This is a genomic window from Spirulina sp. LEGE 11439, assembly GCF_059821285.1.
The window spans coordinates 1-57,671 of record NZ_JCAMRX010000017.1 but is presented as its reverse complement, the minus strand read 5'-3'; the positions used below and the strand labels follow the sequence as shown (position 1 = coordinate 57,671).

Here is a 57,671-nt window from a genome sequence, read left to right as displayed (position 1 = left end):
AGTGTCAAAGCAGTATTTAGAGATTCGATGGCTTCTGAATACTCTTTTTTGAACAGTAAAGAGAATCCTCGATAATGAAAGGTATCTGCATCTCGATCGAGACTCTGGAGTAGTAAAACACTAGACTCATAAATCGTTTCAGCATCCCGATCGCTCAAGCCAAAACCCGTAGAAATATATAGACCAATATCCCGAGATCCTAACTCTTGAGACATTTTAAACCACCCGATAGTGTTGCCTTTACTCAAATTAATCGACTGAGTAGAATTTCCTGCGATCCAAATCTCAATCAAGCTATTAAGCGTTGCTTTTAAATTCTCTACGGCATCTTTTGGCTCTATTCGTAAGGAAGCATTATACGATTCAATTGCTGCAATGAATTTCCCAGAATTAGCAAGCGCATAGCCTCGATTTATCAAAGCTAAATGGTAGTTAGAATTGAGTTCAATAGCTCTGTTATAAGCAGCAATTGCAGAATCCCATTTAGGAGAATCAAAAGCAGCTAAGGCATTGCCTCGTCCAAAATGAGCAATGAAATTATCGGATTCTAATTCAATAGCGCGGTTAAAATCTTTTAGAGCAAGCTCGATATTTCCAGCTTGAATTTGAAATTCTCCACGAACAATCAATGCCGCAGTATTTTCAGGATTCTTCTCCAAAATTTGAGAAAGCTGAGAAATTGCTTCATCGCGTTTCCCTTGAGCAAAGAGAGACACAGCAGAAGTTATGGGAAATGTATCATCAAGATTGCGGCGTTGTTTATCTGCTTCAGTTGTAATTATTGCTACTTTTTGTTTCGTTTTCGCTAGTTCTTGCCACACATTCATAAAGGCGACCGTTGTGACAACCATTACCAATACCGCGATCGCTGTACTTGCCCCCAATAACCAAGTAGCCTTCTTCCGAGCAGCCACCAAAACTACCTTTTCTTCTTTTTCAAGTCGTCGCTCAAATTCCAAGCTCGCATCAAGAAAACGTCGATCGCTATCCCCCAAACTTTTCCCCTTTGCCCACTTCTCTGCATCTCGCAATGCTTGTCCGCGCAGCAAAAACGAGTCATTTTGCTCATTTTCTGCCAACCAAGCCCCGATCGCTTCCCCATAAAAAGCCGGGCGCAAATCTGCCAAAGCGCGATCGCACCACGAGAGATCGAACACCTCTGCATAGATAGGATTGTACGCTTGCAATCGACCCTCGCGCCTCACCACCAAACCCGTTAGCCGCAGTTGCAATTGTTCGTGACTCTCATCTGCCTCAACTTCACCAGCCTCTAAAATCCTTCGGTATAAGCTCAATAAACGCCCTTGTAGTTTTTTATCGCTTCTTAACAGGCGATCGCGGATCGTTTGTAAATGAGGAGGCAGATCCCGCGTCTCCCAATTGGTAATAATTTGCGTCCTCACCACCTCCTCAACCGATCGCAACTCAGCCAACCCTTGCACCACCAAACTCAAAACGCGCTGAGTTAAAAACGGCTGTCCGTTTGTCCAGTGCAACACCTCCTCTAATATCTCCTGTGGCTGCTCCACGCGCCCCGCTAACCCCTGTAGTAAAGGCATCGCCTCCTCTGGCTGAAATCCATCCATCTCCACCGGATAGCCAATATTAAACGCCGAACTTTCCTTGTTAACAATCAAATCACTGGGAGTTGCGACCCCTAAAAAAGCAAACGTCAAGCGCTTGTATTTCGGTTCTTCTGCCCGTTGTTCGTGAAAATTGCGAATCAGTCCAAAAAAACCATCTGTATCAAATTTGAGACTGAGAAGATTATCGATTTCTTCGACAAAAATTACAATCGGCTGCGAAAGTTCCACCAAAAGAATGCGATCGATGAAATAATAAAAACGCTCTACCGCCGAAATAGACTGAGAATCGAGGTCTTTCCACCAATCGGAAAAAGCGATCGCGCCAGATAACCCCAAATCCTCAATTAACCGCTTGATCGTCCCCGCATACCACTGATCCTCCCGCAACGTCGTCCCGCGAGTCTGAGGATCGATGACTGCACAAGCAACCTCCGCATCTGACAACTTTTGCATTGTCCGCACTCGCAAACTCGACTTCCCCATCTGTCGCGAATTAAAGACAAAACAATATTCCCCTGCCAAAAGACGAGCAAATAATTCGCGATCGCACTGTCGTTCCACATAAGCGGGATAATTGGCGGCTAAACTCCCCCCAACTTGGTAATTAAATTGCGGATCGAACTGTACGTTCATTTAGCCTCCAAGCGATCGCGAAAATACTGACGATAAAGCAAACAACGAGGATAGACATTATTATCTACTCGCAAGATCAACCCCATACTATCCAGTTTAAATGCTTCCTCCGAACCCAATCGTACCGGAGTTTCTGAAGTAACAATCCTTCGCACTGCGTCCCCAAGTGCGGTGATATTTTCTAAAACATTAAGATGTCTCAATAAATGATCGCGATAAATCCCCGCTTCTGTCGCTGCTGTTTGCAAAAATTCAATTAAAGACAAATCCCCGGCGGCAATATGGTACAGTGCCAGCCGCACGAGGTAAGGATGACCGCCAATTAATGCCCTCATTTGCTCGATCTGAGAACTCGTCCACGTCAACCCATGCCGTTTGACCAGTTCTTCCATTTGGGTTGCGGTAAACTCTCCTAAAACAATCGGCAATCCAACATTAAAAGGGGATTGGTTGATATCTTTCTGCAAATACGGTTCTTGAGAATGAACGATGATGAGGCGCAAATTTTCCCAAGGTGAATTGCTGCGAGATCGCTCGTGCCAACCTCGTAACAAGCCACAGAAATCCGTCTCGATATCCCTATATTTAAAGATGCGATCGAAATTATCGATCGCTAACACCAACGGGCGATTGTCCCCTGATAATAAGTATTTTTCAAAATAATCAGTTGCGTTATCATTACCCCCAAAAATATCATCCCAATAGTCTTCAACTTTGACGCGAACCCCCAAAGGTTTCCCCACTGACGCGCAAAACCACTGCATAAACTTGTCCAGATCGTGAAAAATACTTTTATTGGTTTGGCCGAGATCGATCGCCACCGTGCGATAGTCCAGTTGTAAACCACGTGCCAACACTCTCGATGCTAAAGAAGATTTGCCCATATTGCGGGGGGACTTAATCCGAATTAACGATCCCGGCTTTTGGATTTCTGCATGACACCGCTCTTCGTAGGATGAGGCAATATAAAACTCAGAATCAATTCTGACTTGTCCTTCCGGGAATTCTAAACTACTGGGCAGGATTTTCTTGCCCTTCAAGGCTTTTTGCTCGAGCAAATGCGATCGCCGCTTCAAAATCGGAATATGATGCTCGTTCAACCCAGCTAAATTAATGCGATTCGCACCAAATTTACAAGCAAATTCAAAACTTTCCCCTGCCCCGATCGCATCATAAAACCCCGCCGCAAACTCCCGTGCAGAGCGATCGCCGATCTCGTCATTCATTCCCACCACATAGTCAATATGGGCAGCGATCGCCTTCGCTTGTACCTCAGAATAACAAGCATTCAACACCACGCATTCCACCGTATCGGCAAACAACTCGAATAAACCCGCGATCGCTTCCGTACTCACTAATTGAACTTCCCCATTTTCATCCTCTAGGGCTAATCCTCTCTCTCCTACACCATGCCCGGAAAAATGTACGATATCGGGTTTCAATGCCAAAATTTCTCGTTGTACGTCACTATAACCCACGGCCAACTTTGGGACTAGCTCAAAGCGATCGCGCAATTGCGATAGTTTTAAAGCCTTATCAATCCCCCGCACTTCCCGATCTAAATGCAGATCGTTTTTGGGATTGGCCGCTAGAATGAGAATCTTTTTCACGAGCAAGACGATACATTTGCGAGTCTGGAGCGATCGTATTTTAAACCAACAACCAATAACCAACAACACAAACTAAAAGAGAGGTCTGCGATCGCGACCTCCCTCCATCTATTAAGGTATATCTACCAAATTTAGAGTAAACCAGTATTTGTACCTTGCTTACCCGTGGCTAATTCAACCTTGACAATTTTACCGCCCATTTTCATAATCCGTTGTTGCTCGCGAAACCAGTTCTCAAAGGGAACGAGCTTGGTGAAATAGGTGTTTTGTAGTTCGCGTTGAGTGCGAGTGCGCGTCAAAGAAGGCACGCAAGCAGTAACTTTGAACAGTCTCATGGATTTATCGCTCCTGAACTTAGTATTGATGCTCTCGAAAAACTCAAAGTTCTTAAAAAGCTAAAAAAAGGTTAATTTGCTATAAGTTTTTGCTTTAGCCGTATTCCACAGCATAGCTTTATCTACATGACAAAGCTCGGGAGTCAACATACCAATATTAGAAAGTTAAAACCTACCTCGAGCCAGTAAGATAAGCCTTTGACCCACTAACACTCGATCGCTGACTACCCGAACCTATTTTCAAAGAATTCGAGTTGATTCGGTGTCAATTCGATTCTTGCCTTTAGCTCAAGCCAGAGCAGATGTAATCGAAGTAAACGCCCATTTCTTTGCCGGCATCAACACCAACTAAACTAGCCGTAACTTCTTTCATGGCTTGGATGGCTTGAACCGTCGCGCCAACAGGAACGCCTAAAGAATTATAGGTTTCTTTTAAACCATTGAGAACCCGCTCGTCTAAGATAGAGGGATCGCCAGCCAGCATTGCGTAGGTTGCATAGCGCAAGTAGTAGTCCAAGTCGCGGATGCAAGCAGCATAACGACGAGTGGTGTACATATTGCCACCGGGACGGGTGATATCAGAATACAACAGAGCTTTTGCAACGGCATCTCTGACGATCGCAGCAGCATTGGCGCTGATGGCGCTAGCGGCGCGAACCCGCAGGGCTCCGCTTTGGAAATAGCCCTTGAGCTTGTCCATTGCAGAAGAATCAAGGTATTTCCCTTGAACGTCGGCAGAATTAATAACAGCAGTAATTGCGTCTTGCATTTTTGATTTCCTTATTTGAGCTAATCTTTAGCTGATCTTTATCGATTGCGAGCCGCCAAAGCGGAATCTCGAACAAAGGGAGGCGCTACTCGCCTAGCCCATCGCGCTAGCAACGTAATCGAAGTAGGTCGAGGCTTCGGAAGCATCTTCGCCAGAGAGTAAGGTGCTGGCAACGTCTTTCATTAAGCCAACGCTTTTGGCAACTGCACCAATGTCAGTTCCCAAGGACTTGTACATTTCAGCAACGCCAACCAAACCGATTTCTTCGATGGGGGTAACATCGCCGGCGACAACACCGTAAACGATCAGGCGTAAGTAATAGTCCATATCCCGCAAGCAAGTTGCAGTCATTTCGTCTCCGTAAGCATTTCCACCGGGGGAAACTACATCGGGACGCATTTGGAATAAGCGATCGCCTGCTTCTTTGACGATGCGTTCGCGCGATTCGGTCAAAACTTGAGCGATCCGCAAACGACTTTCGCCACTGGTGACAAAGGCTTTAATACGATCTAGTTCGCCGGGGCTGAGGTAACGTGCCTCAGCGTCAGCATTCACGATGGATTTCGTGACGATACTCATCTATGGATTCCTCCAACAAAAAAAATCTGACTGAATGCGATCGCGCTCTGGCATTTTCATCCCATAATTGGCAGTTCTGATGCGATCGAGCATCGCCCCAGTCAGCAACCTTCCGCAATTATTGTGAGGCATTGCGATCGCCTTATGCCTCGATTCTTAATATTTTGTAATGTTTTTCCTCATTTTGCAGGCTGAAAGGTGCGATCGCGAGAAAAAATCGCCCCTATTTCCTTCCAGAGGGAAAACTCTTCCGAAAAATTTCGCAATTTCCCCCCATAAAAAGCGATCGTCTTTCCACAGACCTAGCTAAAATAGCAGTTAAGTTAAGCGAAAGGTGCAACAAGTCTGGATGAACTTCGAACAGGATAAACAACAATGCCTCGAGAAGCTCGAGTGGGCGATGAGTCAACTACAAGTCAATGTTGGCCAACAAGAACTCGAGCGGATTAGTGCGTTAATCGTCCAAACGATGACCGGAACGTGGCGCTACTTCCACACGCCAGACCACATTTTTGAGGTCGGGGGTTCTGCCAATGCCATTGAAGTCCTTGCGGCTTTATTTCACGATTTGGTTTATGTCCAAGTCGATCAGAGTGTTAATTTCAATTTAACCTTCTACATTTCACCGTTTATTCAAGAAATTAAAGAACATCTGTACATTCGCGAAGAAGAAGATCTGCCCGATAGTCGGATGTTCGATTTGGTCATGGGGACTTTTGGATTTAAACCCGGGCAGCAGCTTTCTCCTTTTGCCGGACAAAATGAATTTCTGAGTGCTTTAGTTTGCGCTTTAGTTTTAAATCCTCTGTTGGATGACGGGCTACTTTTACAAATTATGACTTGCATTGAAGCCACAATTCCCTTTCGTCCGGAAAAAGAGGGATTGCACGCAGCAGAATATCTCTATCTTCGCATTCAAGAAACGAATGAAAGGCTTGCCATCGGTTTGAGTGAAGAGGAACTCATCGAGTCAGTACAACGCTCTGTGAGAATGGCTAATCGAGATGTGGGCAGTTTTGCCAATCCCAGTTCCGCTCGTTTTCTCGATAATACTTGGAGTTTGCTCCCAGAAACCAATCACAATCTCAAAAATTCGAGTTCTTATACCGTCAATGAATATCGGGTTGCTTTGCAAAAAATGGAAGGTTTTATGAACTTTCTCAAACCCGATTTAGTCTTTCAGCAGTTCAAAGGCGAACCCGACGATCGAGAATTTCACAATAAACTCGATCGCGCCGATCGCAATATTAAAATCGCTCGGCTTTATCTGGGCAGCAAGCTCTTTACTATGGCGTTGTTAGAAGCCCTCTCTCGTCGCTTTGGACGCAATATTCCCCTTTCAACCATCATGGGAGAACTCAATCCCCTCGGATTATCGATTGAAAAACTTGAAGATTTTCTCCCCGATGTTGCCAATCATCACCCGCTTAATAATGAGTTGGATAGAGAAGTATTCGATTTACTCTCGAAAGGGCGTTTTAGCGATTCTCCTTACGATATTAAGAATTCTCCCTTAACAACATTAATCGTGAAAATTATCGGGCTGGATAGAATTCGCGCATTATTGGGTCGGTCTAAGGCGTTTTTTAAGGATGAAATTACTGGGGAAGATTTTCTCAAAGATTGCGATCCCGCAGTGGTCGAAATTATTACCGATAGCCTCGCTAAGCTATTTGACAGTCGTAAAGCGGCTTTATTGGCTCCAGTTACTTTTTGATAAAAGAGCCTCATGTTCTCTGGGAATTGCCACCGTTTGTCCGGTTTCTGCGGATTGGCGGATGGTATCGGCGACAATGAGGGCATAATGACTGGATGCAGGGGAAGTGTAGAGAGGTTTGCTTTGGAGTAAACCATCTAAGGCCAATGCTGTATCGCGGGCGAATAATCCCCGACGACTGCCAATGGCAATAGGTATAATTTCTTTGCCTCTAATCAGTTCCCCTTTGTCGGTGGCAAAAATTAAGGTTCCTTGACTGCCGTGCAGTTCAAAGGTACGAGTTGATTGCCAAAAGCGATCGCCTTTGCCGTAAACGAGATCGGCAATTAATCCGTTGGCAAAACATAATTGTGCTTTACACAAACAGGCGGTGTAATAAGGATCGGCCTCGGACGAATACCAATATCGCGATCGCCCGCTAACGGATTCCACAACCCCAAAAAGATCGGTAAAGCGATGAATGCGAGCAAGGGCTGCACTGAAGGGAAACCCAAATAAATCTTGACGATAAGACCAAGATGCAGGGGCGGGATGTTTGGCTTTGAGGGTGATATAGCGAGCATAGTTCACCTCGCCAATTTGCGGAAGATATTGCCGTAGGGTTTGATGCAATCCTCCCAATATTTCGATATGTTCGACGTGGAGGAATTTTTGACGCGATCGCGCAAGTTCGATAATCACCTGCGCTTCTTGGGGATCGAGGGAAAGGGGATATTCGCAAATGACGTGCTTGTTGGCTTTGAGGGCGGCTTTCGCGATCGCGCCATGTTCTCGGTTAATCGTGGAAATAATAATCAGATCGATATCGCCATCGCCAACGAGGTCTTGCCAAGATTCTCGTCCTTTTGCACCGCAGCGATCGCATAAAACATCTCGACTTTCGCTATTGCGTCCGGCGATCGCGACGAGTTGAGCGCGATCGCTTTCTTGTTGCAATGCTTCTACTCGTTTCTGGGCAGCATACCCTGTCCCCACCAACCCCACTTTTATCGGTCTCTTGAACTGATTCATCATTGTTTTACTTTTTCTTTATCTATTGTAACTGTTCTTAATAATAAGAAATTCTTATTTATAAAACAAGGGGATATGATGGGCGATCGGTCTCTATCCCAAGACAGATAAACTCCTATGTATTCTGGCTTACCGAAATTTATCTATCTTTATTTTCTGGAAATACTGCCAACAAATTAAAAATAAGTATTATTTATATTAAATTTCATTCGCACTCTCATTTCTAATGCAGCCCAAACATCAGAACCTTTTCCCGTAGTATCGAAAATGAAAGTAAATATTCACAAGCCAACAGGCTGCTATCCAAACTATAGAGGAGTTCAAATCATGGCAGATTACAAAGTTACTTTAGTTACCCCCGATGGCGAGCAAGTTATCACGGTTCCCGAAGATGAAATCATCCTTGATATTGCCGAAGAACAAGGTTATGACCTCCCCTATTCCTGCCGGGCTGGTGCTTGTTCGACTTGTGCGGGTAAGCTCGTAGAAGGTACAATCGACCAATCCGAGCAATCTTTCTTGGATGATGAGCAAATCGAAAACGGTTTTGTTTTGACTTGTGTGGCTAAGCCCACCTCGGACTGCAAAATTGAAACTCACCAAGAAGAAGCGATTTACTAGATTTCCGAGTCTAGATTGCGATCGCAATCTAGACTCTCACTTCAAAACCACTATCGATCGACAGATCGATAGTGGTTTTTACTAGGCAATTATTATATGGAATCAGAATTATGCAAATTTGCAAAAATATCTTGGCAAAATTCAGAATTCGTGGGAACGGGACTGACGGGGCTCGAACCCGCAACTTCCGCCGTGACAGGGCGGTGCTCTAACCAATTGAACTACAGTCCCATTTTTACTCTTAATGATTTCTTCATCAATACTGATGAGGAAGTATTTTTTGAGACAAGATCTACTATAACTAAATCTGGTCTCTTTTGTCAATGATTTCAGGGGATTTTATTTTTTGCAGTCTAAGGCGCGAGCTAAGATTGCCAAAAGGAAAAGCCTATTGAGAATTCTCTAACTGAGTTTACGAGTGGATTGGGGTCGCAGAGCAATATCTTTAAATCGCAAAAGGAGGAACAAGCTCAATAGCGTCACCGACCAATGGGCGATCGCAAATCCCCAAATCAAGCAAACCACCGCCGTTGTGGCTGTGAGAACGCGGTAAACATCTTGAGACAAACGCTGATAGAGAAGCAAATTGCCGAGGGCAAAAACTAGCAAGAGGAGGGGAAAGACAGGCATCATGGTTACAGGTTGTGGATTGTGGCAGAACAGGTCAGGATTCAAATGAAGTCGTTAAATCGAAATAGCCTTCATTTGCGAAGGCTCAAACCACTTTCAGTTTAACATTGCCCCTTTCCAGCTTTTAGGAACGTAACTTCAGATGCTTGCGATCGTGATATTTCTTCGTATAACTTTAGTTGTACGGAATTTTGTGTAAGTATAGACTCATTTTTTACAACTAATTCTTAAGAAGAAGATTGACTTAGCCAAAACTGTTCAAACCATATTTTGAGATGATAGGTTGCTCGGCAGTCGTCTTCATTGTAGCGGAGAATTGTTTCTAATAAAGAGCGATCGCCTTCCTTTAACCAATTGTCATACAAACAAACCGCGCCATCGCCCGCAATATGACTATCTCGCCATGTAAATCCCAACCAATTGGCCAAGGATTTGAGAGAATAACTTTCAACGGGTAAGGTGGTCGTATCTGTTACCCAGTGATGCAGATCGACAAAGCGAGAGAGAATATCTTTGAGTGGAAAAGGTGTATTTTTGTATAATTTTGCCAATCGCTTCACGGTATCTACTTCGTATTCAGAAAAATGGAAAATGGGTGCATGGGGATAACGGGTAATAAGAGCGAGAAACTGCTGCCAAATCAATCCTTCTTCTTCCGGTGTTTCTGCGAGAAATCCATAAAATTTCTCGGTTTTAGTTTGATGATTAATGCAAAGAATGCCAAATAAATAATCAACATTGCGATCGGGTTCGGCTTCAAGATCAAAATAAAGTTCAATTTCGGCGGTTGGGAAGGTTCGTTGAGATGAACGAGGAGAGAGGGGACGCAAAAAGGGACGATTTTCGAGGAGCGATCGCGCTTGTTGTCGGAGTTGGCTGGCGATCGCCGAGTCGAGAAGGTCTGTATCGATGAAGGGGTCGAGAGCAGCGAGAGCTTCTAAGGTATTAATGTTGAGAGTTTGTAGGGCTTCGTAGCGGCTGGGGGTGACACCTGGAACGAGAGAGAGGTGATTTTGAGCGCGGGCGATCTCGCGACAATAGTGAGTCCAATGGCATAAACTACAGCGCTGACGGGAAATAAAGACCTCGGGTTCAGCACGATCGCCGAGCATTTGCTGGCAAGTTTGCAGAACTTCCATCATACGAGGAATCCAACTATCGAGATCGACGAAATATTGCTTTTTCCCTCGTAAAATCAAACCAGCATAGGGAGGTAATGTTCCTTGCACGCGAGTGAGAAGATAGGCATGAAAGGCAGCGATCGTTTTATATTCGGGTTTGGGACGCTTGCCCAATTTGACATTCACCGGAACATAACACCAATTGCCCCAGATTGATGTACCGGGATGCTTGATTAAAAATGTCGGCTTGGCAAAATAAGTAAAAGAAGATGCCTGCCCAGATTGTTGGTTAATATCTTCTAGATTCTGGGGGTCTAGGTAATCGCTTTCCAGCAACAAGACCCCACGATAAATCATTTCTACTCCCGTTGCCATCAAGATTCGCGTTTTTTCGAATCCTTCTTGCCAGTTTCCTTTGCTAAATTGGGGCTGTGTATAAACTTCTCCAGCCAAAATTTCTTTGATTTGCTGTCGATTTTCGTCTCGCAGTTTGAGGAGAAAATCTCGGTCGGGTTCTTTGTGGGCGCGATCGCCGCAAACATTCAAAAAGGTGCGTCGCTGACAGCGTTTGTAATCTAAGAGAAGATCGTCGCTCAAGAACATGAACTAGAAAAATTAGGAATTGGCAATTATCAACAACTCATTAATATTATCGGTGAAAGCGGGCGATCGCGGAAATTGAAAGTGCCTGTTATTCTTCTAAAGAAAATATAAAGTTTTACTAAGTTTTCGGAGTTTCCAGAATTTTTCCTGGGCATCTTCTGAAAAGTCTATCTATAATTAAGGAGGTAACTTAAATCTGCAAACGGCGAACGGTGTTAATAACTAACAACTGTTAAACATTCAAATATCAAGCCATGCAATTAAAAAGCATCAAAAATCCCCTTCGCAGGTCAATTGGGGCAAGATTGTTTATGTATGTTTTAGTCGGTGCGTTGATTGGCTTGGGCAGTATGTCCTACTTTTTCTATCGAGCGCTAGAAAAACGAGCGATCGAAGAAATTCAAGGAAATTTAAGTACGCAGACCAAATCCATTGAAGGACAACTCTTGCAGACCGAGCAATTAATGCTAAGTTTGGTAGCTAATGTTAAAGCACTAAATCAATTGGGAATACAAGATTATGAAACCTACAAGCAGTTAGTATTTGAGCTTTTTGAATATCGCACACCTCTAACAACTGCTCTAGGTTTTGGCCAAACGCCTTATAGAATTTTACCCGATCGAGAAACCTATTGGTATTACTTTGCTCTCGATCTTGGTCATCCCGAACAAGTAGGTTCTTCTTTATCCGATCCTTATGGACATATTCGTTACGTTAATGTGTGTTCAGAAGCGGTTAACCTTGACTGTCTCGATCAAGAATATAGCAAGTTACCCATCGCCGCAGGAAAAGAAATTTGGTTGGAACCTTATCATTGGTATGGTATTACCTTTACAACATCGACAGCTCCTATTCTTAACGAACAGAATGAGTTATTAGGAATAGTTGGGTTAGATGTCGATATTACCAGAATTATCCAGCAAGTTAGCACTCCCACAATCGCAGGAAAGGGATACTTTGCTATTTTAACTGAACGCGGTAATTTATTAGCATATCCTCCCGATCCAGAAAAAGCAAAAAAATTGTCAACTTACCAAGATATCCCTCATCTCAAAACAGTGTGGGAGCAAATTGAAGATAAAGAATCTGGATTTATTCAAGCTGAGGGAAGTTTTTGGGCATATCGAAAACTTGAAGGTACAAACTGGATGATGCTTGCATCTGTTCCCCAGTGGGTAATTTTAAGACCTGTTTTAATTATTACATTGGGAACGGCTTTAGGTGCAGGTTTTGTTCTCGCCTTGATGGTTAGTTTATTTGTGCAAAAACTCAATTCCCGCTTGCAACCAATTTTAGATGGATGCCATCAAATAGCTGATGACGATCGCCAGCGATCGCAATATCTAGAAACAGATCAAAGGCAAGAATTAACTGAAGAAAATTTGCGATCGCTGAATTTAGAAAATAAAGATGAATTAGAAGTTCTCGAACTTTCTTTCAATCGCATGACCAAGCAACTGAAAGCCTCCTTTGAAAACCTTGAAATCAGAGTTAAAGAAAGAACCTTAGAACTAGAAAAAGCAAAAGAAATTGCCGATACTGCCAACCAAGCTAAAAGCGAGTTTTTAGCCAATATGAGCCACGAACTGAGAACACCGCTCAATGGCATTTTAGGCTACAGCCAAATTTTGCAGCGTGTTGCTTATTTAAAAGAAAAAGAAAAACACGGACTAGATATTATTTATCAATGTGGGACTCATCTCTTAACGCTCATTAATGATGTTCTTGATATTTCTAAAATTGAAGCGAGAAAACTCGAACTCTATGCTAAAGATTTTCATTTTCCTGCTTTCATGCAAAGCATAATTGAAATTTTTAGTCTTAGAGCAGAAAAGAAAGGAATACAGTTTATTTATCAACCTCCTCAGAATTTACCAGCCGGAATTCATGCTGACGAAAAGCGGCTACGCCAAGTATTAATTAATCTCGTCGGAAATGCTGTTAAATTTACCGATAAAGGCAGCGTCACTCTCGATATTCATATTGCATCTATAGCATTATCTCAATTGCGGCTGCATTTTTTCATCCAAGATACGGGAGTGGGAATGAGTGACAAACAACTGCAAAAAATTTTTCAACCTTTTGAGCAAGTAGGAGAAGATAAAAAGCGAACGGAAGGGACGGGATTAGGTTTGTCGATTAGTAAAAAAATTGTCGAAATGATGGGAGGTGAGATATCTGTTCGCAGTCAATTGGGTGTCGGGAGCATCTTTGAATTTTCGATTACCTGTTCTCAAGCAGAAGATTGGTGTATTTCAAATATACACAGCGATCGCCGAATAATTACCGGATATCAAGGCAAAAATCAGAAAATTCTCATCGTAGACGATCGCTGGGAAAATCGCTCGGTGATTGCCAATTTGCTACAGCCCATTGGATTTGATATTATAGAAGCAGAGAATGGTCAAAAAGGAATCGAACAAGCCGAATTACAAGCACCCAATCTGATCGTTATCGATCTTAAAATGCCTGTTATGGATGGTTGGGAATTCTTGCAAGAAATGCGGAAAAAAGAAAAATTCAAAAATACACCCATTGTGGTTTCCTCAGCTAGTGTTTTTGAAGAGGATCGTTATAAAAGTTTGGATGCAGGCGGAAGTGATTTTCTTGCCAAACCCGTAGAGTCAGAAAAATTATATCAGGTTATCGAGAAATATTTACAGTTAGAATGGACTTATCAAGACGATAGCCAAGAAATATCAACAGCAAAAGTGTCAGAAGTTAGAGAATTAATCTTGCCACCAGAGATAATATTAGTTAAACTAAAAGAGTATGTCAAAGGAGGAAAAATGAGCGGTATAAAAGCTGAGTTAAAAAACCTCAAAAAATATTACCCAGAATACGAACAGTTTTTTGAAGAAATGGAAGAGGTAACCCAGAGTTTTAATGTCAAAAAAATTCGCCAGTTTTGGCAAAAAACAATGAAAATAATTGAAGATTAGTCGTTGCTTTTTTGGTCAAAAAAGTTTTAGATGAAATCTGGGGGATTTTTTCTATACCTTGACTTTTTGTTTGTTGATATTTAAAAATATCTTCTATTTTTGGCAACATTTACGATGTGTGTTGATGTTGTATTTGCAGATAAATTATAATATATTTAGGAGTGATAAATGTTAGAAAACATTGAAGCTGGAAAAATTTGTATTATTGATGATAATCCTACCAATCTAGAGGTTTTGTATGGTGCATTAGATGGGTATGGGTACGAAATTTTTTTAGAGATGGATGGGGAAAGTGGTATCGAACAAATTACACAAAATATTCCCGATCTCATTTTGCTTGATATTATGATGCCGGGGATTGATGGTTTTGAAACCTATCGTCGTTTACAACAAAATTTAGAGACTCGAGAAATTCCTGTTATTTTTATAACAGCACTATCCGACCTTGAAAATAAAGTCAAAGGATTTCAATTAGGCGCGATTGATTATATTACTAAACCTTTTCAAAAAGAAGAAGTGGTTGCTCGCGTACAAATGCACTTAGGTTTACGACAAATGAGCGTAAAATTAGCAGAAAATAATCAGGAACTCGATCGCAAAAATCAGGAGCTTTCTCAATCTCTGCAAGACTTAAAGGCCGCACAATTGCAGTTAGTCCAAACTGAAAAAATGTCAAGTTTGGGGCGCTTGGTTGCCGGAGTCGCTCATGAGATTAATAATCCTGCTACTTTTATTTACGGTAATCTCACGCATTTGGAAAATTATGTTACAGAAATTGTTGAATTTCTCGATTCTTATCAACAAGATCATCCGAATTCTGAAGATATTGCAGAAGAATTTAATATTCCTTTTTTGGTCGCAGATTTACCAAAATTAACCAATTCCATGAAATTTGGAGTCAAGCGCATTCGTCAAATTGTGACAAGTTTACGGAATTTTTCGCGGCTGGATGAATCCGAATTCAAATCTGTTAATATTCACGAAGGAATTGATAGCACTCTCGTCCTTTTAGATTATCGCTTAAAAGCAACACAAAAACGTCCCGAAATTGAAGTGATTACCAACTACGATTGCCTTCCCGAAATAGAATGTTATGCGGGACAACTCAATCAAGTTTTTGTTAATCTTGTCAACAATGCGATCGATGCCTTAAACGCAAAATCTTGCGATTGCCCTCAAATTACCATTACTACCCAAGCGATCGCTGGCGATCTCATTCGTATCAGTATTCAAGATAATGGTATTGGCATGAATGAGGAGGTGAAAAAGAACATTTTCGATCCCTTTTTTACCACTAAACCTATTGGACAAGGAACGGGATTGGGATTGTCCATTAGCTATAAAATTATTACAGAGGGACATTCCGGACGTTTATACAGCTTATCGCAACTGGGAGAAGGGACAACATTTATACTTGAAATCCCCTTGCGAGCAAATCCTTCTTTTTGTGAAATCAATTATCTTTCCGCCCTCGCTGAATCCAGAAATTGATTTTTATTTTTGTGAAATCTCAAGAGAGGAGAAAATTTACAATTCACTTTTTCTTCTATCTCTGTGCATACACTGATTTTTAGACTTTTTCCTCATTGTTTTTACTGAAATTTATCGGCAATATTTTAAAATTCTGATAAAGTTCCTAAATTTTATAGACTTTTTACGGATTCCACTTATAGTATAAATTTGAGCAAATCTTAAATAAGGTAATGCGATCGCGATTAAAGCGTCCACAGAGAAAACCTTGACGCGGTAAGTTTGAGGCTTTCATCGCCAGAATTCAGGTGAGTGCGATCGCATTTTTATGATACAAATCCATCTAATTGAGGAAGGCAGAGATGAAGTCGAGTCTAACGCGCGGAACAATTTTGATTGTTGACGATAATCCTACCAACCTTGAAGTTTTATACGGGACTTTAGACGGAAATGGATATGAAATTTTTGTCGAAATGGATGGAAAAGCAGGAATTGAACAAGTTCTCAAAAATCCCCCCGATTTGATTCTCTTGGATATTATGATGCCGGGTATTGATGGTTTTGAAACTTGTCGGCTTTTGAAAACTAATCCAAAAACACGAGATATTCCTGTTATTTTTATTACAGCGCTATTTGAAACTGAGAATAAAGTCAAAGGATTGCAACTGGGCGCTATTGATTATATTACCAAACCCTTTCAAAAAGAAGAGGTTCTTGCTCGCATTCAAATGCAAATGCAATTGCATCAGATGAGTCGAGAATTAGAATCGAAAAATGATAAATTGGAAAGAAAAACTACAGAACTGGCTCATTCCTTAGAAGAACTTCGCAATACTCAATTACACTTAATTCAATCAGAAAAAATGTCCGGTCTCGGTCAGTTAGTAGCGGGTGTGGCGCATGAAATTAATAATCCAGCAAACTTTATTTATGGAAATCTCGTTCATTGTGAAGAGTATATTACAGAGCTTTTAACATTGCTTGAAGTTTACCAAGATTGCTATCCTCATCCTGATGAAAAAGTTGCTTATTTATACGAACAATTAGATATTGATTTTCTCGTAGAAGATTTACCCAAAATGATGCTTTCCATGAAATTAGGAGTCAAGCGTATTCGTCAAATTGTGATGAGTTTGCGAAACTTTTCCCACTTGGATCGTGCAGATATTCAATGCGTCGATCTTCATGAAGGTCTCGAAAGTACGCTTATTTTGTTAGACCATCGCTTACAAATACTTTCCAAAGGATTGACACTTAAAGTGATTAAAAATTATGGCATTCTTCCTGAAGTTGAATGCAATGCCGGACAAATGAATCAAGTTTTTATGAATTTATTAAATAATGCCATTGATGCGTTAGAAGAGCGAGTCACTGGGGAAGAATATTGCGGCACGATCGCGATCGCAACACAAGTTATTGATGAAAATACCGTCAGGATTAGTATTAAAGATAATGGTATTGGAGTGAGTATGGAGGTCAAAAACAAAATATTCGATCCTTTTTTCACCACTAAACCCGTCGGTCGAGGAACAGGTTTGGGTCTCTCGATTAGTTACCAAATTATCACTCAAGGACATCGCGGTAACTTGCAATGTCTCTCTCAACTCGGAGAAGGAACGGAATTTATTATCGAAATTCCTATTCGAGTCCCGCGATCGCACCGAACCTCCGATCGCGATGCTCAATGCACTCGAACTGAAAGTTGACTCAAAATTGGATTTTTAACAGTATTTCAATAAATCAGTGTACGAAATAAAGATTTGCAGGATCGGCGATCGCAGAAACGAGAGATTCCGGAAATAGCCTTCATAAGATTATTAATATTTTGCGATCGCAGATATTTAACAGATCTTTAAGTTTTAATACATTTTTTATGTTTTTGCAAGTTTTAACTCTATCTGTGAGAAAAACTACTTACAATAGTTGGATGACCTATCAAGTAAAGATATAGCGATGCCAATCAAAGGTCTATACAATCCTTTCCGTAAATCTATTGGTTCGAGACTATTTGTTTCTATTTTAGGAAGCGCTTTAGTAGGACTTGGAGCGATGTCCTACTTTTTCTATCAAGCGCTCGAAAAACGTGCCAAGGAAGAAATTCAAGGAAATTTAAGTACACAAGTCAGAACGATTGAATCTGAATTTGCCAGAGTAGAACAAGCAATGGCAAGTTTATCTGCAACAATCAAAACAATGAATAGTATTGGAATCAAAGATTCTGATGCTTATAGAGATTTAGCCTTAGAATTTTTCTTGAGTCGTTCTTCCTTGACAATGGGGGTAGGTTTTGGTCAAGCGGCTTTTCAGCTTGCAGAAGATCGAGAATGGTATTGGCCATACTTTTATATAGACCAAAATAATCCCGATCAAGTCGGTGAAAAATTATCTTCTCCTTTAGATAATATTTTGTATTTGGATGTATTGGAACTAGATAATTATTCAGAAATGGATTACTACCAGTTACCTATAGAAGCAAAACAAGGAATTTGGTTAGAGCCTTTTCAGTGGTATGGGTTGAGTATTACTAATCTTACAGCTCCAGTAATCGGCAACGATAATGAACTTCTGGCAGTCATTGGTTTGGATATTAGCGTTTCTGCATTAGAAGAACAAGTCAAAGCTAAAACATTGCCTTCTGGAGAAAAAGGATACTATGCTATCATTAGCGAACAGGGTAACTTACTAGCTTATCCTCCCAATCCAGACAAAGCCAAAGAACTTGCAACTTACAAAGATATTCCCGAACTTCAAACTATTTGGCAACAGATCGAACAAACAGATATAGGATTGATTCAAGCAGAAGGGCAATTTTGGGCATACCAACGTATTCAAGGTCCGAATTGGTTAATGCTTGCTTCCGTCCCTCAATGGGTTGTTATTGGACCCGCTTTAACCATTACTTTAAGTGGTGCTTTAGGCGCAAGTTTTATTCTTGCTCTTGTGGTCACTTTATTTGTACGAAATCTTAATCGCCGTTTGCAACCCATCTTGGATGAGTGTCATAAACTTGCCGAGGATGATACGCAACGACTGCTGCGCCTGAATCAAAACAATGATAATGAAATTGATGGTGATTCTGAATTGCAGTCTCTCGATGGTATCGAAGAAGCTGACGAATTAAAAGTTCTCGAAATCTCTTTCAACCGCATGACCCAACAACTCAAATCATCTTTTGAAACTCTCGAATTGCGGGTTAAAGAGCGAACTTTTGAACTGGAAAAAGCCAAAGAATCGGCAGATTCAGCCAATGTCGCTAAAAGCGAATTTTTGGCGAATATGAGCCACGAATTAAGAACACCTCTCAATGGGATTTTAGGCTATACCCAAATTCTGCAACGAGCCACCAATTTAACTGACAAAGAAAGGCACGGACTCTCAATTATTCATCAATGCGGAACTCATTTACTCACTCTCATTAACGACGTTCTCGATATCTCAAAAATTGAAGCAAGAAAGCTGGAATTGCACCCTAAAGATTTTCATCTCCCTTCTTTCCTGCAAACTGTTGTGGAAATGTGCCGCATTCGAGCTGAAAAAAAAGGAATTGATTTTAACTATCACCCTCCAGAAAGTCTACCAACAGGTATTCATAGCGATGAAAAACGCTTGCGCCAAGTCTTAATTAACCTTTTAGGAAATGCGGTTAAATTTACCGATACCGGCAATGTTACCCTTGATGTGAGTATTGAATCTTCCGATTCTTCTCGTTCACAACTATCTTTTGCGATAAAAGATACAGGAGTAGGAATGACTCCAGAACAACTCGAAAAAATCTTTCAACCTTTCGAGCAAGTCGGAGAAAACAAACGTAAAGCGGAAGGAACGGGATTGGGTTTATCAATCAGTACCAAGATTGTTGAGATGATGGGGGGAGAGATTCAAGTTGAAAGTCAAAATGGAAAAGGAAGCACTTTTAAATTTGCGATTAATTGTCCTCATGCAGAGGATTGGCTCGTTTCCAGTACTGTAACCAAACAAGGAAAAATAACGGGTTATATTGGAGAGAAACGAAAAATTCTCGTCATCGACGATCGCTGGGAAAATCGCTCGGTCTTAGTCAATTTATTAGAACCAATTGGTTTTAGTACAGTCGAAGCTGACAACGGTCAAACGGGACTCGAACAAGCCAATATCCACGAGCCGGATCTGATTATTACCGACCTGAAAATGCCAGTGATGGATGGCTGGGAATTTCTCTCACAGATTCGCCAGAATCCCAACGAAAAACTAAAACACAGCCTAATTATCGTTTCTTCTGCCAGTGTTTTTGAAGAAGATCGTCAAGAAAGTTTAACGGTTGGAGGAGATGATTTTCTTGCCAAACCTGTAGAAGCCGATTCTTTGTATCAAATGTTACAAAAATATTTGAATTTGGATTGGATTTACGAAAAACAAACAGAAACTGCACCAAACTTAGAGGAAGCAGGCGATCGCGAAATCGTAATTCCCCCCGCATCGGTTTTAGAACAACTACAGGAGTATGCCAGAAAGGGACAAATGAGCGGGATTAAAGCCGAACTTCACAAAATAATCCAGTTAGATCGCCAATATCAGAGCTTTGTAGACGAGCTGAATCAACTGGTGAAAACCTTCAATATCCAAAAAATCCGCCAGTTTCTTCAAGAAAATGTACGGACTTCTGAGCCATAAGCACGAATCATAACTTAATGGGTGTATAATTTTTTCAGGCTCATTCAATAGAGTCGCACAGCGATCGATAAAAGCAAATGATTTAAGGGGTGCATCTTTCTCCCAAGGCCTGTCGCACAGCCCCATCACAATCGCTTAATCCCCGAGGTATTTATGAAAACCAGTTTAGAACGAGGCACAATTCTCATTATTGACGATAATCCTACCAATCTTGAAGTTCTCTATGGTGCTTTAGATGGCAATGGTTATGAGATCCTCGTCGAAATGGATGGTGAAAGCGGTATCGACCAAGTGAAGACCAATCCTCCGGATTTGATTTTACTCGATATTATGATGCCGGGGATCGACGGTTTTGAAACCTGTCGTCGCTTAAAAGCTGATGAGATATCGCGAGATATTCCTGTTATTTTTATGACGGCGCTTGCAGATACAGAAGATAAAGTCAAAGGACTAAAACTAGGAGCCGTTGATTATATTACGAAGCCTTTCCATAAAGAAGAAATTCTTGCTCGTATTCAAGTCCATTTAAAACTGCGAAAAATGAGTTTAGAATTGGCACAGCATAACGAAAAACTCGAACAGAGAGTACAAGAACGAACAGCAAAACTCACAGGAGCATTAGAGGATTTAAGATCGGCACAGCTCCAATTAGTTCAAGCTGAAAAAATGTCCAGCCTCGGTCAATTAGTGGCCGGAGTTGCTCACGAAATTAATAATCCCGTCAATTTTATTCACGGTAATATTGGACACCTGAAAGATTATATTGAAAGTTTTATGAGTTTTCTCACTCTTTATGAAAATTGCTATCCCGATAAAAATGAAAAGGTTGCCAATCTGCGAGAAGATTTAGATATTGATTTTTTAATTGATGATATTCCTAAAATTATGGCTTCGATGAAATTAGGAGTGAAGCGCATTCGGCAAATTGTTTCTAGTTTGCGGAATTTTTCTCGCTTGGATGAAGCGGAAAAAAAACCGGTGGATATTCATGAAGGAATAGAGAGTACGCTGTTGATTTTACATCATCGTTTGAAAGCAGGCCCGAAACAGCCAGAAGTTGAGATCGTTAAAAAATATAGTGATTTGCCTAATGTCGAATGTTATGCCGGACAACTCAATCAAGTTTTTATGAACCTTTTGAGTAATGCAATTGATGCTCTCGAAGAACAAGCAAGCAAAAGACAGAATCCGGGTCAAATTATTATTTCTACACAGAAAATTGAGAATCATTTTGTTAGGATTAGTATCAAAGATAACGGAATTGGGATTAGTGAAAAAACAAAGAGCAGAATCTTCGATCCTTTTTATACAACCAAACCTGTCGGGAAAGGCACGGGTTTAGGGCTGTCTATTAGTTACAAAATTGTTACAGAAGACCATCACGGACGTTTATATTGTCTCTCTCAACTGGGAGAAGGAACGGAATTTGCGATTGAAATTCCCATCCAAAGAAATCCCTTTCCCGATCGCAATAATTTCCTCGATCGCGCGAATTTTCAACCCTCCCTCAATTCGTCTAATTCTCATTCAGGAGAGAAAAATAAACTCGAAAAATTAGAGTCGAATAACCCACTTCCACTTTAAAGCATATCCGCTTTAAAAAGGTAGAAAAATTCTTTTTTAAGGTGATCTTTTTCGCAGTCCCCAGTATAATCCACAGTGTGTGGGCTTAAATTTTTGGGGCTGTTGTCAATCATGAAAACGATTACTCGGTGTGTGTGCCAACTCATTGAAACACAAGTCGTAGAAACACCCGATCGCATTGCTATCGAATTTAACGATCGAGTGTTGACCTACCGAGAATTAAATGAGCGTTCCAATCAATTTGCACGATATCTTCAAACTTTCGGTGTAAGTAATGAAGTGTTAGTGGGGGTTTGTGTCGAGCGATCGCCAGAAATGTTTGTCATTCTGTTGGGAATTCTCAAAACAGGAGGGGTTTACGTTCCTCTCGATCCAAGTTATCCATCAGAGCGAATTGCTTTTGCCCTCCAAGATTCACAAGTCTCGGTGTTAGTGACTCAAAAACATATAGTCGAGAACTTGTCAAAACTCCCACAAATACAAACAATTTGTATTGACACAAATTGGCGAGAAATTTGTCAGCAAGAAACGAGTAATCTCAATATTGTCCTTCAGCCCCACCATTTGGCTTATATCATTTATACCTCTGGCTCGACAGGTAAACCCAAAGGGGTACAAATCGAGCATCGAGGTTTGGCTAACCTGTTAATTTCCCTAAGTCGCGAACCCGGAATAACTCAAGATGATATCTGGCTTGGTGTTACCACGATTGCCTTTGATATGTCTGTTCCCGAGCTTTATTTGCCCCTAATTGTCGGCGCAAAAATTTGCTTGGTCAATCGTCAAGTTGCGACAAATCCCCAGCGTCTCATACAAATTCTCGATCGCGAAAAAATTACCGTCCTGCAAGCGACTCCCTCAACGTGGCGAATGCTTTTAAATGCAGGCTGGCGGGGAAACAAAAATCTTAAAATGCTCTGTGGAGGAGAAGCAACTCCGCGATCGCTCGCCAATCTTCTCCTTGAAGGCGGTGGAGAACTCTGGCATATGTACGGGCCGACAGAAACGACAGTTTGGTCTACTATCCATCGCGTCAAACCCGAAGAAGAAGGCGTTCCTCTCGGTCATCCCATTGCCAATACGCAAATTTACTTACTAGAACAGGTTACAAACAATAGTGTCTCGACACCGCTCGGTAACCACCTGCAAACTGTTCCTTCGGGAAAAATAGGAGAACTTTATATTGGTGGCGATGGTTTAGCACGAGGCTATCTCAATCGTCCAGAACTCAATCGAGAGCGTTTTGTTGGCGATCCTTTTAGTCGCAATCCCAAAGCAAAACTCTACAAAACTGGCGATCTCGCTCGCTATAATTCTGATGGCAATTTAGAATTTATCGGTCGTGCCGACCAGCAAGTGAAAATTCGCGGTCATCGCATCGAACTCGGGGACATTGAAAATGCGATCGCTCAATACTCGGGTATCAAAGAAGCAGCAGTCATTACCAAAGAAGATGTATCGGGAACACAGAGTTTAATTGCCTATGTCGTAGCGAATACAGAAAAATCGACCCACACGCTTCATAGCCAACAAGTCGAAAAATGGCAAGAACTTTGGAGCTTTGCCTATCGCAATACGACTGGGGATCCCCTCTTTGACTATAGCGGTTGGCATAATAGTTATACCGGCTTGCCCATGCCCGAAGAAGAAGTCCGAGAATGGGTCGATCGCTCAGTTGCTCGCATTCTTCATCTCAAGCCCCAAAATTTGTTAGAAATTGGCTGTGGCAAAGGAATGCTTCTCTTTCAAATTGCCCCCCACTGCGATCGCTATGTAGGTACGGATTTATCCCCCGATGCGATCGCTCATATTGGGCGACAACTCGAAAAACTTGCAGGAGATTGGTCTCATGTCACTGTCAAACCGGGAGCAGCAGACCAATTAGAGAGATTCGAACCCGCCTCCTTCGATACCATTGTTCTGAATTCAGTGATTCAGTATTTTCCCAACCTCGATTATTTAGTGCGAGTCATTGAAAACATTCTGCCTCTAGTCAAACCTGGGGGACACATTTTTATTGGCGACATTCGTAGTTTACCCCTTCTCGAAGCCTTTCATACCTCCGTACAACTCAACCGCGCCCCCGCCTCTCTCTCCACTCTTCAACTAAAACAGCGCATCCAAGAGCAAATTGAACAAGATGGGGAGTTAGTTCTCCATCCAGACTTCTTTTTAGCCCTGAAATCATATTTTCCTCAAATTGCCTTCGTGCAAACTCTGCTCAAAGAAGGGCTGGCTCAAAACGAGTTAGTCGTGTTTCGCTCCGATGTCATCCTAAATATCGAGCCTCGGGAAACTGCGATCGCTGGTTCTCCCATTTACTTTGACTGGCAACAACAAAATTGGTCGGTTTCAGCCATGTTGCATTGGTTAAAGCAAAATCAGCCTGAACTGATCAAAATTGAAAATATTCCCAATATTCGCATCACCTCCGACTTACAAGGAGCTAAACTCCTGCATCAAAGCAACCTCCCAGAAACTGTCGGGGGACTGCGGGCTAAATTAGTCGCCGAGCGTCAAAATATCCAAGTTCATCCAGAAACTTGGTGGAAATTGGGCGTTTTGCTTGACTATCAGATTGATATCAATTGGTCGGATGCACAGAAAGAAGGGTGTTACGATGTCGTACTGAGACGAGACCATATCAGCCCTCTGCCAGAACGGAAAATCGAGATTAAACCTTTACGAGAATACGCTAACAATCCCAGTCGCGCCACCGCAAAACAGAATCTTATTCCCCAGCTACGAGAGTTTCTGCAAACAAAACTTCCTAGTTATATGATTCCCTCAATATTCATGCCATTAAATTCTCTTCCCCTGACTCCGAACGGTAAAATCGATCGCCGATCGCTCCCCGAACCCCAAAGCACTCGCCCTCTCCTCGATAAAACTTTTGCTACCCCGGAAACCGCGATCGAAAAGAAGCTCGCCGAAATATGGGCGCAACTTTTAACGATCGAGGAAATTGGCATCAATGATAGTTTCACTGAATTGGGCGGTCACTCATTATTAACCGTGCAGTTACTGTCTCAGATTGAAGCAGAATTTCAAGTGGAAATTGCCCTCATGGAATTTTTGCAAGACCCGACAATTTCAGGATTGGCTAATGCCCTAGCCTCTCGGCAAAAATCAAACAATCACCCCTTAACCGTTGACAAAGCCTTTGCGATCGATATTCATCAAGATACAGTCCTTGATTCCACGATTTATCCGGCCACGATTTTTCTCGAACCCGTAGCCGAACCCGAGCACATTTTTCTGACGGGAGTAACGGGTTTTTTAGGCGCATTCTTCCTTCAAGAACTTTTAAAACAAACTGATGCCAAAATCTATTGTTTGGTTAGGGCAACAAAATTAGAGGAAGGAAAATATAGACTTCAGCAAAATCTCAAGCGTTATTTACTCTGGAATCAAACTTGGGATTCTCGTCTCATTCCTGTAGTTGGCGATTTGACAAAACCCATGTTTGGCATGGCAAGTCAAGAATTTCGGGAATTAGCTCAAACCACCGATTTAATTTATCACTGTGGGGCATTTATTAATCTCATTTATCCTTACTCAGTTTTACGCAAACCCAATGTCTTAGGGACTCGGGAAGTCTTACGCCTCGCCAGTCAAGGACGAGTAACTCCCATTCATTTTATTTCTACCTTTGATGTCTTTCTCTCTCCTCACTATTCTCAACGAGAAGTATTGTACGAAGAAGAATCTGTGGTGTATCCCGAACAACTAGCCAATGGGTACGCCCAAAGTAAATGGGTCGCCGAACAATTGTTATTAACCGCACGAGAGCGAGGTATTCCCGCTAGTATTTATCGCTTGCCCATGATTTCTGGTCACAGTCAAACGGGAGTTGCGAACCCTGACGATCTGTTGTGTCGTTTTATTACTGGGACAATTCAACTTGGCAGTGCCCCCTTGCTCGATCGTCCTATTAGTATGATTCCTGTCGATTATGTCAGTAAAGCGATCGTTCATTTATCCGGACAGTCCGACTCTCTCAACAAAGTGTTTCATTTCAGCAATCCGCACCCTCTTTCTTGCGATCGCTTTGTAGCAACTTTACGAGAAATGGGATATCGCATTAACGAAATGTCTTATCCGCAATGGTTAAAAAAACTGCAACATCCTCAAGTTTCCCGCGATAACGTCTTGAGTCCTCTTGCCTCTCTTTTGGCGAAAACAGGAGAAGATAATTTAACTTATCTAGAAACGACCTTGTTCAGCACACAAGTTATTGATTGCCAGAATACATTAACGAGATTGCGAGGAACGGGAATTGTTTGTCCTCCAGTTAATTCTCAATTGATTCAGACCTATGTTTCGAAGTTGTACCAAAACGACACGATCGCACGAATTTACAAGCGCTTTTCTCAAAGTAATGCACTTGTAAATCGGAATGCAATCTCACAAAATCGTTAAATGACCCGTTCGTTCCCGCCATCAACGGGAATTTGAGCCGCCGTGGTGCAAGTAAATAAAGACCCACACATTTCGGCAGCTAACTCGGCGACAGCGTGACTGTTTACCTCAACTTTTAAGACATTATTGGTTTTGTATTCCTCTACGGTAATCCCATAATGTTCGGCACGTTTTTCTAACACGTCTTGCGTCCAAATTCCCGTATCAAAAACCGCATTAGGATGGAGAGAATTGAGACGGATGTTATCCTGCCCCCATTCTAACGCTGCTACTCGCATCAGTTGGTTGAGTGCTGCTTTAGAAGCCGAATAAGCCGCAGCACCCGGACCGGGTGCTGGAACGTTTTTCGAGCCAATAATCACCACTCGTCCCCCTTGCGGTGCAAGTTTCAAAAATGGATGGCATTCTCGCAACAAAATCAGATTCGCGTCAAGATTAATCCCCATTACTTTTCGCCATTCTGACCCACTTAATTCAGCGATCGGACGACTTGCTGGAAAAATTCCTGCATTGAGAATTAAAATATCCAAACCGCCAAACTTGCGAACTATTTTTTCCATCACTTTCGTAATATTTTCTTCTTCTGTAACATCGCATTGAATGCCCATAAAATCAGGACGAGAATAGAGTTCTTCAATGTTAGGATTAATATCCAAACCAACAACCGCAGCCCCTCGTTTTAGCAATGATTCTACACAAGCCTTGCCAATTCCTGAAGCGGCTCCCGTTACTAGGGCAATTTCTCCAGTAAACTCGGGAGGCTGGCCGCCTTTGCGTAATTTTGCCTGTTCTAAGTCCCAATATTCCACAGCAAAAATATCTTGAGCGGGTAAGGCTTGATAGCGTTCTAACGCTGTTGCAGATTGAATGATATCAATTGTGTGATAATAGATGTCCGCAACGATCGCAGCACTTTTCGCATTTTTTCCGACAGCGCACATGCCAAATTCTGCATCTAAAATCACCCGAGGCACGGGATCGAGCATGGTCATCCCCTCGGTCTCATGAGCGCAAAAATAGGTTTTGTAATCTTCAACATAAGTATCTAAATTTCGCCCAATCAAGGGAATGCGCTTGGTACGAATGACGTGATCGGGAGTCGCGGGACCTTGTTGGGAAATTTCGGCAATATCTTCTCGTTTGGCAAAAGAGAGGGTTTTTGGGTTGCAGTGTGTCGCTACGATCGCGGGAAATCCTGCTGCTTTCGAGAGCTTAGAGCGCAGTTCGGCCAAAGGGACTCGCAAGGACTTCTCTTCTATTTTGAGAGGAGTGGGAAAAGCTGTTGCTCCTTGTTTTTCTAGATAATCTTCTGCTAAACTCACCAACTCAATCATCTTTTCATAGGACTCTCGCGCCGTCTCACCAAAAGAAAAGATACCGTGATTCATTAACACCATACCGACGGTATTTTCTCCTGCTTCGGCGGCGAATTTTTCCGCACAGAGGCGAGCAAGATCGAATCCGGGCATCACATAAGGGATTACAACCATGCGATCGCCATAAATTTCCCGAATGCGTGCCAGTCCACCTGGAGTATTGGTAATCGTCACTATGGCATCGGCATGGGTGTGATCGACATATTTATAGGGTAGGGTGGCGTGGAGAATCGTCTCCACTGAAGGAGAAGGAGCGCTAGAACAGGTCATTTGCGTTTTTAGCTCATTCACCATCTGAGGGTCGCTGAGAGTCTCTAATTGCGCCAATTTGAGGAGATGGGCGATACGAACTGGGGAGAACCCCTCTTTTTCAATCGTGGCTAAATCCCAGCCACTTCCTTTTACATAAAGAATATCTTCTTCCTCGCCAACAATATTCGTTTCCCGAATTTTCACAGAAGTATTACCACCACCGTGTAGGACGAGGGCAGGATCGCGTCCCAAGAGTTGAGAGGTGTAAACGCGTTGTTCGAGGTCGGTGGGGTAGCGATCGGCTTCTGTTTGATTCCAGAGACTTTTCATTATTTGGTTATTGGTTGTTGGTTATTGAGTATTGATTGACTCTCCTAACTAAGAGGAGAGAGAGGAGTTCGTTATCAGTCGAGAGAGGGAAACTTTGACTCTTAAAAGGGGTAAGGGTAAGGTTTAAAAGAAACATTTTGAATTCAACAGTATTTTATTGCGCTTTAGGATTATGCTCAACAAAATCAAGAAATTTATTCCGTTCTTACTCATCTGCTGGTGGTGTTTAGGTTTGGTCGGTTACGCGTTGCCTGCTCGTGCGGACAATACTAACCGACTAGAAGAGCAGGTTTTAAATATTATTCGCAATCATCCCGAAGTCATTGTCGAGTCGGTACAAAGTTATCAACATCAACAACAGCAACAACAAAAAGCCGTTCAAGAAGCTGTTTTACAGCAAATGAAGGTGAATCCGCAAGCCTTTATGGGTGAGTCTCCGACCCGAGGAGCAAAAGACTCAGAAAACGTTCTCTTTATGTTCTCCGACTTTCAATGCCCATTTTGCTCTTTGGCCAGTGAAACCGTTAAAGAATTTGTGGAACAATACGGCGATCGCGTGACTCTCGTTTACAAAAATCTTCCTTTGGGCATTCATCCTCAAGCACCAGAGGCGGCCTTAGCGGCTTATGCTGCCCAGCAACAAGGCAAATTCTGGGAATATTATGATGGTTTGTTTGCCAATCAAGAAGACTTAGGGGAAGAGTTATATCAAGAACTTGCTGAAAATTATGATTTAGATTTAGAACAATTCGATCGCGATCGCCAAAGTTCTAACGCCCGAGATGCGATCGCTGCAGATATCCAACTGGCGCGATCGCTCTTAATTCAAGGAACGCCCTTTTTTGCCTTTAACGGTGAATCCTTCAAAGGTGCCGTCGATCTCGCCGTCTTTGAAAGTGCATTAAACCCTTAACAAACGCATTATCCTTCTTTTGCGAGTACCCCCTGCAAAAAAATATCGGCAATGCCTTCGGCCATCTCTTTCATCGATTCTGGGGAAGCCTCGGGATCGATAATGGTTTGGTCGGAAAATCCCGCTACTGCAAACATGCCCAAAAACACTTGAGCGACAATTTTAGGATTCATCTTGCGGTAAATTCCCCGTTCCATTGCCGTCTCAAAAAAGGCTTCGGCTACATCTGTCATTTTATCGATAATCTCCGACTGAATGCGATCGCGCAGCTCGGGATGAAATTGTGCCTCCATAAAACAGACTCGCATCAGATCGTGACTTTCCCGCATTCGCAGCATTCGCCTTCGCATAACCTGCGCGACCGCTTTGTAACTCCCCATTTCACTCAATTCTGTCAGCAAGTCCGTGAGAATTTCTACCCATCCTCGTGTCGCTACTTCGACTAAAATTGCCTTTTTATTGGCAAAATGACGAAATAACGTTCCTTCTGCTACATTTGCCGCCGATGCTAAATCTCGAGTCGTCGTGCCATCATAACCTTTACGGGCAAACAAGCGTTGTGCGGCTTGTAAAATTCGAGCGCGGGTACCCTCTTCTGCGGATTTTTCGATCGCGGGTCGTTTCTGAAAAACTGCCATAGCTTTATCGTGCATGGGGGTCTTATTCAGGCTAACGCTTTTTGCCTTTGATGCGAGCAATTACTGTAAAACCTTCATAAAAATTTCGTTTCTTCTCTAGAATCGAAGAGATGAAATCAACAATCTGCAAACCCAAATCATGACGGATCTAATCCGCATAATTACCGATCGATCCTTTGTTCTCTGAGATGTCTCTGACTATTTTACCGCTTCCTCTCATTATTTTACAGGTTCTTACGCTCTGTATCAGTATTGCGATTGAAGCAATCGTTCTGCGACAAAAGTTAAGGTTAACTCGCAAACAAAGTATAGAATTCTCCATTTCGATTAATCTGTTATCAACGATCGCCTTATGGCTGATCTTTTTTATTTTTCAAGCTCTCGCACCGGAAAGCGAGAAATTACATCTCATTAGTATTATTTTCTTCAATAATTTTAATGATCTTAATCGTTGGACTACTGTTTATCCTGTACTAACTATTGTCCTGACTATGATGTTTTCGTTAGTTGTTTTTGTGGAATTTAGAGCGTTACAAATTTTCCAAGCAATTTTGCGAATTTTTTCCGAGAAACACGAGCAATCTCAATCTGAATCTTTACCTTTAATTAATCGAATTAATACAGCAATTCTTGAGGTAAATCCTAACACTTTCTTGACAATTTTTCAAGCAAATCTTTTCAGTAATAGTATCATTGCCTTACTAATTATCTTTTTAAATAGATATGGAATAAGATGAAAGAGCTTTTTAAAAAAGTTTGGCTAACTTTCCAACCGCCTCGCGCTTATTGTTGGCAAACTTTATTTCGCTTGAGTTTATTTTCTGCGTTGATGTCCGCGATCGCGAGAGGATTTATCGGAGAAGTTATCGCAATTATCGGTTATTTGCTCTTAATTATTAGTATTGCATGGCTGGGAATTGAAAATCGCTGGCAATCTACTCCTTGGATTGTGGCCGCATCAATTTGTTTATTCTTCTGGGGATTGTTCAAGATCGAGCCGCAAATTCTAATTCTTTTCTGGTTTCCTCTCTCTGCGATTATTGCCGCTTTTGCAAGTTTTATTAGTCGCAATCTAGAGTTTAAGTTTCCCGATCCGAATAAAGGACAAGGAATTTTTATTTTATTAGAAATACAAATTTTGCTCGCTTGTTGGGTGCAGTTTTATTTCCTGTGCAACTATTGGCTGCAACAATATCCTAGCCTTCTCGTTGAAGATTTTAGCGAGAGTCAGTTTATTGTGGGCTTGGATTTTTCTTCTCCATCTCAGCAGCGAAGTCGGTTAATTCTGGAAGGAATACGACCTTTACTGGAACGAAAAATTAACGATCGTCCTTGGATGGAAATGCAGAAATGGTTGCAAGACAGCGATCGCAAAAATTTTCTACCTAAGCTTCAGAAACAAGTTTTAGAACAACTCAATTCTCTTTCTGAAAGTTCCCTGTGGGACATTGAATCTCAATGGTCTGAAACAGCATCGGGATATCAATTTAAACTGGTCGCTCAATGGCTCGGTCCTCGCTCTAATGCAACCCTTGAAAACGATCGCGATCGTGCCGAACTCATTTGCGACATTCGCCAAGAAGACGATCTCGCTCGAGTCACTTGTAGTTTCTCGAAAAATAGCCGTTTTACGAAAAAATAAAAACTAATTCGAGCTGCCATTGTTGCTCGCGATCGCGGATAATTGTAATCTGGTGGATAAATTCGCGAAAATAAAAGCGACGCTCGGATTCTGATAAATCCCACCAAAATTGAGGCAAGGAAATTTCTTGCGCGATTGGTTTTAAATTATCGGGAGGAAGTTGGGCAAGAGTTTGTTGCAGTCGAGCTAATTCTGCTCGCAATTTATAACTGCGGAGAGCGGCTGTGTCGCGATCGAGAATCCCTTGCGCTTGTAAATCGGGGATCTGCTGCAAAATTGCTTCTCTGCTCGCCATTTCTGCCGCGATCGCGTTTTTGGGATTGAGTTTATCGGGTATATTTAAACCAGAAATCCCTCGAGGTAATTGTTGACAGATTTGGGCAATCGTTTTTTCTAAAACATCGCCATAAGGAATGGCTTTACATCGATGTTTTTGAGGACAATTTACAGGGCGCAAATACAAATATTCCTTAATATTTCTGCGAGCAGTAACGCGGGTAATTGTATAGTGAGCGTTACATTCGCCGCAGATTGCCAAACCCGCCAAAGAACGCGGCGCACTGGCAGTCCGAGGGGGTAAGCGACTGTTTCGCCGCAATAAGCGATCGATTTGTGCGGCTTCCTCGCGGGATAAAATTGCAACATGGGTATTGGGAATAATATCTCCGTTATGATATTGGGTATCACCGCGATAAATGGGATGGGTCAACCAACGGCGACCGGTGGTCACAGAAATTTTTTTGCCGTATTTCTTTTCTAGATAGCGGACTGAACCTCGCAGGGAACTGTAAAGTAGATAATTCTCGAAAAAATCTTTCACCACGGGAGCTGTGGAACGATCTAAGATGTAACGGTCTTTTCCCCGTCGATATCCATAAGCCGCTTTACCGGGAGGAGGTATGGCTTTGATGCGGTTGCGGGCATGGCCTTGACGAATGCGCCGACTATTACCTTCGCACTGCACTTCTGCCAAGATACAAGAAAGGCGATCGCGAGATGAGTCTCTATCTTTTGGCTCGGGGGTCTGATAATTCTGTTCCGTCGCAATAATTTTAATTCCCGTTTCCTCGAGTTGCACGACGAACTGTACGATGGTTGCGAGGGTCTCTCCCAACTCATCCAAGCGACGCAAGAGAAGATAATTAGGGGGATTTTTTTGACAATCTTGCCAGAATTGTTGCAATTGAGCGCGATCGCCTAAATCTCGATACACGCGATCGACTTCCGCCCCCCAAATATTGGTTTCGGGAACTGCTTCGATGGTGGGATCGGCGTAAATATAAGCAACAATTCTCACTTATTTCTCTCTTGTTGCACTTTCCCTACAATTGGTTGACTTCAATTACATTACCATCGGGATCTTGTATAAAAATCGCTGCACGACCGGATGAACTCTTTTGCATTGGCCAGTTTTCAGCTTGTAATCTTTGCTCGAGTTCGTCTAAACGATCGACATTAAAGGCAATATGGGCATTTCGTCCCCATTTGTCGCGATTATAGATAGACCCCGGAAATTCTGCGTTGACAATTAAATGAATTTGATAATCTCCGACTTGATACCACGCTCCCGGAAATCTTAACTCTCTTTCCACAAGAGGAAGGCTCAAAAGCGTCCCGTAAAAATGTTGAGCGCGATCGAGATCGGCAACGAGTAGGGCGGTATGCAAACATTGAGTAATTTTCATAGACTCGAAAAAAGGCCGGCCAGACAAATGCAATCTTACTTTACCGAATTGTGGTAAGGTAAGATTGCATTGTAACGTACTGCTCTTGAGAGCTAGATCGTGTTAGGCTACAATTTCAAGCTAAGATTGAGCTTAAATGATTGAGCTTAGATTGGAAATCTAGTTTTAAGCATTTAGCTTTAGGGATTTATCTTGCGAATAACCTGCTAATGGCTTGCCAGAGCCAGAGAGGGTTTGACTTGTTTCTTTTGCGTAACTTGGGGAGCAATGCTTCTCAAGCTGGGGAAGAGAAAGTGATTTTCTTCTACATATTGAGCACCAAATAACCCTTTTTCCGCCCAAAAATAACGATCTGTAGTATGCTCATTCCGCTTTACAATTAATAATGCAGGTGGAACAATGCTTCTAGCAGAGATATATTTGCGGGCTGCAGTAACGGGTTTATCCTCGCCACTTTCGAGGTTAAATTGCGGCACTAGCTCTAAAATCTTACGCCCCTCTTGACGACGGCGACTTTTACGCTTGCGTTTTCTGGCCAATTCTGTCTACCTCCTCTTCTCGAACTTAAGTTTTAAGACTTGATTTGGGTTCTCAGTCTTGTATACTCGATCTGTAATCCTAGCTACAAAACCGTCGCCAGTATATCTGCTTTTTTTCAAAAAATCAAGGGGTTTTGCCAAAATAATAAGTTTGGATGAATGCAGTCACAAGAAATTCTTATCTCAAGCATACTCATCTTAATTGCAAGTAAGATGAAATCCAATACAATTGCGAAAATGAGAAAATTATTCTTTATTTGTCCTAAATCTTATCATTTTTTAATAAAATTAACAAGAGGTTCTCTCGGTATTGATTCGGCATTCTCTGCGATCGCGCTTGATGCTACAGCAGAGTTGGAGACAACGATAAAGCTAGAGGGAGTTGGTGCAAGGGAAATAAGAGACTAGACCTTATCTTCCGAGAGAGATCGCTTATTGTGATTGAGATTGTCATGTTCATTCGCCCGAGTTCTGAATTTATTGCCCTGTGTCAAGCTCAGGTTTATGTCTTAGTCCAAGGACTCGGTGCAGCTTGGTGTGCGGTTTATTTAACGGAAAAATGGGTAGAAGGAGTGAATCCCAATTTGCTTCCAGTGGTCGTTTACCCCGAAGCAAGCATTGTTCGTTATTCTGAAAAACAATCTGACGGTTTGAGGGCTGAATGGCAACAACCCGATCTTTCCTTACCGCTTTGTTTGCCTCAATCTCAGCGATCGCTAGGTGACACCAACAATCAAATTGCCGATCTTAACCCAGAAGCCGAGTTTGTGGAAACGGGAAGTTCGGTAAACGATCTGTGGGGAAAGCGGCAACTGATGTTACCTCTGCTTTACGAAGGGGAAGTTTTGGGGGTATTAGTGGCACGGCGGAACGATCGCGAATGGGAAGCAGGAGAATTAACGCAAATCGAACATATCGTCCAAACTTTAGCGATCGCTCGCTTTCTCGATCGCCAGCAGGTTTGGTCAAAGGAACAACTCTTACAACAACAACGCCGGATCGCCGCACAACGCGATCGCTTTGACGATCTCTTACACCAATTTCGCAACCCTCTGACGGCATTGCGAACTTTTGGTAAGTTACTGCTGAAGCGACTCTTACCAGAGGATCGCAATCGCACCGCGGTCGAAAATTTGCTGCGAGAAAGCGATCGCCTGCAAGCCATGCTCAAGCAATTTGACGTTTATCTGGACGAAATGGGTCAAGATGCTGTAACTCTAGAGCCTCCAGCAACACAGAAATTATTGTCGGCGGAAAGTTCTGTTTCTCCTCTCTCTCTTTTACCCGAAGCTCGCTTAAATATTGAAGATTTAGCGATTGCAGATATTTTAAGTCCCCTGTTGCAATCGGCCGCCGCGATCGCTGGCGATCGCGGTTTAGAATTCCAGACAGAAATTCCAGAGGATTTGCTGCCCATTCAAGCTGATGCCAATGCCCTGCAAGAAGTATTCAATAATGTACTCGATAATGCCCTTAAATATACGCCTTCTGGGGGTCGAGTCAGCGTGGAAGCCGGATTGGAGCATGAAAATGGACTCCTGCAAGGCGTTGTCATTCGCGATACAGGATATGGCATTCCAACCGGCGATCGCGAGCGTATTTTTGAGCGTCACTATCGAGGGATACAGGCAGAAGGCGAAATTGAAGGGACGGGGTTAGGTTTGGCGATCGTGCAAGGTTTAATCGCAGAAATGCACGGGAAACTTGAAGTCTCAGATAATTCACAAACGCGCGATCCAAATTCTTGCCCCGGTACTGCGTTTACGATCTGGTTGCGGTTGGCATAGATTAAGTTTTTTGCATTTACTCAACCTGCTTTTTTTGTAATCTCTTTTGGTTTAATTCAAAGCATTTGTTTGAACTTTGCAATAATAATGTTAAATTCTTCATTGTTTCTCATTTTGGTAAAAATAATTTTGGATTCAGCCAAAGGTATATATTTATCTGGTCTCAACATAATGGCTTGTTCTAAGGTTCTGAGCGTTCCGTTCAGATCGTCCAATAAAGTATAACAAATTGCCTGTTCGTACCACAGGAGATCGTTCTCAAAATCCAATTCTAAAGCATGATTATAACTCAAAATTGCCGAGAATAAAGAACCTTGCTTTTGCAAAATATTTCCGCGTTGATACCAAGACCAACAATCATTAGGTTTAAGTTTTAAGGCACGTTCATAAAATAATAATGCTTGCTCTAAATTTCCCATTTCTCGATAAACATCACCTTGCCGATAAATTGACCAAAAATCATCGGAGCGGAGAGTCAAGGCTTGTTTAAAACAAGCGATCGCATCTTCATAATGTTTGCTTTTTCGCCATGCTTCTCCTTGTTTATAATAACTCCAATAATCTTCTTTTTTTATCGTTAAGGCGTGCTGAAAATAAGCGATCGCTCGTTCGTATTGTTGCAATTCTTCTAAAGCAATACATCCCATATCATACCAAGACCAATAATGATAGGGATTTATGGTTGATGCTTGATAATAGCTTTCTAAGGATTCCCCATAGCGGCGCATTTTCTCTAAAACTCTGCCGCGATGATACCATATTTCATAGTTATCGGCATGGTATTCTAGCGCTTTTTCATAATAGGTTAAAGATTCCTCATAATAACCGCGATCGTGCAGTTCTCGGCCTTGTTCGTACCAATCTCGATATTGTTCTAATTGTGCTTCTAATAATCGCTCGCTAGGATAATTCATCATTATCGTTCTATTATTGGTGAAATTTCTGCTTTAAATTTATTCGCGATCGCGAACCTCAAGGGGTATCATAGTTTATAATTCATACCTTATTTTGTTTTAGCGATCGGTTAGCAATGTTACCGAGCGACCTTCTCAGTTATCGCATGAATGGCGAAGCGATCGCCCCTAAACGCCTGACTCTCGATGCAAAAGCGATCGGCTTGGCAGCCGAGCAAATTGAATGCTTTCAAAATTGTCTGGGTAAAACCCAAGGAAACCTCGATCACCAACTTCGCGACTTAGAAGGAGATAGTCCTGATTATCGCGTAAAACGGGGACTGGCTCATCTCCTGAGAAATAGTTTTTCAACTTTTGAAATTGTCAGTCCCCTCGAGCCACAATTATTACGGCAACGTGTATTTTCTCATGCGGTGGCAACTCCTCCCCTTCCCAACAATCGCAATCCGAGTTTAGAATCTTTGGCGAGTATTTTATCGCAAGAACTCAATCGAGAAGTTTTACCCGCCGAAATTCAAAAAGGACTCTATGCAGATTTGCAAGAAAATCGTATTCTAACTGAATTTGAAACTCCTGCCCCCGATAGCTTAATTCATCGTTATAATTTGTCGCAAGTGCAAGGGATTTTTTATCGTGCGAGTGAAGTAACTTTAAATGCTCATCGTAATGTTCCGGGAGAGTATAAACTCTTATTTCGCTATCTAAAGCTATTTCAACTCATGTTTTATATCGAAGGAGATGTAGAACATGGATTTACCATTACTCTCGACGGCCCCACCAGTTTATTTAAGTCTAGCACGCGTTATGGATTAGCTTTTGCTAAGATGCTACCAGCCTTACTTCACGTGACAAAATGGAGCTTAAAAGCAGTTTTAGAGCATAAAGATTTCTATACGGGAGCAAAAAAGAAGGGGGTTTTTGCCTTAGACGATCGCTGTAATTTAGTGACTCATTATGCTCCGGGGAAGCCCTACGATAGTATGATTGAAGAATCTTTTGCCAAACGATGGGAAAAAACAAAAACTGAGTGGGTTTTAGAGCGAGAAGTGAATCTAATTCCTATTCCGGGCAGTGTCATGATTCCTGATTTTCGTTTAGTCCATCCCGAGGGAAAAGATTATATTTTAGAAATTGTTGGCTATTGGCGACCGGAGTATTTACGCAAGAAATTTTCTCAAGTTCGTCAATCGGATGTCGATAATTTAATTTTAGCCATTTCCGAGCGTTTAAATTTGGAAAAATCAGGAATTAAAATGGAAAATGTTCCCGCAAAAGTTATTTGGTTTAAAGATAAGTTATCGCCAAAATCAGTTCTAGAAGTCTTATAAAAAAAGAGGAAAATGGATTTTGTCAAGAAAGAGCAAGAAAAATTAATAATTTATCCCAATCAAATGAGAATTGCGATCGCTTCTTTGATTACTGCTTTGACGACTTTATTCTTTTTCGGGTTAATTGGAGTATCTTTAGAGCATGCCGATCCCAGATTCTTAGATTATGCGTTCGGAATTTTGCTGGCTTCTTATTTTGGTTATTTAACGGTTCAGCATTGGATTTATTTATTGAAAAATAGAAATAAACCTGCTTTGATTTTAGATGAAACCGGAATTTGGGACAATACTTTATTTTCTCAAGTTGGAGCGATCGCATGGCAAAATATAGAAGAAATTTTCATCTACGATCTGCAACTTAAAAGCGGCGGGAGAGAGCGATCGCTAGGAATTATTCCCAAAACAGGTCAAGTATCTTTACAGCAATTCCCCTTGTCTTGGCACGCAAGAAAAGTGGCGATCGCTGCTTTTTTTCGTTTTCCCACAACTCAAACTCCAATTAATATTCTTCTCAAAGATTTACAATTATCCGATTCTCAAGAATTCGAGAGAGAAATTCAAGATATTTTAGAGAAAATCAAACATCATTAAACAAAGATTTAACGCGATTCTGGAGTAAAGCTACGCAGTTTTTTCTCTAAATTCTGTAAGCGATCGCGAGCAAAAAGATTATCGGGATCGAGTTGTAATGCCTGATAATAAGAACCAATCGCCTCGATATTTCGTCCTAAATTTTCTAACACAATTCCTCGATCGATCCAAGCATTCACAGCACTGCTATCTCCCCAATAATTATCATTTCCTTGCAGTGCGCGATCGATAGAAGCCAATCCTTCGCGATCGCGTCCTAATGCAATTAATGCTTTACCTCGACCGTACCATGCTCCCGAGTGATAAGATTGAATTTGTGTTGCGCGATCGTAGGCTTGAAATGACTCTGCAAATTGCTTTAAAAGCCCAAAAGATTGACCCAAACTCAACCAAACTTCTGTCGGATTCATGCCTCGCCAATCTTCATTAACTTCTAAGGCGCGATTGTAAGAAACGATCGCTTCTTGAAATCGCCCTCCGTCGTTTAAAATAATACCGCGATTAAACCAAATAAATGAAGAATTGGGCTGAATTTGGGCAGCGCGATCGTAGGATTGAAATGCCTCATCATAGCGTTTGAGAATCCAGAATATAAAGCCGCGTTGCAGCCACGCATCGGTAAAATTAGGATTGAGTTGGATGGCGCGATCGAAGGTCATTAAAGCCTGTTGGTATTGCCGCTCTCCGAATAATTCTAAGCCTTCTCTATACCATGTTATCGCATCTTCAGACTGTAATTGAGCGATCGCAAAAGAAGAAAATTCTTCTCTATTAATTCGATCGGGGTTTTGGGAAACTGCGATCGCAGGATTTGCAGCAATTCCAAACAATAAACTAAAACAGGTTAGTTGCGCGATCGCTTTGGCATTTTGAAAGCATTGCATGAGATGTTCAAGCATTACAAAATTTTAAGAGAGCTTTGTTATGATTAAATTTATAGTACAATAATTATATAAATTACCCTGTAAATAAGATTATTAATTTTTTCCATAATGAAACTTCCCGATCGTTTAGAAACAATACGGTTAATTTTACGCCCTTGTTATTTAAAAGATTATCCAGACTATCTCGAATTTATGCAGGACGAAAAAGCAACTCGATATTTAGCTTTTTCTCCAGAACAAAAAACTGAGATAGGAGCAAAACAGCTATTCGAGTTTGTTATCGAGTCTTATCAATCTGATAATCCCATGTTTGTCTTAGCAATTTGTCTTAAAGAAAGCGATCGCTATATCGGTTCTTGCGGATTAAATCTATTAAACCACCATAAAGCAGAATGTTACTATACATTATTATCAAAATATTGGAGACAAGGTTATGGAACAGAAGCCACCTTTTCACTCTTAAATTATGCTTTTCAAGAGCTAAAACTGAATAAAATTATTGCCTGTGTTAGCGAAAATAATCCGGCTTCTTGGCACGTTGCTGAAAAAGTAGGAATGCACTATGAGAAAATAATAGAGGCAAATCCGGAAAAGTATCGCGATCGCGGCAGGCAATATGCGATCCCTCGAGAGGAGTTCCTAAAAAATGCTGAGCGAGATAGTCTTGAAATTTCTCGATCGCGAAAACTAGAGTAATATAAATTTAGATCGCTGACTTGAGAAGCGATCGCTTTTTACCTTTTCGCGAAAAAAGGAACGAAATTACCGTGAAAATCCCTTTAAAATCTGCCTTTATTACCGCACTTTTAGCAGCAGCATTGTTAGGATGCGGACAATCCTCAGAAAATACGGATACGTCAACCTCAGAAGATAAAACCGGCGAAAAATTTATTGCCATTACCCAAATTGTCGAACATCCTGCTCTCGATGCAACCCGAGAAGGAGTTAAAGACGAATTAGAAGAAGCAGGATTAAAAGAAGGAGAGAGCTTAAAATGGCAGTGGGAAAGCGCCCAAGGAAATGCCAGCACCGCCGCACAAATTGCCAGTAAATTTGTTGGCGATAGTCCCGATGTTATTGTTGCGATCGCGACTCCTTCCGCGCAAGCTGCCGTTTCTGCATCCGAAGATATCCCCGTTATTTTCACTGCAGTTACGGATCCGGTGGGTGCAAAATTAGTAGAAACAATGGAAAAACCGGGAGGATTAGTAACAGGAGTCACCGATCTTTCTCCAATTGGCGAACAATTGGATTTAATCAAAGAAATCACACCAGAAGCTAAGCGCATTGGCGTACTTTATAACGCCGGGGAAGCTAATTCTGTTAGCTTGGTTGAATTGTTAAAGAAAGAAGCAGAATCTCGCAATTTAGAAGTTATTGAAGCTACTGCCGCACAATCAAGTAATGTAGCAACAGCAGCGCAAAGTTTGATCGGGAAAGCTGATGTCATTTATGTTCCCACGGATAATACGATCGTATCGGCTTTAGAGGCAGCAATTCAAGTCGCAACCGAGAATAAAATTCCGCTTTATGCCGGAGATACAGATTCCGTTGAACGCGGTGCGATCGCATCACTGAGTTTCAACTATTATGATGTTGGCAGACAAACGGGAAAAATTGTTCTTGAAGTGCTGGAAGGCAAAAATCCCGGTGAAATTGCCGTGCAATCTGTCGAGAAATTGCAATTATTTATCAATCTCAAAGCAGCAGAAGCAATGGGAGTGGAAATTCCTGAAAGCGTAAAATCTAGGGCTGAGAAAACGATTGAATGAGATAATAAAAATGCAGGTTGAATTTCTCAACCTGCATCAAAGACTTTAGAAAAACTGATTAAGCATTTCTTGATTAAATTTAGATGAGTATAATTGCTTTTTTCGGTGCAATTGAATTGGGTTTACTCTACGCTTTAGTGGGAATTGGCGTATATTTATCATTTCGCGTCTTAGATTTTCCCGATCTAACAGTTGATGGGAGTTTTCCGTTAGGAGGTGCCGTTGCGGCTACTTTAATTGCGAATGGGATCGATCCTTATTTGGCGACAGGACTGGCAATTTGTGCGGGAGGAATCGCAGGTTTAATTACAGCATTTCTCAATGTACAGTTTAAGATTTTGCACCTTCTCGCCAGCATTTTAACAGCGATCGCACTTTATTCGATTAATTTACGCATTATGGGTAAACCCAATGTTTCCTTATTGGGACAGTCTACCGCGATCGTGCCGTGGGAAAAACTCTTAAATTTTTGGCCGAGTTGGATTACAACCCCTATTATTTTATTGATTTTGGTATTATTGATTAAATTTTGTCTCGATTATTTTCTCAATTCGGAATTGGGTTTAGCAATGCGAGCAACGGGAGCTAATTCAACGATGGCAAAAGCTCAAGGAATTTATACCGATCGCATGATTCTTTTAGGGATGGCGATGAGTAACGCTTTGGTTGCTTTTGCCGGGGCTTTATTTGCTCAATTGTATGGTTTTGCTGATATTTCAATGGGAGTCGGTACGATTATTTTTGGTTTGGCTGCTGTCATTATTGGCGAGCGATTGATTGCCAATCGTAGCGTACAATGGGCAACATTGGGGACAATTTTAGGTGCGATCGCTTATCGCATTGCTGTTGCCTTTGCCTTGAATGCTGATTTCCTTGGTTTTCAAGCTCAAGATTTGAATTTAGTCACCGCAATTTTAGTAGGACTCGCTCTAATTTTTCCTAAATCTTTACCCAAGAAAAATTTATTTAAACTTCCGAAATAATAAATAATTATGATTAAAGTAGAAAGCATTCAAGTTAAATTTAATCCTGATACTCCCTTGGAGACGATAGCATTAAAAGAAATTAATTTAACGATTCCAGAAGGTCAATTTGTTACAGTTATCGGCAGTAATGGGGCTGGAAAATCGACATTATTAAATGTGTTGAGTGGGGATATTATTCCTCAACGAGGAATGGTGAAGATTGCCGATCGCGATGTGACTCGCTGGCAAACCGCAAAGCGATCGCAATGGGTTGCCAGAGTATTTCAAAACCCCTTAGCGGGGAGTTGTCCCGATCTAACCGTAGAAGAGAATTTAGCCTTAGCTTACCGTCGCGGGAAGGGAAGGTACTTGCAACCGGCTTTAAATCGTCGCTTGCGAGAAATGTTTCGGGAAAGATTGGCGAGTTTGGGACTGGGTTTAGAGAAAAGATTGCGCGATCGCATGGGATTATTATCGGGAGGTCAGCGTCAAGCTGTGAGTTTGCTCGCTTCTACTTTATCTTCTCACCAAATACTCTTACTTGACGAACATACCGCCGCACTCGACCCAAAAACGGCGGCTTATATTCTCCAATTAACCCGTCAAATTGTCGAAGAAAAAGGCCTAACAACGCTTATGGTGACTCATAGCATGGCACAGGCATTAGAATTAGGAACTCGCACTCTCATGCTACACGAAGGACGGATTATTTTTGATATTCAAGATAAAGCGCGATCGGGTTTAACTGTAGGAGATTTACTCGATCTATTTCATCAACAACAACAAGAAAACTTAGCGGATGATGCGTTACTTTTAGGGTAAAATGTAATTGTAAAAAAGTGTAGTAATATTCAATTCTATCTTGAAGTTATTAGGATTATGGAAAGGAGAAAATTGCTTGAAAATCAATAAACGCAAACCTATTCTTCATGGTATTCGTGTAATGCTCCGTCCTCTCGGAATCGATGATGCAGAAACCATGTTTCTTTCTTTGTCGGACGAGGAATCAATGCGTTTAACAGGAACACAGGATACTTTTACACTGGATGATGTAAAACAGCATTGTGAGAAAATTAAAAATGCTAGATATCGCCTTGATTATGCAATTATTGTTAACGATAAAATTATTGGTGAGATTGCTCTCAATGACATCGACTCGCGCAATCGATCGGCAAACTTTCGTATTGCAATTTGGGAAGCACGAAATCGAAATTGTGGTTTCGGGACTGAAGCGATACAACTTATTCTCAAACACGCATTTTTGACCCTCGAACTCAATCGTATTGAACTTGAAGTATATGCTTTCAATCCTAGGGCAAAACACGTTTATGAAAAACTGGGTTTTCAAGTGGAAGGGAGACGAAGACAGGCTTTGTGGTGGCAAGGAAAACCTATTGATGCGATCGTCATGGCGATACTTAAATATGAATATGAGCATATTGCTTTGAGTTGATAACCGATCGCATCGCATTTAAGGAGTCGGGATCGCAGTTTCTTTTTCGACATCCGATCGCAATATTTCTTCTTCTCTCAAGCTCGGCTCATTTTCGACCATATCTGTGACCCTTGGCACGAATAAAGCGGCAATAATTAAAAAGAAACCGCCAAAGACCACAGCCAATAAATGATTGGAATGTAAAAAGGTAGACATCACCCAACCCAAACCCAATGCTACGCAAATTTGCGGCACGACAATAAACACATTAAAGATGCCGATATAACTGCCCATTTTTTCCGTAGGCAGGGCATCTGCAAGGATAGAATAAGGCATGGAAAGAATGCTAGACCATGCCAAGCCCAACGCCATCGCACAGAAGAAAATCAAATAGCGATCGCGAATCCAAAATAAAGCAATTAATCCTATTCCTCCACACAATAAACAAAAAGCATGAACGAATTTGCGACTGGTCAAACGGGCAAAACGCGCTAAAAATAACGACGCGATCAAACAAACTGCATTGTAAACTGCAATAAAAATTCCCGCCCATTCAATCCCTTGGGTATAGAGTGGAGAAGTTTGGTCGGTTGCACCGAAAATTTGCCTCGCGATCGCCGGTGGTAAATATAAAAAGACGCAAAACATGCCCACCCAAGTAAAAAACTGCACCACGGCTAATTGGCGCATGGTTTCTGGCATCTGGATAATATTATGAATAAAGCCTTTCACCCCTGTTTCTTGATGTTCTTCTTGGCTTCGATCCTCCTCTAAAGACTCATTTTTCGTACTCATAGCCGTCCACAATACACAACTCAAATAAACGAATGCCCCGAGATAAAAAGAGAACTTAACGCTTAAAGGAATCGTTGCATTTTCTGAAGTATCTTCGATCAAACCGAGATGACTGAAAATCCACGGTGCTAATGCCCCAGCAACTGCCCCTAAACCAATAAAAAAGGCTTGCATGGTAAACCCGCGAGTACGCTGTTTTCCGGTGATGCGATCGCCGATAAATGCCCGTAGCGGTTCCACCGTACTATTAAAAGAAGTATCGAGAATCCACAGCATCCCCGCCGCCATCCACAAATTCCCCGAATTAGGCATTAAAATCAAAGCCAAGGAACTCAAAAGCGCTCCGGTGAGGAAAAAAGGTTTGCGGCGACCGAAAGGCGTTTGCGCGCGATCGCTGCAATAGCCAATAATGGGTTGTACGATTAACCCCGTAATCGGTCCCGCTAACCAAAGAATGGGAATTTGTTCGGGATCTGCCCCCAAATATTCATAAATGGCACTGGTATTGCTCATTTGTAAAGCCCAACCAAATTGCGTGCCAAAAAAGCCAAAGGTTAAATTCCAAATTTGCCAGAAATTTAGAGTTTGAGAGGTTGGATTTGAGGGTGTTTCTGATTCCATGCCGAGATTTCGCGTTTCATCCTGTCTCTCAGTTATAGGTCTAAATCGCAGAATTCTGCTTTTAATTCTCGTTCCATCAAGGCTTGGACGGCTTCTGGGGGGGTGATGCGACCCCGGAGAAGACGATGGACTTGACGGGAGATGGGAACGGGAATGGCTTCGCGATCGGCCAGTTTGACGAGAACATTGGCTGTATTGACCCCCTCCGCCGTCCCGACCAAATTCTCTAAAATTTCCTCGAGGGTTTGACCTTTAGCGAGACCGTAGCCGACCTGATAATTCCGCGACAGGGGACTATCGCAAGTCGCCAGTAAATCTCCCAAACCCGAGAGACCGAAAAACGTTTCCGAGTCAGCACCCAAGTGAGTTCCCACGCGAATCATTTCTGGTAGCGCTCGAGTCAACAAACCCGCTTTTGCATTTGTTCCTAACTTTAAGCCATCGCAAACTCCTGCCGCGATCGCCATGACATTCTTTAAGGTTCCTCCCAACTCGGTACCGATGGGGTCGGTATTGACGTAAACCCGAAAACTATCGCAGGCAAATAATTCTTGCACGATCTCTGCGGCTTGTTCGTTTTGACTGGCGACGACGGTGGCTGCCGGTAATTCCTGCATAATTTCTTTGGAAAGATTGGGTCCCGATAAAACGACGACGGGATGAGAGGGAAACGCCTCTTGCCAAATTTGCGATGGGGTATAGGTGGTTAAGGGATCTAACCCTTTGGTGGCAGTGACGAAGATCGTATCATCGGGAATGTCTAAGGATTGCAACTGTTCGACCACCGATCGCACCCCTTTCATGGAGACTGCACTGAGAATGACTTTCGCCCCCGCGATCGCCTCGGCCAAAGATTCCGAACTATGTCGCGACCACAGCCGCACGCGGTGATCGCTGCGTTCCGAGATATTCGCGAGAGCCGTTCCCCAAGCCCCTGCACCAATGACAGTTAAACGAGTGGGGCGATCGGGAGGAAAGGGATTAAAATCTTCTTGTTCTGGGGTTTCTATCTGGGTAGAAGCCTTGAAAACAACAGAGTTCGCAGCAGATTGATGAGTCATATAATTCTTTGAATTCAACAAGAACCGAATCCAAATAATTTTTCCTTTTGCCAGTAGGATTGACGATTGTTGCCAATAACATTACGATCGGGATTCGGGTGTTGAGATTGAGGATTGAAAGAGAGCAATCTCTATCAGTCTTGGCAATCGCAACACCTTCTTATGATAGCGAATTCTCTCAAATTCTTAAATTTAATTCCTCAGAATTGATAACAAAAACTCTTTTTCTTGAAAATTTCCCATGACGTATCGCAATCCCATCCCGACTGTTGATATCATTATCGAGTTAAGCGATCGCAGCGATCGCCCGATCGTTCTCATCGAACGACAAAATCCTCCCTATGGTTGGGCAATTCCGGGAGGATTTGTAGACTATGGAGAAACTGTAGAAACGGCAGCCATCCGAGAAGCAAAAGAAGAAATTAGTTTAGATGTAGAACTAATCGAACAATTTTATGTTTATTCTCATCCCGATCGCGACCCTCGCAAACATACCCTCAGTATTGTTTTTTTAGCCACGGCAACAGGAGAACCGAAAGCTGCAGATGATGCCAAGAATTTAGCTATTTTCCCGCAATGGGAAATCCCTAATAATCTCTGTTTCGACCACGAACAAATTCTCAAAGATTATTGGTACTATCGCAACTATGGCATGCGCCCTCGCATTTAATTCATCAGAATTTTTCGCCACCGACATTTTAATCCGGCTGCGATCGTTGGCGATTTTATGAATCTCACCGAGTTTAAAAACTCCGATCTCATTCTAAATTATCGATCTCATTCTAAATTATCGATCTCGTTCTAAATTATAAATGACTTTTTCCCAATACCAATTTTCCGAGCGTCCGGGATGGCGAGCTTTTTCAGACTCAATTAAACGTCGTGCCGCCGCTTCATCTCCATTGAGAATTCGGATAAGTTTTTTGTTTTGAGAGGAGATAGGATTATCTCTTTGTACTCTCTTAAGATCCTTGAGATCGATCGCCGGACGAGTACCAGCAAACCCGCCTCGTTGTCTTGTAGAATGTCGCTGGCGTTTTAACCAAAAATAGAAAAATAAGAAGATCGCAAGCGGCACGAGCAATAAAATTAGTAAGAAAAATACGTTCATCATGAGCCTTATCTTAGACTGCGATCGCTATTATCAGTGTACCAGATAACCGATCGCAAAGATTCAAGATTGAAGACAGAACATAAAAATTACAGAAATTTTGCAGAGTTGCCGGATTGAGCTATCTTGTTAAAGAAATCAATAATAAAATCATCTGTGACTTGTTCGGTCGAGCGTCCCTTTGGCGATCGCATCATCTTTAAACTTTCATCAGAATTTATTGTTAGTGATGAAGGATGCAACCGACAATAAAATTACCCTCAAATTCAAACTTCTGGTTTCTCTTCCTCAAACAAAAAACATCAAGAGGAATAAATAATGAAGCAAACTGCAAACAAACAAAGTAATTTATTGATTGTTGACGATACGCCAGCCAATCTCCGCTTGCTATCTACGATGCTAAGTGGAAAAGGATATAAAGTGCGTAGCGTTATGAATGGAAAAATGGCTATTAAAGCCGCACAAGCTAAACCTCCCGATCTAGTTTTATTAGATATTAATATGCCGCAAATGAACGGTTATGAAGTTTGTCGAAATTTGAAAACAGATGAAAGAACACGAGATATTCCTGTGATTTTTTTAAGTGCTTTAGATGATGTTTTAGATAAAGTCAAAGCCTTTCAAGTTGGCGGAGTAGATTATATTACCAAACCTTTTCATTTAGAAGAAGTCCTCATTCGCGTACAGAACCATATTGCCCTGAAAGATGCCAAACAAGAAATTGCTCGCAAATCGGAAGTCTTAGAAGCCTTTAGCAATAATCTCAAAGCATTGCATCGTTTGGATACAACAGACTATCAAGATTTTACAACGCGATTTGACGATTACTTAGCGACAGGATGTAAAATCCTCGGGTTTCCGACTGGAATTATCAGTCGCATTGAGGGCAATATTTATATGATTCAAGCCGTGCGATCGCCTTGGGATTTTCTCGCACAAGGTACAGAATTTACTTTACAAGATACTTATTGTTTGGCAACAATTAAAAACCGAGGGACGATTGCTTATGATAATGTTGCTGAAATTCCTGAATTAGCCGAGCATCCTTGTTATAAAGTGTCAAATTTACAATCCTATCTCGGTACGCCAATATGGGTCAATGGAGAAATTTATGGAACGCTGAATTTTGCCGCACAGGAAATTCGCTTGCAAAAATTTGAGGCACAAGAAAAAGAGATTATTGAATTAATAGCGCAGAGTTTGGGAAAAGCGATCGCGGCGGATCAAATTGAAGCGCAACGTCAAGCTGCGGTGAAAGCCTTGCGTGTCGAAAAACAAAAATCTGAGAATTTACTTTTAAATATTCTCCCGCAAAAGATTGCCAAACGACTCAAACAGGCACCGGAATCTATTGCTGAACAATTTGACGAAGCAACGATTTTATTTGCCGATATTGTCGGATTTACCCAACTTTCTACCCTTGTCAAACCTTTAGAATTGGTCAGTTTTCTCAATCAAATTTTTTCGGCTTTCGATAAATTAGCTTTAAAATGGGGAGTCGAGAAAATCAAAACCGTAGGAGATGCGTATATGTTAGCCGGTGGAATTCCCGTACAGCGAGAAGATCATATCGAAGCGATCGCAGATGCGGCTTTAGCCATGCAAGAAATCATTCAAAACTTTCAATTATCCTTAACGGAGTTGGAGGAAAAAAACGATCGCCAATTTCAAATTCGTATTGGCATTCATGTCGGTTCGGTGGTTGCAGGTGTATTGGGAACGAGTAAATTTTCTTACGATCTTTGGGGGGATACCGTTAATGTTGCTTCTCGTATGGAGTCTACCGGAGAACCGGGCAAAATTCAAGTCACCGAAATTGTTTATAATAAACTCAAAGATTGCTATCTTTTGGAAAAAAGAGGGCTAGTCGAAATAAAAGGTAAAGGAGGAATGGTAACATATTGGTTATTGGGAAAGAAAAATGAGTAACCAATAACTAATAACCCATAACCCATAATAAATTATGTTTTTTAGTATTGTTATTCCCACCTACAATCGCAAACTGATTTTAGAGAAATGTTTACAAGCATTGGAATCTCAAAACCTAATGCCTCATCATGCTATTGAAGATTATGAAATTGTGGTTGTTGATGATGGTTCAACTGATGGGACTTTAGATTGGTTGGCAACACAAAAACAAGAATTTCCTCATGTTATCACGCATTCCCAAGACCATCAAGGACCGGCAGCCGCCCGCAATTTAGGAGTAGAATGCGCCCGAGGCGATACAATTATTTTTATCGATAGCGATCTGGTCGTAACAGAGAATTTTTTACAGGCTCATTGCGATCGCTTATTACAAGGACAACGAGAATATAATAGCGATCGCGTTTTTACCTATGGTTGGGTGATTAATACCTGTAACTTTGAAAATCCGACTTCAGAATCTTATAAAATCACCGATTTTTCTGCCGCTTATTTCGCGACGGGAAATGTTGCGATCGCGAAAAAATGGCTACTACAAGCTGGGTTATTTGACACTGGCTTTCAACTCTACGGTTGGGAAGACTTAGAATTAGGAGTACGCTTAAAAAAACTCGATTTAAAGCTGCTGAAATGCCCGGAAGCAGTGGGATATCATTGGCATCCTGCTTTTAGTTTAAAACAAATTCCCAATCTGATCGAGAAAGAAATTCAGCGCGGACGCATGGGGGTCTTATTCTATCAAAAACATCCCACGTGGGAAGTCAGGATGATGATTCAAATGACGTGGATTCATCGTCTTTTATGGGGAATTCTTTCTTTAGGAGGATTGCTGAATGAAAAAACATTAGCACCTTTTTTACAATGGTTGATCGATCGCGGCAAACCTCAATTAGCTTTAGAAGTTGCTCGCATTTTCCTCAATTGGTATAATGTTAAAGGCGTTTATTCTGCTTATCAAGAAATAAATTAAGTTTTATCTTACTTTTTCTTTGATTTTTTCAACCATCCCAACACATCTCCCAAAGTTAATTTTAAATCTTTGACTAGATCGGGAACAGGTAATATTTGCTCCTCTTCATCTAATAATTTGGGTTGCTGTTTTGGAGGATAAATTAAAATCGAACGTGCAGAAGGATCGATCAACCAACCCATTTGACTACCATAATCAAGAGCGTGTAAAATTTTTCCTGTCACCTTCGTTTGGCTTTGATCTGGAGAAAGAATTTCTATGATTAAATCTGGTACATCATTGAAAATATTAGCAATCTCATCATTGTCATCGACAGGTATTTTATCCCATGCAAAAACCGTTACATCTGGAACGATCGCACGTCCCCCAAAAACACATCTTAATTCAGGAAAGGCTTGAGCGATTTCTGGTTCTTCTACTAATAGATTAATTGTTGTCACCAATTTAGCTTGAATTTTACTATGTTTCCCTTGCGGCATCGGTTTTCGCAGAATTTGACTATTAATATATTCGCTAGAGGGTTGAGTTTCAGGAAGTTTGAGAAACTCCTCTAAGGTTATTGCTTTGATAGATGCTTGTCTCATCACCATTCTCCTCAATGTGGTTTCTTTGATATTAGTCAAGCGATCGCATTACCTACTTCTCGATGATTTTCATGACTGGGTTATTTTAGCAAGCGATCGCAATAAAACTAAACATTAAAGCGGAATAACAAAACATCCCCTTCCTTAACAATATATTCTTTTCCTTCACTGCGAACTAAACCCTTTTCTTTAGCTGCATTCATAGAACCTAAAGTCACGAGATCTTTATAAGTCACCGTTTCAGCCCGAATGAAACCCCGTTCAAAATCCGTATGAATGACTCCGGCTGCTTGCGGTGCTGTCATCCCCGCAATAATCGTCCAAGCACGAGTTTCTTGTTCTCCTGTGGTTAAATATGTCCGCAATCCTAATAGAGCGTAAGTGGCTCGAATTAAAGATTTTAAGCCACCTTCTTCTACGCCTAAAGCCTCCAAAAAATCCTTACTTTCTTCTTCGGATAACTCAACCAATTCTGATTCAACTTGTGCCGAAACAATAACTACTTTGGCGTTTTCTTTAGCTGCGACTTTCTCAACTTCTTTGACCCAATCATTCCCCGTGGCAAGGTCATCCTCGGAAACATTCGTCGCATAGATAATCGGTTTTAGCGTCAACAAACCTAACTGTTTAATGGGTTCGAGTTCTTCTTCCGTTAGCTCAATTTGACGCGCCATTTTGCCAGCATCGAGGGCAGTTTGCAGCCGTTCTAAAACCGTCAATTCTTCTTGTGCATCTTTATTGGTTCGTGCTTGTTTTCGCACGCGATCGATCCGCTTTTCAACCTGAGATAAATCTGCTAAAGCTAATTCTAAATCGATCGTTTCAATATCTCGCACTGGATCCACAGAACCCGCAACGTGAATGATATCTTCACTATCAAAACAACGCACGACATGGACGATCGCATCAACTTCGCGAATATTGGCTAAAAATTGATTTCCCAACCCTTCGCCTTTACTCGCCCCTTTCACCAACCCAGCAATATCAACAAATTCAATGCGGGTAGGTACAATCTGTTTGGACTTGGAGAGTTTCGCCAACACCCCCAAGCGTTCGTCAGGTACCGCAACCACCCCCACATTGGGTTCAATGGTACAAAAGGGAAAATTCGCCGCATCTGCCTTAGCATTGGCGACGAGGGCGTTAAATAGGGTAGATTTGCCGACATTGGGCAATCCGACAATTCCGGCTCTGAGCATGGGATGCGATCGCTAAAATAATGTACCGATTCCCTACAATAACAGGGAATTGCCGAGAAAAGCCCAAGAAGACAAATTAACCCCCAAAACCGCCTAAAGACGACTGGGAAAAGCTCCCTGCCCCTTGACTCGCCCGTACAGCCGACTGAGAGAAGACTTGGAAGGCTTGACGAATCTCTGTTTCGCTCTTACCGGGGGTTAAAATCCACTCATCCCGAATGCCCATATTTTTAAAAACCTGACGAAAATCTGTGTGTTCGTCATCAATCCCCATCGCGGCAATTATGTGATTTTCTGCTCGTAACATATCTTCGACGATCGCACTCACATCCTTAGCTTGCGATCGCCGAGAATGTTCGTCGGCTCCATCGGTAATAATGAGGGTAATCGTCCGCACGGGAACGCCATTATCCTCAAATTCCTGCGCTTTTGCCAGCACTGTTCCCAGCAAAACCACAGTTTGATCGTAGAGGGGGGTACCTTGATTGGGGTTATAATTTTTAGGATTCATTCGCACTGCTTGCGAGAGAGGACAGTAGGGATACAGAACAAACCCATTGAGATAGCGAGTATGAATGAGGATGCTATCCTGTTGTTTTGTGGTGCCGAGGGCATCTAATACCGCATTATGTCCCCCTCGTACCGCTTGGGAATTGCCGCCAAAGCGAATCGAGCCGGAATCGTCTGGCATAATGGTAACGAGAACGACTTCACTCGCCGTCACATCATCTACATTGATTCCTAAACCCGCTTGAATTTCTGCACCGATATCCAGAACATTCAATGCTTGCATGGATGCGTTAGATAGCAATCCGTCATCTTGTGCGGATTGAAAAAGATTGTTGAGATCGGGTGTATTTTGACTCACGATCGTTCTCCTTATTTTGTTGTCAAGATTGTAGTTTTGTTAGTTGGTTTCGTGCCTGAAACCAACTTTTTTTTACTGTTCTTTGTTGACTTCACGCTGATTTAAATATGTAACCAACTCTGGCATTTTTTCTGCTGCTGTTCCTTGTAGAAGGGTGTAGTTTTCCGGTAGGGAAGTGGGGGGATCGGGATCGATAAAGTATTTTTGTGATACCTGCTGAAAATAATCCAATAAACTCGCTGCTGGGTAAACTTGCGCTGATGTTCCTACCCCAATAAAGAGTTCAACTACGGGTAAAATTTGATGAATTATCTGGTGAGGAAAATCGACAGCTTCTCCAAACCAAATGATATCGGGACGTAATTGTTTGCCACATTGAGGACAAAGATCGCCAAGTTTAATACTTTGAGTAATTTCGCTGCGATAATTGCATTTCCAAGCCGCATTTCTAGGAAAAACAGAGAGATGCCATTCACACTTTTCAGAGTTAATTTTTCCGTGTAAATGCAGAACATTTTTCACACCTGCTTGTTCGAGCAAAGTATCGATATTTTGGGTAATACAAAGCACGTCAAATTTTTCTTGCAGTTGCGCGATCGCATAATGTGCAGCATTGGGTTTGCAGTTTTGCATTTGCTCAAAACGCTGCCCATAAAACTCTAACACCAATGCTGGATCTTTCGCCCATCCTTCCGGGGAAGCCACATCTTCAATGCGATAATTATCCCACAATCCATTACTCCCACGAAAGGTGGGAATTCCACTTTCTGCCGAGAGTCCGGCACCGCTAAAAATGACAGCTTTTTTCATGGGGTTTGCGATCGCATTAATTTGCCGTATTAAAGATTTGGTTTGCAGTTAATTTAAGTTCGGGAAATGCAGAGGAAGCGATCGTTTCTTCGTCTCGAAATTGACTCACTTGATATTCTCCATCTACCAATAAATGGATCGAAATTGTGGGCGTTTTAGGAGAACCAATATATCGAGTCGCTGCCAATCCCAAATAGTCTACAATCCAATATTCTTGAATGCCCATTTCTTCATAATCTTGGAGTTTTTTGAGATAGTCATCCCGCCAATTGGTACTTGCTATTTCTACCAATAGCTTAACAGTTTTGCCATTGGCAACAGTAGAACGCTTTTCCCAGAGCTGTTCTTCATTCAAAGCAGTATCGTCTAAAACAATTACATCAGGTTTATAGCTCGATTTTGCACTAGGGGTCTTAACAAAACATCCACTCGGTATAAAAAGTGGTAGCTTTAAACGACGAACTTCTATGCCAAATTCAATTTGCAGAAATCCTGCTATTTTTTCGTGGGTTCCTGTAGGTTGCAATTCAACAATAACTCCTTCATGTAATTCGTAAATTCCATTTTCTGGATACCAATCCAGAAATTCTTCAAAGCTGAGGAGTTTAGGAAGTGCTTGGATCATGGGAAAATCTCCAACTTTCTTACAGTATAGTACATTTTAGCAATTTTACAAACTCAATCCCGGCCAAGTTTCTATTGCATCGGTGGATTTAACCAAGTGCATTCCGGCTTTAGCAAAGCGATCGAATGCCGCATCGGCTTGGTCGGTAAAATCAACAATTCCCGGTACGACAACTGGAGAAGTACAGTCTTCTAATAAGTAAACTTTCTGGGCCAAATCTGGGTCTTTTGCTTGAATTTCTGTGAGTAGATCGTCAATCGTCCAAGCCACACAATGACTCTTGGCTTGTCCGGCAATAATCACGGCATCAAAGTCCAATAATTTTTGGATAAAGCGAGCATTTTTCTGAGCAATGGGGCGACCGTCAGCACTTTCTAAGACTTCGGGACGCAACACAGAATAATTTTCCGTTAAAGGATTGCCGCCTTTAATTTCAAATCGCGTCTGACTATTGCGGGCAATATTATGGACAAATAAGGCTTCTTCAACTGCTGAAACTAACGCATGACCAATGCCACCTAACATAGAATGATACGGCCAAATCGTGAGCGGATATTTGCCATCATCGTCTAATTTTTGGACGTAGTGAAAGGCATGGTGTTGCAAGGCTAAATAATTCCCATTAACCAGACTGTAAGCAACAGCAGGATTAACCTTCCAAACCCCTTTCTGGACATCATTTAAGGTGATGCTTGTGGCGGCTGGAATGGGATGTTCTCCTGCATCATTTACCCAAAAGAAAGGATGGAAAATTTGCATAGTGGTATGGGTATCCATCGTGGGTGCAATTTCCGTAATAGTTCCTAAATTATGATAGATAAACTCGCATAAACGGCGATTATCATCGATCGCACCGGTTCCCGATCGCCCCCCGACAAATAGTTCAAAGTTAGGAATACAAAAGGTATTCTGCACGTCGATCGCCATCAAACAAATACGGGTTTTATCTTTGGCTGCGGGTTGAATATGCCAGCGTTTCCCCCAATCTTTCGCTTGTGCGGCGCGATCTTGATAGGGGACTCGCCAGACTTCGCCGACGGTTTTGGAGTCGAAGAAGGAAGGAAGGGGAAGTTGAGTAATGGTTTGCATCATGGGTGCATTTCCTTTTCGTGTAACTTCTACACCAAGTATAGTGTTGTTTTTACACAGTGTCAAGAGATTGAATTCCCGCGAGGCTGATTCTCTGCAATCGATCTCGCGGGAAATTCTCTGAATACGCGGATTTTAAGGGATCGCCTAGAAAGAAAAAGTTACGCGCACCGTCCCAATGACATCATCGTGATCGCTAAAATTCTGATTGGGATTAAACACGACTACGGCACCCGGAGTAATGGAAATATTGTCCGTGATGGGAAAGCGATAGAATCCTTCTAAATGCCAGATCGGATCCGTGCGGCCGCGATCGCGCACTAAACCGCTTGCCCGAATGCCTTTCATTGTTGGCTGCATCCCGGCATATAACGCCCAGACATCCCCTTCCTTAAAGAAATCTGGTAAAGCAATTCCTAAAGAATAAGACCAGATATCTGCATTACCTCGCTCGAGTAAAACAGCATTGGTATAGGTCATCGCCCCATTGACGATCAGACCATCGGTGATTCGCAGAGATATTTCTCCCCCGTAAGAATTTGTTGCCATGGGGATACCGCCATCATTATTATCTAATAACACCCAAGGATTATTGGCCGCATAACTACCCACTAATGCACTGAGTCCCCCCGTCCGCGATCGCCCTTCTGCATAGATAGGACTGCCTCCCGCGTGATAGCCGTGAATGTAGGTGAGTCCCACCGCAAGGCGATCGCTGACATTGACATTTAAACGCCCCATCGCGGCATAATCCCCATTAAATAACCCAGAACCCGCCCCGGGTGTTGCGGCATTACTCCCCGCAAAATATCCCAAAGTGATTGTACTGGGTCCGAGGAGGTTTTCAATGGGGGTAAAGCCAAAACTTAACGCCGCCCCAGACCCGCCGCCAATGCGGAAAATGGGGTTGCGCTGGCCGAATGTGGAGAGGGAACCATTACCCCCGTCAAAGTCCTCAAAATAGGGATTTAACGTGGGGGCAATATCGCTCCATTTTCCTCCCGTCGCCGCCACATAAGCCTGAGAATTGCCGGATTGAAAATAGTACCCCAACCAATCCACAAGGACATCATTACTCGACTCGCTGTCGGGAACGTTAAAGGTTTGGGTGGCCGCAAAAGAACTGGTATTGTTGAGAAAACTGAGAGAACCGCTACGATAAGCCTGCAAATTTCCTGCCCGCAAGCGCGTTACCAAGCGATCGCGCCCGGTAAAGCTGGTATTTAACGCCAAACGAACCCGATTGCCAAAAGCAGTCTCGCTGACTACAGTGAGAATATTATTCGTCACCGAACTGCCACCGTCAAAGTTATCGGTTAAAGCAAAGATCGCCTCTCCCGATAGTTTCGTGGTGGTAGAAAACTGATGCGCTTCGAGGAAAGCAACGCGACTTTCTAGGTTATCAACTCGCGTGCTGAGGGTTGCCAATTCTGTTTCAAATTCCTGTACGAGACGCTGAATCGCTTCTAAATCTTGGCGAGTGACAAAATCTACGGTAGAAGCGGCGATCAGGCGTTCGACTTGTTGAATGCAAGCATTTAAACCCGCCGCAAATTCATAACGAGTTAGGGTGCGATTTCCGCGATAGGTGCCATTGGGATAACCCTTGAGACAATCATAGCGTCGCACCAAGTCATCAAGCGCTTGAAACGCCCAATCACCGGGGGAAACATCCCGAAATTGTGAGGCTCCAAAACTGCCTTGTCCTATGGGTTCCCTGCTATATTGATTGATGCGATCGAGAAGGTTGGATGGTTCGGTAAAAGAGGTTAATGCTGCGGGGGTGTCGAGTTCAGTTTCTATTCTATTCTCCTGCACTAATTCCTCAACAGATGCGATCGCGGTTTCAGGAGAAGGAATCGTGACAATATTTTTGGTAATTTTAGCTTTATTTTCGATAACTTCATCGTTTATCTTTGCATTGTTGCGATCGCGAAGCGTCTCCAACGGAGAATCGCGCCTTAAATCTGCTTCTGTTAAAAACTCCGGCCAAGTTTCCGTAACTTCTTCTGTTTGTTTCGGCGATCGCAGTATATCCGCTTCTGTCAAAAATTCCGGCCAAGTTTCTTCTGTTTCAGTTTCTGCAATCTCCTCTACAAATACTTCTTCGCTTGTGGTGTCAATATTATCGTTTTCGCTGACGAGTAAGCGATCGGCGTTATCCCAATTTTGCGGGTGAGAGACTTCCTCTATTGCTAATGCAGTTAAATCGATTTTCTCATCGCGATCGCTTTCAGAAAAAAGCTCATTTGTCAAGACTTCTGACGGGGTGGAATCGGCAAGTTTTACAATTACTTTTTCGTTATTTTTTAAGGTTTCATCGTACAGTTCAATCTCGAGTTTATCAGGATCTTGTCCGATTTCCGGTTCGATCGCGATCGCGGCTGACGTTGATGCGAGAGTCAAAGCCATACCCAAAACCGCCGGATTCTTGAGTAATTGGAGTTTCCACAATTGCCGATTCATTAATCGTTACGCCTCGATAAACCACTTCTCGGTTATTGTAAGCCCTCTCGACGATTCGCGATCGTCGGTCAGAGGAGAGAAAAGCGATCGCGCACCGATCGTAGAGTGAGGAATTTTCTTATACTGGAAACAGAGAGAAAAAAGCGATCGCTATAACTAGACCTCTCCAGTATTAAAACATTTGGCCAGTCTAGCTTACAGGTCTTAATCTC

General features: G+C 42.1%; 50 protein-coding genes and 1 tRNA gene (1 of these 51 running past the window's edge). 24 read left to right on the top strand and 27 right to left on the bottom strand.

Annotated features, from left to right (window positions below; translation table 11 throughout):
- The 6 genes from AC6RV6_RS13590 to AC6RV6_RS13565 all read right to left on the bottom strand — a co-directional run.
- A protein-coding gene (locus AC6RV6_RS13590) for a tetratricopeptide repeat protein (protein ID WP_500241392.1) crosses the window boundary here: on the bottom strand, positions 1 to 2,219 show its 5' portion. Its footprint begins 1,534 nt before the window's first position; the window shows 2,219 of its 3,753 coding nt (coding positions 1-2,219); the start codon lies at positions 2,217 to 2,219; the stop codon falls past the left edge of the window.
- A complete protein-coding gene (locus AC6RV6_RS13585) occupies positions 2,216 to 3,829 on the bottom strand; it encodes an AAA-like domain-containing protein (protein ID WP_500241391.1) in 1,614 nt (537 codons plus the stop codon). The genes AC6RV6_RS13590 and AC6RV6_RS13585 overlap by 4 nt, the downstream gene beginning before the upstream one ends.
- Positions 3,830 to 3,960: 131 nt before the next feature.
- Complete coding sequence (locus AC6RV6_RS13580) at positions 3,961 to 4,164, bottom strand: rod-capping linker protein CpcD domain-containing protein (protein ID WP_500241390.1); 204 nt, start codon at positions 4,162 to 4,164, stop codon at positions 3,961 to 3,963.
- A gap of 283 nt (positions 4,165 to 4,447) precedes the next feature.
- Positions 4,448 to 4,933: a globin family protein gene (apcB, locus tag AC6RV6_RS13575; protein WP_500241389.1), complete on the bottom strand. Its 486-nt coding sequence runs from the start codon at positions 4,931 to 4,933 to the stop codon at positions 4,448 to 4,450.
- A 93-nt stretch (positions 4,934 to 5,026) separates the two neighbouring features.
- Positions 5,027 to 5,512: an allophycocyanin subunit alpha gene (gene apcA / locus AC6RV6_RS13570; protein ID WP_500241388.1), complete on the bottom strand. Its 486-nt coding sequence runs from the start codon at positions 5,510 to 5,512 to the stop codon at positions 5,027 to 5,029.
- Positions 5,513 to 5,644, bottom strand: a complete 132-nt coding sequence (locus AC6RV6_RS13565) for a hypothetical protein (RefSeq protein WP_500241387.1) — start codon at positions 5,642 to 5,644, stop codon at positions 5,513 to 5,515.
- 217 nt (positions 5,645 to 5,861) lie between these two features.
- Here AC6RV6_RS13565 and AC6RV6_RS13560 point away from each other — a divergent pair, with 217 nt between their 5' ends.
- A complete protein-coding gene (locus AC6RV6_RS13560; RefSeq protein WP_500241386.1) occupies positions 5,862 to 7,229 on the top strand; it encodes a hypothetical protein in 1,368 nt (455 codons plus the stop codon).
- Here AC6RV6_RS13560 and AC6RV6_RS13555 read toward each other — a convergent pair.
- Positions 7,206 to 8,243 (bottom strand): Gfo/Idh/MocA family protein, encoded by a 1,038-nt coding sequence (locus AC6RV6_RS13555; RefSeq protein WP_500241385.1) that lies wholly within the window; start codon positions 8,241 to 8,243, stop codon positions 7,206 to 7,208. The two genes, AC6RV6_RS13560 and AC6RV6_RS13555, sit on opposite strands and share 24 nt — an antisense overlap.
- A 324-nt stretch (positions 8,244 to 8,567) precedes the next feature.
- On the opposite strand from AC6RV6_RS13555, the gene AC6RV6_RS13550 reads away from it, so the two are divergent.
- On the top strand, positions 8,568 to 8,861 hold the full coding sequence (locus tag AC6RV6_RS13550; RefSeq protein ID WP_500241384.1) for a ferredoxin: 294 nt from the start codon (positions 8,568 to 8,570) through the stop codon (positions 8,859 to 8,861).
- A gap of 157 nt (positions 8,862 to 9,018) precedes the next feature.
- Here the strand turns inward: AC6RV6_RS13550 and AC6RV6_RS13545 are convergent.
- From AC6RV6_RS13545 to AC6RV6_RS13535, 3 genes are all read right to left on the bottom strand, one after another.
- A tRNA-Asp gene (locus AC6RV6_RS13545) sits at positions 9,019 to 9,092 on the bottom strand.
- Positions 9,093 to 9,263: 171 nt separating this feature from the next.
- Positions 9,264 to 9,494, bottom strand: coding sequence for a hypothetical protein (locus AC6RV6_RS13540; protein ID WP_500241383.1), 231 nt, complete (start codon positions 9,492 to 9,494; stop codon positions 9,264 to 9,266).
- Between the two features lie 224 nt (positions 9,495 to 9,718).
- A complete protein-coding gene (locus AC6RV6_RS13535; RefSeq protein ID WP_500241382.1) occupies positions 9,719 to 11,215 on the bottom strand; it encodes a TM0106 family RecB-like putative nuclease in 1,497 nt (498 codons plus the stop codon).
- 254 nt (positions 11,216 to 11,469) lie between these two features.
- On the opposite strand from AC6RV6_RS13535, the gene AC6RV6_RS13530 reads away from it, so the two are divergent.
- The 6 genes from AC6RV6_RS13530 to AC6RV6_RS13505 all read left to right on the top strand — a co-directional run bounded on the left by AC6RV6_RS13530 (position 11,470) and on the right by AC6RV6_RS13505 (position 26,283).
- Positions 11,470 to 14,157 (top strand): ATP-binding protein, encoded by a 2,688-nt coding sequence (locus tag AC6RV6_RS13530; protein WP_500241381.1) that lies wholly within the window; start codon positions 11,470 to 11,472, stop codon positions 14,155 to 14,157.
- A gap of 168 nt (positions 14,158 to 14,325) precedes the next feature.
- Entirely contained in the window at positions 14,326 to 15,648 is a 1,323-nt protein-coding gene (locus tag AC6RV6_RS13525; RefSeq protein ID WP_500241380.1) for a hybrid sensor histidine kinase/response regulator, read from the top strand.
- A gap of 341 nt (positions 15,649 to 15,989) precedes the next feature.
- Complete coding sequence (locus AC6RV6_RS13520; RefSeq protein ID WP_500241379.1) at positions 15,990 to 17,333, top strand: hybrid sensor histidine kinase/response regulator; 1,344 nt, start codon at positions 15,990 to 15,992, stop codon at positions 17,331 to 17,333.
- Between the two features lie 343 nt (positions 17,334 to 17,676).
- Complete coding sequence (locus AC6RV6_RS13515) at positions 17,677 to 20,277, top strand: hybrid sensor histidine kinase/response regulator (protein WP_500241378.1); 2,601 nt, start codon at positions 17,677 to 17,679, stop codon at positions 20,275 to 20,277.
- Between the two features lie 153 nt (positions 20,278 to 20,430).
- The gene (locus AC6RV6_RS13510) at positions 20,431 to 21,861 is read left to right on the top strand and encodes a hybrid sensor histidine kinase/response regulator (RefSeq protein ID WP_500241377.1); all 1,431 of its coding nucleotides are present in this window, start codon (positions 20,431 to 20,433) and stop codon (positions 21,859 to 21,861) included.
- 111 nt (positions 21,862 to 21,972) lie between these two features.
- Positions 21,973 to 26,283: an amino acid adenylation domain-containing protein gene (locus AC6RV6_RS13505; protein ID WP_500241376.1), complete on the top strand. Its 4,311-nt coding sequence runs from the start codon at positions 21,973 to 21,975 to the stop codon at positions 26,281 to 26,283.
- Here AC6RV6_RS13505 and AC6RV6_RS13500 read toward each other — a convergent pair.
- Positions 26,280 to 28,241: a bifunctional aldolase/short-chain dehydrogenase gene (locus AC6RV6_RS13500; RefSeq protein ID WP_500241375.1), complete on the bottom strand. Its 1,962-nt coding sequence runs from the start codon at positions 28,239 to 28,241 to the stop codon at positions 26,280 to 26,282. The two genes, AC6RV6_RS13505 and AC6RV6_RS13500, sit on opposite strands and share 4 nt — an antisense overlap.
- A gap of 172 nt (positions 28,242 to 28,413) precedes the next feature.
- On the opposite strand from AC6RV6_RS13500, the gene AC6RV6_RS13495 reads away from it, so the two are divergent.
- Positions 28,414 to 29,154, top strand: coding sequence for a DsbA family protein (locus AC6RV6_RS13495; RefSeq protein ID WP_500241374.1), 741 nt, complete (start codon positions 28,414 to 28,416; stop codon positions 29,152 to 29,154).
- Between the two features lie 8 nt (positions 29,155 to 29,162).
- Here AC6RV6_RS13495 and AC6RV6_RS13490 read toward each other — a convergent pair whose 3' ends face one another.
- The gene (locus AC6RV6_RS13490) at positions 29,163 to 29,792 is read right to left on the bottom strand and encodes a TetR/AcrR family transcriptional regulator (protein WP_500241432.1); all 630 of its coding nucleotides are present in this window, start codon (positions 29,790 to 29,792) and stop codon (positions 29,163 to 29,165) included.
- 188 nt (positions 29,793 to 29,980) lie between these two features.
- Between AC6RV6_RS13490 and fraC the strand changes: the two genes are divergently transcribed.
- Both fraC and AC6RV6_RS13480 read left to right on the top strand, forming a co-directional pair.
- A complete protein-coding gene (gene fraC, locus AC6RV6_RS13485) occupies positions 29,981 to 30,529 on the top strand; it encodes a filament integrity protein FraC (protein ID WP_500241373.1) in 549 nt (182 codons plus the stop codon).
- Positions 30,526 to 31,434 (top strand): DUF5357 family protein, encoded by a 909-nt coding sequence (locus AC6RV6_RS13480; RefSeq protein WP_500241372.1) that lies wholly within the window; start codon positions 30,526 to 30,528, stop codon positions 31,432 to 31,434. Before fraC ends, AC6RV6_RS13480 begins: the two co-directional genes overlap by 4 nt.
- Here AC6RV6_RS13480 and AC6RV6_RS13475 read toward each other — a convergent pair.
- The 3 genes from AC6RV6_RS13475 to AC6RV6_RS13465 form a co-directional block, all read right to left on the bottom strand.
- The gene (locus AC6RV6_RS13475; RefSeq protein ID WP_500241371.1) at positions 31,421 to 32,731 is read right to left on the bottom strand and encodes a recombinase family protein; all 1,311 of its coding nucleotides are present in this window, start codon (positions 32,729 to 32,731) and stop codon (positions 31,421 to 31,423) included. The genes AC6RV6_RS13480 and AC6RV6_RS13475 overlap by 14 nt on opposite strands.
- Positions 32,732 to 32,756: 25 nt before the next feature.
- Entirely contained in the window at positions 32,757 to 33,119 is a 363-nt protein-coding gene (locus AC6RV6_RS13470) for a VOC family protein (protein WP_500241370.1), read from the bottom strand.
- Positions 33,120 to 33,325: 206 nt separating this feature from the next.
- A complete protein-coding gene (locus tag AC6RV6_RS13465; RefSeq protein ID WP_500241369.1) occupies positions 33,326 to 33,658 on the bottom strand; it encodes a DUF3155 domain-containing protein in 333 nt (110 codons plus the stop codon).
- Positions 33,659 to 33,817: 159 nt separating this feature from the next.
- Here AC6RV6_RS13465 and AC6RV6_RS13460 point away from each other — a divergent pair, with 159 nt between their 5' ends.
- Positions 33,818 to 34,066 carry a hypothetical protein gene (locus AC6RV6_RS13460; RefSeq protein ID WP_500241368.1) on the top strand — a complete coding sequence of 83 codons (249 nt, stop codon included), beginning with the start codon at positions 33,818 to 33,820 and terminating at the stop codon, positions 34,064 to 34,066.
- 44 nt (positions 34,067 to 34,110) lie between these two features.
- The gene (locus tag AC6RV6_RS13455) at positions 34,111 to 35,445 is read left to right on the top strand and encodes a GAF domain-containing sensor histidine kinase (protein ID WP_500241367.1); all 1,335 of its coding nucleotides are present in this window, start codon (positions 34,111 to 34,113) and stop codon (positions 35,443 to 35,445) included.
- 56 nt (positions 35,446 to 35,501) lie between these two features.
- Here AC6RV6_RS13455 and AC6RV6_RS13450 read toward each other — a convergent pair whose 3' ends face one another.
- A complete protein-coding gene (locus AC6RV6_RS13450; protein WP_500241366.1) occupies positions 35,502 to 36,362 on the bottom strand; it encodes a tetratricopeptide repeat protein in 861 nt (286 codons plus the stop codon).
- Between the two features lie 113 nt (positions 36,363 to 36,475).
- On the opposite strand from AC6RV6_RS13450, the gene AC6RV6_RS13445 reads away from it, so the two are divergent.
- Together AC6RV6_RS13445 and AC6RV6_RS13440 are read left to right on the top strand one after the other, a co-directional pair.
- Complete coding sequence (locus AC6RV6_RS13445; RefSeq protein WP_500241365.1) at positions 36,476 to 37,687, top strand: DUF790 family protein; 1,212 nt, start codon at positions 36,476 to 36,478, stop codon at positions 37,685 to 37,687.
- Between the two features lie 12 nt (positions 37,688 to 37,699).
- Positions 37,700 to 38,278 carry an STM3941 family protein gene (locus tag AC6RV6_RS13440; protein WP_500241364.1) on the top strand — a complete coding sequence of 193 codons (579 nt, stop codon included), beginning with the start codon at positions 37,700 to 37,702 and terminating at the stop codon, positions 38,276 to 38,278.
- 8 nt (positions 38,279 to 38,286) lie between these two features.
- Here AC6RV6_RS13440 and AC6RV6_RS13435 read toward each other — a convergent pair whose 3' ends face one another.
- On the bottom strand, positions 38,287 to 39,177 hold the full coding sequence (locus tag AC6RV6_RS13435; protein WP_500241363.1) for a tetratricopeptide repeat protein: 891 nt from the start codon (positions 39,175 to 39,177) through the stop codon (positions 38,287 to 38,289).
- A 93-nt stretch (positions 39,178 to 39,270) separates the two neighbouring features.
- Here AC6RV6_RS13435 and AC6RV6_RS13430 point away from each other — a divergent pair, with 93 nt between their 5' ends.
- The 5 genes from AC6RV6_RS13430 to AC6RV6_RS13410 all read left to right on the top strand — a co-directional run bounded on the left by AC6RV6_RS13430 (position 39,271) and on the right by AC6RV6_RS13410 (position 43,352).
- Positions 39,271 to 39,858, top strand: coding sequence for a GNAT family N-acetyltransferase (locus tag AC6RV6_RS13430; protein WP_500241362.1), 588 nt, complete (start codon positions 39,271 to 39,273; stop codon positions 39,856 to 39,858).
- Positions 39,859 to 39,929: 71 nt separating this feature from the next.
- Positions 39,930 to 40,934, top strand: coding sequence for an ABC transporter substrate-binding protein (locus AC6RV6_RS13425; protein ID WP_500241361.1), 1,005 nt, complete (start codon positions 39,930 to 39,932; stop codon positions 40,932 to 40,934).
- An 83-nt stretch (positions 40,935 to 41,017) separates the two neighbouring features.
- Positions 41,018 to 41,917: an ABC transporter permease gene (locus AC6RV6_RS13420; RefSeq protein ID WP_500241360.1), complete on the top strand. Its 900-nt coding sequence runs from the start codon at positions 41,018 to 41,020 to the stop codon at positions 41,915 to 41,917.
- 9 nt (positions 41,918 to 41,926) lie between these two features.
- Positions 41,927 to 42,721: an ABC transporter ATP-binding protein gene (locus AC6RV6_RS13415; RefSeq protein WP_500241359.1), complete on the top strand. Its 795-nt coding sequence runs from the start codon at positions 41,927 to 41,929 to the stop codon at positions 42,719 to 42,721.
- 76 nt (positions 42,722 to 42,797) lie between these two features.
- Positions 42,798 to 43,352 carry a GNAT family N-acetyltransferase gene (locus tag AC6RV6_RS13410; RefSeq protein WP_500241358.1) on the top strand — a complete coding sequence of 185 codons (555 nt, stop codon included), beginning with the start codon at positions 42,798 to 42,800 and terminating at the stop codon, positions 43,350 to 43,352.
- A gap of 18 nt (positions 43,353 to 43,370) precedes the next feature.
- On the opposite strand, the gene AC6RV6_RS13405 is transcribed toward AC6RV6_RS13410, so the two are convergent.
- Positions 43,371 to 44,750 (bottom strand): MFS transporter, encoded by a 1,380-nt coding sequence (locus AC6RV6_RS13405; protein ID WP_500241357.1) that lies wholly within the window; start codon positions 44,748 to 44,750, stop codon positions 43,371 to 43,373.
- 32 nt (positions 44,751 to 44,782) lie between these two features.
- Positions 44,783 to 45,811 (bottom strand): NAD(P)H-dependent glycerol-3-phosphate dehydrogenase, encoded by a 1,029-nt coding sequence (locus tag AC6RV6_RS13400; RefSeq protein ID WP_500241356.1) that lies wholly within the window; start codon positions 45,809 to 45,811, stop codon positions 44,783 to 44,785.
- A 241-nt stretch (positions 45,812 to 46,052) separates the two neighbouring features.
- Here AC6RV6_RS13400 and AC6RV6_RS13395 point away from each other — a divergent pair, with 241 nt between their 5' ends.
- Positions 46,053 to 46,481 carry an NUDIX domain-containing protein gene (locus AC6RV6_RS13395; RefSeq protein ID WP_500241355.1) on the top strand — a complete coding sequence of 143 codons (429 nt, stop codon included), beginning with the start codon at positions 46,053 to 46,055 and terminating at the stop codon, positions 46,479 to 46,481.
- A 117-nt stretch (positions 46,482 to 46,598) separates the two neighbouring features.
- Here the strand turns inward: AC6RV6_RS13395 and AC6RV6_RS13390 are convergent, their stop codons facing one another.
- A complete protein-coding gene (locus tag AC6RV6_RS13390) occupies positions 46,599 to 46,925 on the bottom strand; it encodes a hypothetical protein (RefSeq protein ID WP_500241354.1) in 327 nt (108 codons plus the stop codon).
- Between the two features lie 315 nt (positions 46,926 to 47,240).
- On the opposite strand from AC6RV6_RS13390, the gene AC6RV6_RS13385 reads away from it, so the two are divergent.
- On the top strand, positions 47,241 to 48,851 hold the full coding sequence (locus AC6RV6_RS13385) for an adenylate/guanylate cyclase domain-containing protein (protein ID WP_500241353.1): 1,611 nt from the start codon (positions 47,241 to 47,243) through the stop codon (positions 48,849 to 48,851).
- Between the two features lie 34 nt (positions 48,852 to 48,885).
- Positions 48,886 to 49,818 (top strand): glycosyltransferase family 2 protein, encoded by a 933-nt coding sequence (locus AC6RV6_RS13380; protein ID WP_500241352.1) that lies wholly within the window; start codon positions 48,886 to 48,888, stop codon positions 49,816 to 49,818.
- Between the two features lie 8 nt (positions 49,819 to 49,826).
- On the opposite strand, the gene AC6RV6_RS13375 is transcribed toward AC6RV6_RS13380, so the two are convergent.
- Complete coding sequence (locus AC6RV6_RS13375; RefSeq protein WP_500241351.1) at positions 49,827 to 50,402, bottom strand: Uma2 family endonuclease; 576 nt, start codon at positions 50,400 to 50,402, stop codon at positions 49,827 to 49,829.
- Between AC6RV6_RS13375 and AC6RV6_RS13370 the strand changes: the two genes are divergently transcribed.
- Positions 50,383 to 50,520 (top strand): hypothetical protein, encoded by a 138-nt coding sequence (locus AC6RV6_RS13370; RefSeq protein WP_500241350.1) that lies wholly within the window; start codon positions 50,383 to 50,385, stop codon positions 50,518 to 50,520. The genes AC6RV6_RS13375 and AC6RV6_RS13370 overlap by 20 nt on opposite strands.
- Here the strand turns inward: AC6RV6_RS13370 and ychF are convergent.
- The 6 genes from ychF to AC6RV6_RS13340 form a co-directional block, all read right to left on the bottom strand.
- Positions 50,510 to 51,601 carry a redox-regulated ATPase YchF gene (ychF, locus tag AC6RV6_RS13365; protein WP_500241349.1) on the bottom strand — a complete coding sequence of 364 codons (1,092 nt, stop codon included), beginning with the start codon at positions 51,599 to 51,601 and terminating at the stop codon, positions 50,510 to 50,512. The two genes, AC6RV6_RS13370 and ychF, sit on opposite strands and share 11 nt — an antisense overlap.
- A 76-nt stretch (positions 51,602 to 51,677) precedes the next feature.
- Positions 51,678 to 52,469: a hypothetical protein gene (locus tag AC6RV6_RS13360; RefSeq protein WP_500241348.1), complete on the bottom strand. Its 792-nt coding sequence runs from the start codon at positions 52,467 to 52,469 to the stop codon at positions 51,678 to 51,680.
- A gap of 72 nt (positions 52,470 to 52,541) precedes the next feature.
- Complete coding sequence (locus AC6RV6_RS13355) at positions 52,542 to 53,279, bottom strand: Sir2 family NAD-dependent protein deacetylase (protein ID WP_500241347.1); 738 nt, start codon at positions 53,277 to 53,279, stop codon at positions 52,542 to 52,544.
- Between the two features lie 16 nt (positions 53,280 to 53,295).
- Positions 53,296 to 53,904: a Uma2 family endonuclease gene (locus AC6RV6_RS13350; protein WP_500241346.1), complete on the bottom strand. Its 609-nt coding sequence runs from the start codon at positions 53,902 to 53,904 to the stop codon at positions 53,296 to 53,298.
- A 45-nt stretch (positions 53,905 to 53,949) separates the two neighbouring features.
- A complete protein-coding gene (locus AC6RV6_RS13345; protein WP_500241431.1) occupies positions 53,950 to 54,993 on the bottom strand; it encodes an isochorismatase in 1,044 nt (347 codons plus the stop codon).
- A gap of 147 nt (positions 54,994 to 55,140) precedes the next feature.
- Positions 55,141 to 57,459, bottom strand: coding sequence for an iron uptake porin (locus AC6RV6_RS13340; protein WP_500241345.1), 2,319 nt, complete (start codon positions 57,457 to 57,459; stop codon positions 55,141 to 55,143).
- Positions 57,460 to 57,671 lie beyond the last annotated feature (212 nt).

Coding starts and splice junctions, on each gene's coding strand:
- AC6RV6_RS13350 (WP_500241346.1), bottom strand. CDS start 53,904: ATGATCCAAGCACTTCCTAAACTCCTCAGCTTTGAAGAATTTCTGGAT.
- AC6RV6_RS13445 (WP_500241365.1), top strand. CDS start 36,476: ATGTTACCGAGCGACCTTCTCAGTTATCGCATGAATGGCGAAGCGATC.
- apcB (WP_500241389.1), bottom strand. CDS start 4,933: ATGCAAGACGCAATTACTGCTGTTATTAATTCTGCCGACGTTCAAGGG.
- AC6RV6_RS13340 (WP_500241345.1), bottom strand. CDS start 57,459: ATGAATCGGCAATTGTGGAAACTCCAATTACTCAAGAATCCGGCGGTT.
- AC6RV6_RS13520 (WP_500241379.1), top strand. CDS start 15,990: ATGAAGTCGAGTCTAACGCGCGGAACAATTTTGATTGTTGACGATAAT.
- AC6RV6_RS13510 (WP_500241377.1), top strand. CDS start 20,431: ATGAAAACCAGTTTAGAACGAGGCACAATTCTCATTATTGACGATAAT.
- AC6RV6_RS13490 (WP_500241432.1), bottom strand. CDS start 29,792: ATGGCAGTTTTTCAGAAACGACCCGCGATCGAAAAATCCGCAGAAGAG.
- AC6RV6_RS13345 (WP_500241431.1), bottom strand. CDS start 54,993: ATGCAAACCATTACTCAACTTCCCCTTCCTTCCTTCTTCGACTCCAAA.
- fraC (WP_500241373.1), top strand. CDS start 29,981: ATGTCTCTGACTATTTTACCGCTTCCTCTCATTATTTTACAGGTTCTT.
- AC6RV6_RS13420 (WP_500241360.1), top strand. CDS start 41,018: ATGAGTATAATTGCTTTTTTCGGTGCAATTGAATTGGGTTTACTCTAC.
- AC6RV6_RS13525 (WP_500241380.1), top strand. CDS start 14,326: ATGTTAGAAAACATTGAAGCTGGAAAAATTTGTATTATTGATGATAAT.
- AC6RV6_RS13530 (WP_500241381.1), top strand. CDS start 11,470: ATGCAATTAAAAAGCATCAAAAATCCCCTTCGCAGGTCAATTGGGGCA.
- AC6RV6_RS13380 (WP_500241352.1), top strand. CDS start 48,886: ATGTTTTTTAGTATTGTTATTCCCACCTACAATCGCAAACTGATTTTA.
- AC6RV6_RS13355 (WP_500241347.1), bottom strand. CDS start 53,279: ATGAAAAAAGCTGTCATTTTTAGCGGTGCCGGACTCTCGGCAGAAAGT.
- AC6RV6_RS13385 (WP_500241353.1), top strand. CDS start 47,241: ATGAAGCAAACTGCAAACAAACAAAGTAATTTATTGATTGTTGACGAT.
- AC6RV6_RS13535 (WP_500241382.1), bottom strand. CDS start 11,215: ATGTTCTTGAGCGACGATCTTCTCTTAGATTACAAACGCTGTCAGCGA.
- AC6RV6_RS13505 (WP_500241376.1), top strand. CDS start 21,973: ATGAAAACGATTACTCGGTGTGTGTGCCAACTCATTGAAACACAAGTC.
- apcA (WP_500241388.1), bottom strand. CDS start 5,512: ATGAGTATCGTCACGAAATCCATCGTGAATGCTGACGCTGAGGCACGT.
- AC6RV6_RS13400 (WP_500241356.1), bottom strand. CDS start 45,811: ATGACTCATCAATCTGCTGCGAACTCTGTTGTTTTCAAGGCTTCTACC.
- AC6RV6_RS13565 (WP_500241387.1), bottom strand. CDS start 5,644: ATGCCTCACAATAATTGCGGAAGGTTGCTGACTGGGGCGATGCTCGAT.
- AC6RV6_RS13375 (WP_500241351.1), bottom strand. CDS start 50,402: ATGAGACAAGCATCTATCAAAGCAATAACCTTAGAGGAGTTTCTCAAA.
- AC6RV6_RS13555 (WP_500241385.1), bottom strand. CDS start 8,243: ATGATGAATCAGTTCAAGAGACCGATAAAAGTGGGGTTGGTGGGGACA.
- AC6RV6_RS13390 (WP_500241354.1), bottom strand. CDS start 46,925: ATGATGAACGTATTTTTCTTACTAATTTTATTGCTCGTGCCGCTTGCG.
- AC6RV6_RS13415 (WP_500241359.1), top strand. CDS start 41,927: ATGATTAAAGTAGAAAGCATTCAAGTTAAATTTAATCCTGATACTCCC.
- ychF (WP_500241349.1), bottom strand. CDS start 51,601: ATGCTCAGAGCCGGAATTGTCGGATTGCCCAATGTCGGCAAATCTACC.
- AC6RV6_RS13455 (WP_500241367.1), top strand. CDS start 34,111: ATGTTCATTCGCCCGAGTTCTGAATTTATTGCCCTGTGTCAAGCTCAG.
- AC6RV6_RS13515 (WP_500241378.1), top strand. CDS start 17,677: ATGTCCTACTTTTTCTATCAAGCGCTCGAAAAACGTGCCAAGGAAGAA.
- AC6RV6_RS13440 (WP_500241364.1), top strand. CDS start 37,700: ATGGATTTTGTCAAGAAAGAGCAAGAAAAATTAATAATTTATCCCAAT.
- AC6RV6_RS13540 (WP_500241383.1), bottom strand. CDS start 9,494: ATGATGCCTGTCTTTCCCCTCCTCTTGCTAGTTTTTGCCCTCGGCAAT.
- AC6RV6_RS13500 (WP_500241375.1), bottom strand. CDS start 28,241: ATGAAAAGTCTCTGGAATCAAACAGAAGCCGATCGCTACCCCACCGAC.
- AC6RV6_RS13405 (WP_500241357.1), bottom strand. CDS start 44,750: ATGGAATCAGAAACACCCTCAAATCCAACCTCTCAAACTCTAAATTTC.
- AC6RV6_RS13435 (WP_500241363.1), bottom strand. CDS start 39,177: ATGCTTGAACATCTCATGCAATGCTTTCAAAATGCCAAAGCGATCGCG.
- AC6RV6_RS13480 (WP_500241372.1), top strand. CDS start 30,526: ATGAAAGAGCTTTTTAAAAAAGTTTGGCTAACTTTCCAACCGCCTCGC.
- AC6RV6_RS13460 (WP_500241368.1), top strand. CDS start 33,818: ATGCAGTCACAAGAAATTCTTATCTCAAGCATACTCATCTTAATTGCA.
- AC6RV6_RS13550 (WP_500241384.1), top strand. CDS start 8,568: ATGGCAGATTACAAAGTTACTTTAGTTACCCCCGATGGCGAGCAAGTT.
- AC6RV6_RS13430 (WP_500241362.1), top strand. CDS start 39,271: ATGAAACTTCCCGATCGTTTAGAAACAATACGGTTAATTTTACGCCCT.
- AC6RV6_RS13495 (WP_500241374.1), top strand. CDS start 28,414: ATGCTCAACAAAATCAAGAAATTTATTCCGTTCTTACTCATCTGCTGG.
- AC6RV6_RS13470 (WP_500241370.1), bottom strand. CDS start 33,119: ATGAAAATTACTCAATGTTTGCATACCGCCCTACTCGTTGCCGATCTC.
- AC6RV6_RS13580 (WP_500241390.1), bottom strand. CDS start 4,164: ATGAGACTGTTCAAAGTTACTGCTTGCGTGCCTTCTTTGACGCGCACT.
- AC6RV6_RS13395 (WP_500241355.1), top strand. CDS start 46,053: ATGACGTATCGCAATCCCATCCCGACTGTTGATATCATTATCGAGTTA.
- AC6RV6_RS13450 (WP_500241366.1), bottom strand. CDS start 36,362: ATGATGAATTATCCTAGCGAGCGATTATTAGAAGCACAATTAGAACAA.
- AC6RV6_RS13560 (WP_500241386.1), top strand. CDS start 5,862: ATGAACTTCGAACAGGATAAACAACAATGCCTCGAGAAGCTCGAGTGG.